Consider the following 56481-nt stretch of genomic DNA (forward strand, 5'->3'; position numbering starts at 1 on the left):
CAGTCGTGCAGATCAGCTTCTTCGGCCAGGGCAGACAGGTTGTGTAAGGTGGTTTGATTTAACCGTTGTTTGGAGAGGTCCAGCAGCAATTGACCGGTTCTGAAAGTCAGTCCGTTAAACCGGGTTGGATCGTCAGAAAACAGGTCACTGATATGATTGCTGCTGAGCTGATCGGCATGTTCACGCAGATTCTTCCAGGCTGCAGTGGTAGATCTTAATGGCATGATGTCAGTGCCTGTTCGTTCAGAGTGTTAACTGTGTGAGAAAGGCTCGCATGGCGGCTGCAGTTTCCGGATGTTCTAGTCCGTAGACCACATTCGCCTCCAGATAGCCAGCCTTGTTACCGCAATCATAGGTTTTGCCCCGCATATGGAAAGCCTGCAAGCGGCCTTCGTTCAGGTAGGCTGCCAGGGCGTCTGTCAGTTGTATCTCGCCGCCAGCGCCGGGCTGTGTTGTTTTTAGCAGCTCTAAAACTCGATTGGGTAATAGATACCGGCCATTAATGCTCAGATTGGAGGGTGCTTCCTCAAGTTTCGGTTTCTCTACCATACGGACGATGTCGGCGGCATTGCCTGGCAGGACATGCTCTCCTGCGCAGTCAACGATGCCATAGCGGTCAACCTGGTGTTCAGGGACTGGCTCTACCATAATCTGGCCGACGCCTGATGTTTCGTAGGCGTTGACCATGCCAGCCAGATCACAGGTGTTTGTCTGGCCTGCATGGATCAGCATATCGGGCAGTAAAACGGCAAAGTCGTCATTGCCAATCAAAGGTGCCGCGCAGAGGACGGCATGTCCCAGTCCTAATGCCTGATGTTGTCTGACTGCAGAGATGCTTACGTCAGCAGGCAGAATATCTTTAACCTGAGCCAGTGCAGCGGTTTTCCCTTTACGGGAGAGTTCAGCTTCCAGCTCGTAATGGCAATCAAAGTGATCTTCGATACTTGATTTACCCGAGCGGGTAACGAGGATGATCTCTTTAATGCCGGAAGCGATGGCTTCCTCAATTACATATTGAATCACCGGCTTGTCGACAACGGGCAGCATCTCTTTAGGGATAGACTTGCTGGCGGGTAACACCCGCGTGCCCAAACCGGCTACAGGAATAACGGCTTTTTTAATTTGCTGCATGAACGCCCCTTATGCGGCTGAATTTCAGTCAGTCCGGGTTGTTTCTGGACCTGAAGGTATTGCTCTGCACAATATAATGTCGCCATCTTAACATGCTGTTAGAGCAGATGTTTAACCATCAGGAAGAGTTTAGCTGGTAGGGTGGCAGTGTATACTTCAGGCTGAAAGGTGTTGTGTAATCTACAGTCTTAGTAATGGGTCTCAATGTGGCGTTAGGGTTTCTTATATTGCTTGCTTGTCAGCTGGTCGGTGAATTGCTGGTCAGGGGGTTGGATGTGCCGATTCCGGGCGCAGTTGTCGGTATGGTTTTACTGTTTGTGGGTCTGCTGTTGTTTCAGGAGATCCCAAATGGGCTTCGGCAGACTAGCGAGGGTCTGCTCAAGGTGCTTCCTTTATTGCTGGTGCCGGCGGGTGTAGGGATTATGCAATATCTGGGTTTCCTGTCAGATGCCTGGGCAGAATTACTGACGGCGCTGGTGATCAGTACCTTTGCAACGCTGTTTATTGTTGCCTTTATTCTGCAGCGTATGTTGGCTCGAAAATCAGAGCAGCAGGATAGGGATCCTTCATGAGTTGGTCTGAATTGCAGATGCTTCCGGTTTTATGGTTGGTGGTGACGCTGGTGGTCTTTCTGTTTGCCAGCTGGCTCAATGCAAAAGCGGGTCGCAGCCCCTTTCTGCATCCTGTGCTGGTGTCACTGACACTGATTATTCTGGTTTTGATGCTTTCAGGCACGGACTATCAGAGTTATATGTCAGGTGGGCAGTATATCCATTTTTTGCTGGGGCCAGCCGTCGTTGCACTGGCGGTGCCGCTTTACGATAACCGTGCCATGATCAGGCAGATGTGGCTGCCATTACTGGTTGGCTGTACCTCAGGGGCGGTATTAGCCGCGGCCTCGGCGCTGGCGGTAGGTGTATTGCTGGGGCTGAGTGATGAGATGTTGCTGACGCTGGCACCAAAATCTGTAACGTCACCAATTGCCATCGCGGTGGCGGAAAAAATGGGTGGTTATGGTTCGCTGGCTGCTGGCCTGGTTTTGATTACAGGTGCGCTGGGGTGTTTGTTTGCACCCTGGGTGTATCGGTTGCTTAACATTGAAGACCCCGCTGTTAAAGGCTTTGCGCTGGGTGTAGGGGCGCATGCAATGGGTACCGCCTTTGCCTTTGAGTACGGTGTTATGGCCGGAGCGTTTGCAGGTCTGGCAATGGCCATGACCGGTGCCTTTACCGCATTCTTTTTGCCCTTCCTGGTTGTCTTATTTGGTCTCTAGTCTCATCCTTATGTTGCAGTTGCTAAATTGCGGTTGCGCCGGTAAAGTTTGCGCTGGCTGAAAATCCATCACTTTTAGTACGCAAACGATCATGACTCCACTGGAACGATACAAACAGGATCTCAACCGAGACGATTTTTCCTATGATCCCGCCCAAGAGATGGCGGTTAATCATTTGCAGCGTTTGTATGAAGACCTGACTGCGCAGCCAGCTAAACCGCAGGGCGGTCTGTTGCAACGACTGTCAGGTAAGCTGAAAAAATCGCAGCCGGTAGAGCCTCTGCGTGGTCTTTATTTTTGGGGGGGTGTTGGTCGTGGCAAAACCTATCTGATGGATACGTTCTACGACAGTCTTCCCTTTGAAGAAAAGATGCGCACCCACTTTCATCGCTTTATGCAGCGGGTGCATCAGGAATTAAAAGCGCTTGACGGCACGCCCAACCCCTTGGTGGCGATTGGTAAAAAATATGCTGCGGAAACCAAAATTATCTGTTTTGACGAGTTTTTTGTCACTGATATCACGGATGCCATGATTCTGGGCGGCTTGCTGCAGGAGTTGTTCCGTAACGGCGTTTCTCTGGTAGCTACATCCAATATTGTTCCAGACGGCCTGTATAAAGATGGTCTGCAGCGTGCCCGCTTTCTTCCAGCCATCGATCTGCTGAATAAATACACCGAAGTTGTGAATGTAGACGGCGGGGTGGATTATCGTCTGCGTGCCCTGCAGCAGGCTGAGCTTTATCACTGTCCGCTGGATGACAAAGCCGACGACAGTTTGCGTCAGAGCTTTGAAAGCCTGGCGCCAGACCTGGAAGAGCTGGTGGTGGCGGAAGAGTTGGAAATTAATGGTCGTCGAATCCGCACCCGTCGTTGTTGTGAAGATGTGGCATGGTTTGATTTCAAAGAACTGTGCGAAGGTCCGCGTTCGCAGAATGACTATATTGAGTTGGCCAAAATTTTCCATGCCGTGCTAGTGAGCAATGTGCCACAGCTGGGTCGCAGTAATGATGATGCAGCACGTCGCTTCATTAATATGGTAGATGAGTTCTACGACAGCGGTGTGAAACTGATTTTGAGTGCCGAAAAGCCGATCCATGAGATCTATTCTGAAGGGCGGCTGGAGTTTGAAATCGAGCGTACTAAAAGTCGTCTGTTGGAGATGCAGTCCCACGAATATCTTGCCCGGGAACATCGCGCATAAATATTCTGAACAGATGTTGAGTTCTATGGTTATCGGCTGTAAAATGCCGCCTCCTCAAATCCAGCCTTGGTTTTGGGGATGATGATGCGTTGTCCGTTTTACGGGCAACAAATAATTATAAGCCAGGCCGCAGCTATTAAATGCTTGCGAGGTCTGAGATTACAGGTAACAGAGATGAAAACATTCGTCGCTAAACCAGCCGAAGTAAAACGCGACTGGTACGTTGTTGATGCAGAGGGTAAAACTCTGGGTCGTCTGGCTACTGAAATTGCCCGTCGTCTGCGTGGCAAACACAAGCCAGAATACACTCCTCACGTTGATACTGGTGACTACATTGTTGTAGTGAACGCTGAAAAAGTAGGCGTTACCGGTAACAAACGTAAAGATAAAATGTACTACCATCACACTGGTTTTCCAGGTGGTCTGAAAGAAGCTTCTTTCGAAAAAATGGTAGAGACTTTCCCTGAGCGCACCATTGAGCTGGCGGTTAAAGGCATGCTGCCTAAAGGCCCTCTGGGTCGTGCTATGTACGCCAAGCTGAAAGTGTATGCCGGTGCTGAACATCCGCATCAGGCTCAGCAGCCTAAAGAACTGACTATCTAAGGGGAAGCCGATTATGTCTACTACACAGTATTACGGTACCGGTCGTCGTAAAACCTCCACTGCGCGTGTTTTCCTGCGTCCAGGTACAGGTGTTATCACCATCAATGATCGTACGATTGAAGAATACTTCGGTCGCGAAACTGCTCGCATGATCGTGCGTCAGCCTCTGGAACTGACCAACAACACTGAAAGCTTTGACGTGTTTGTTACCGTTAAAGGCGGTGGTGGTTTCGGTCAGGCCGGTGCTATCCGTCACGGTATCACTCGTGCCCTGATGGAATATGATGAAACTCTGCGTCCAACGCTGCGTGAAGCGGGTTATGTTACCCGTGACGCACGTATGGTTGAACGTAAGAAAGTGGGTCTGCGTAAAGCGCGTAAGCGTCCTCAGTTTTCCAAGCGTTAATTCGAGAGACTGCGATACGTTGTATCCAGGAAGCCTGCTCCGCATCGCGGTGCAGGCTTTTTTTATGCCCGAATTTATTCTACTGCGTTGCATCAATACTTTGGCCTAAGGGCCGGTCTTTGGTCTTATTTCACCTTGTAACGCAGGGGTATTTTCATTACTATTTGGGCCATTTTGAAGAGACGTGATTTCGTAGCTTTACAATTCTTAGCGGCCAGCCTGTGTCCGGCACTATCCGGAAAACGATAAGGTCGATTGAGGGGAGAAATACTTAATGAGCAATGATGGCGTGAACAAGGGGCGGCGCCGACTCCTTATTGGCGCAACTTCCGCAGTAGGTGCGGTTGGTGCGGTAGGGGCAGCTGTTCCATTTGTAGCATCCTGGAAACCAAGTGCTAAAGCCAAAACCGCGGGTGCGCCGGTGAAGGTTGATATCAGCAAGCTTGAGCCGGGTCAGCAGACAGTGGTTAAGTGGCGTGGTAAGCCAGTGTGGATTGTGCGTCGCGGACCTGATGCCCTGGCCAACCTGGCAAAACTGGATAGCAAGCTGTCTGATCCAACATCCGAGATGCCTCAGCAGCCTGCCTATGTACCTCACACGCCTGCGCGTGCGGTACGTGAAGACATTGCGGTGCTGGTTGGTATCTGTACCCACTTGGGCTGTTCTCCGACTTACCGACCTGAAGTTGCTCCAGAAGATCTGGGTGCTGATTGGGTTGGTGGTTACTACTGCCCATGCCACGGCTCTCGTTTCGACCTGTCCGGACGTGTAATGAAGGGTTCTCCTGCTCCTAGCAACCTGGTAGTTCCGCCGCATGCTTACGAGAGTGAAAACGTCATTATTGTTGGCATCGATCAGGAGGTAGCGTAATGGCTGGCTATCGCAATAAAGGCAATCCGGGCCTGATGGGCTGGATTGATGATCGTTTCCCTGCAACTGCAATGTGGGAAGATCACCTGTCTAAATACTACGCGCCAAAGAACTTCAACTTCTGGTACTTCTTTGGCTCACTGGCGCTGCTGGTACTGGTTAACCAGATCCTGACGGGTATCTGGCTGACCATGTCTTACAACCCTTCAGCTGAAGGTGCGTTTGCTTCCATCGAATACATCATGCGTGATGTCGAATATGGCTGGTTGCTGCGCTATATGCACTCCACCGGTGCTTCTGCGTTTTTTGCGGTTGTTTATCTGCACATGCTGCGTGGCATGATGTATGGCTCCTACCGTAAGCCACGTGAATTGGTATGGCTGTTCGGTATGACCATCTACCTGGCATTGATGGCAGAAGCCTTTATGGGTTACCTGCTGCCATGGGGCCAGATGTCTTACTGGGGTGCCCAGGTAATCGTATCTCTGTTCTCTGCAGTGCCGGTGATCGGTCCTGATCTGGCAGAGTGGATTCGTGGTGACTACCTGATCTCTGGTATCACTCTGAACCGTTTCTTCTCTCTGCATGTAATTGCGCTGCCAATCGTACTGCTGGCTCTGGTTGTTCTGCACATCATTGCGCTGCATGAAGTAGGTTCCAACAACCCTGACGGTGTTGAAATCAAAGAGAAGAAAGACGAAAACGGCATACCGCTGGACGGCATTCCATTCCACCCTTACTACACTGTTAAAGACATTGTTGGCGTGGTGGTGTTCCTGTTTGTTTTCTGTGTGATCATTTTCTTCTTCCCAGAAGGCGGTGGTTACCTGATTGAAGCACCTAACTTTGAACCAGCTAACCCGCTGAAAACGCCTGCACACATTGCACCGGTGTGGTATTTCACGCCATTCTACGCGATGCTGCGTGCGATTCCGCCTATCGCGGGCTCTCAGTTCCCGGGTGTAGTCGTAATGGGTGGTGCAATTGCCATTCTGTTTGTGCTGCCATGGCTGGACCGCAGTCCTGTTAAGTCGATCCGTTACAAAGGCATGATCAGCAAAATCATGCTGGTGATCTTCTGCATTAGCTTTGTCATTCTTGGTTACCTGGGTGTGGTTGCGTCTACGCCAACCCGTACGCTGGTGGCTCAGATCTGTACCGCGCTGTACTTCGCGTACTTCTTCCTGATGCCGTTCTACACCAAGATGGAAAGCACTAAACCGGTTCCAGAAAGGGTTACAGGCTGATGAAAAAGTTTCTTGTTGCAATCGTAATGGCGGCAATGCCGCTGGTGGGTTATGCCGCAGGTGGTCATGTTCACCTGGATCACATTGAAGTTGACCTGAAAAATCAGGCTTCTCTGCAGCGCGGTATGCAAACCTTTGTTAACTACTGCATGGGTTGTCACTCTGCACAGTACCAGCGCTTCGAGCGTGCTGCTGTTGATCTGGGCATGAAACCTGAGCTGGTAACCGAGCACATGATCTTCGGTGACCAGAAAGTGGGTGAGCAGATGACCATCTCCATGTCCAAAGAAGATGCGGGCAAATGGTTTGGTAATCCTCCACCAGATCTGACGCTGGAAGCGCGTCTGCGTGGCCCAGACTGGATCTATACCTACCTGCGTAGTTTTTACGTTGATGACAGCCGTCCATGGGGCGTTAACAATGCTGTATTCAAGGATGTAGGTATGCCTAACGTGCTGGCTTCTCTGCAGGGTATTCAGGTTGCAACCTGCTCCCACGAAGAGATGGCGCTGCACGGTTTGCGTGGTGAGGGCGTTGATCCGCTGACTAACCTGCCGCTGACTAGCTGCTCCAGCATTGTTAAAGGTACTGGCCAGTTGAAGCCGGAGGAGTTCGATAAGGTTGTGTATGACCTGGTGAACTTCATGGCGTACATTGGCGAGCCGTCCAAGCTGGACTCTCATCGTATCGGTATGTATGTACTGATCTTCCTGGCGTTCTTCTTCGTAATCGCTTTTGCGCTGAAGAAAGAGTACTGGAAAGACGTTCACTAAAATCCGTGTGATATAATCAGACGGTATTTTTCCGGCGCGGCCCCCGTCAGGTGTGGCCGCGCATCTGCTTTGAAGGGGTTTCATGAATGGGTGTTGTCGCTAAACGTTCTTCCATGTGTTTTTACTCCAATGGTGAAGACCAATACAGCCATCGCGTACGTATTGTACTGGCTGAAAAAGGTGTCGCTGTTGAGGTATATGACTGTGATGAGAGTAACCTGCCAGAGGATCTGACTTCGGTTAATCCATACAACAGTCTGCCAACACTGTTAGATCGGGATCTGGTGCTCTACGAGCCTAACGTGATGATGGAATACCTTGATGAGCGTTTCCCCCACCCGCCACTGTTGCCGGTTTATCCTGTGGCGCGTGCAGAGAGCCGTCTGTATATCTATCGCATTCAGCGTGACTGGTGCGACCTGGCAGATGCTATTCTTGCAGCAATGCGTGAGGGTGATGCTGAAGCAGTCGAGGCGAATCGCAAAGAGCTGCGTGACAGTCTGGTGTCTACGGCGCCAATTTTTGCTGAAAAGCCGTTTTTCATGAGTGAAGAATTTACGCTGGTGGACTGCTGTTTGGCGCCGCTCCTGTGGCGTTTGCCTATGCTGGGCATTGAACTGCCTGAAGCGCAGTGTAAACCGCTGATTCGCTACATGAATCGTCTGTTTGAGCGTGAAGCATTTCAGTTGAGCCTGTCAGAGGCAGAACAGGAAATGCGCGACTGAACATCAGTTGGATAATCAAAGGGATGTTGAAACATCCCTTTTTTATTTCTGGTCATTTTTGTTGCTGTTCCTGTAAAGTGGGCGGGCCAAGCCTGGTGCTTTAGCTCACGGAGGAGATAAAACCATGAAACCAAGTCGCCCGTATATTGCTCGTGCCATCTATGACTGGCTGTTAGATTGCGACCTGACGCCGCATATTGTGGTAGATGCAACCCGCCAGGGGGTGCAGGTGCCGGGTCAATTTGTCGAAAATGGACAGATTGTTTTGAATGTCGCGCCGGGTGCCGTGCGTGGATTTATCATGGATGATCAGGCGGTTGAGTTTAATGCCCGGTTTTCCGGTCAGCCAATGCAGGTGTATGTGCCGTTTTCAGCTGTGGTTGCGATGTATGCCAGAGAAAATGGGCAGGGTATGGTGTTTGGCCAGGAACCCGGTGCAGAACTGTACCTGCAGCCAATTCAGGAAATGACGGTTCAACCGGATGCTGAAGTGGCGAGCCCGTTGCCACCCAAATCCAAGCATTCAAAAAAGCCATCATTGAAGGTGGTGAAATAAAAAAGGGAGGCAAAGTCTCCCTTTTTTATGCGCGATTGAGCGTTTAATCGATATATTCAAAAACTTTTACGATCTTTTCTACGCCAGCAATGCCGCGGACAATATTCACAGCCCGGTTTGCTTCGGCCTGGGTCATTAATCCCATCAGATAAACGGTACTGGTGTCGGTGACCACCTTGATGCGTGAACCGTCAACCTGACTGTTGGTAAGTAACTGGGCTTTCACTTTAGTGGTCAGCCAGGCGTCATTGGTGCGCGAAATCGCTGACGAGTTGCCGGAAATTTTAATCTCGTTGTTGATGCGGCGCACTTTTTTTACCGTGCTAACAACCTGTTCGGCTTCCTGGCGAGTACGATCTGACGGTGCCTGGCCGGTAAGTAAAACAACCCCATTGTAGCTGGTGACGCTGATGTTTGATGCTACCAGTTCAGCGCTGCCTTTCTGCAGATTGACCAGAGAGAGTGTCTCAATAATCTCATCGTCCACATAGGCGCCAACTGTGCGTGACCCTCTATCCTGAGCGATGGGTTCTTCCCGGGTGGCGCTGATCAGGTCCGAGCAGCCGGTCAGGCCAAAGGGCAGTGACAGGGCAGTCAGTAACACCGCGGTACTTTTTTTCATAATCAAATATCTCCTCCAAACAATTGGAAATCTATCAGGTCGCAGAATACATGCAGGACCATCAAGTGCGCGTGATGAACAAGTGCGCGCTCTGTACTTGGAATGCAAATCTCAACTTCATCGGGTCTTAACAGGGCTGTTATATCGCCACCGTCACTGCCGTTCAGGGCAATTACTACCATATCTCTGTCATGGGCGGCCTGTATGGCTTGCACCAGGCTGCTGGAGCGGCCATTAACCGAGAGCAGCAGCAGAATATCACCCGGTTGTCCCAGGGCGTGTATCTGTTTTGCCTGTGCATCAATAAAGCTGCCGTCTTCGGCAATGGCACTGATGGTAGCGCCATCAGTGCTTAAATTGATGGCCGGTAGCCCCGGGCGCTCCTGTTGGAAGCGACTCATCAGCAGAGTTGTAAAATGTTGTGACAGTGCTGAAGAGGCGCCATTGGCACAACATAAAATTTTGTGTTCATTGACTAAACAGTGCAGGAGAAGTTCACTGGCATGGGCGATCAGCGGCGTATATTGCTCAATGGTCATCGCGTTGACTTCCATCGAGTTGTGAAACTGGCTGACGATACGATCTTCAAGTTCCATGATACGGGCTTCTGTACTTAGGCTCGAAAGGCATCTTTATACCATAGTGGCTGGCTACCTGCTTCCTCTGCCTCAAATGCGAGCACATCAAAGCGACAGGTGGCATCTGCATATTTTTTGTTTTGGCAGAGAAAATGCTGTGCGGTTTTGATAATACGTTGCTGTTTGTGAAAATTAACTGAACTGGCTGCTCCGCCATAGCGCTGATTGTTGCGATATCGCACTTCAACAAAGATCAGGGTATCACTTTGCTGAACGATCAGATCTATTTCGCCATAACGACAGCTGTAATTGCGTGAAATGATCTTGTAGCCAGCTGTTTTCAGCAGCTTTTCCGCTCGTTTTTCAGCATCCTTGCCCCGTTGCGCGCGATCCATCGCATTCTATCCGTATTGTCTGACTCTACTGGTCCAGTAGTTGTGGAATTCCGTCTCTAAAACGCGCCCAGAGCAGGGTGCGGACCACTTCGCCGCGTCCATTGATGCTGAGCTGGCCTGTTTCGCCCTGAATCTGCGTGCCGGGCAGAGCCTGCAATTGATTCAGGTATGGGTAGAGGTGGTAGGCATCGAGGCCCAATGCATAGAGTCGACCGAAACGGCTTTCGACATTGGTGCGTTGCTGGGTCAGCAGAATTTTGTCCTGACTGGGTGCCTGAACCGCCCAGGGGGATGCGCAGAAGCGGATTCCGTTCAGGTCCTGGTCAAGCACCGGATTCTGGCTGCCGCTGTAGACATGGGAGCTGGCATAGATAGGCAGATCGCCGGCAAAATTGAAGGCCAGAATCGGTTTGATCTGCCGTGCGTCGTTGGGCAGCGCTGTCATAAAGATGGCGTCAATGTCAGTCCGGCGGTGCTCTTCAAACTCAATATCCAGTCCTGGCAGGCGCTGTTTGATAGCTTTGAAGCGTGCCTGGCTGGCATCGGTTTTAAGCAGGCTGGCAACGTTGCCTGCAAAGGTTTCCTGACCACCCATATGTGTCTGAACAATCACGCTGCCACCCAGTTCGGTGAACTGTTGCGCAAACGCCACGGCGATACGCCGCCCCCAGTCGGTATCGGGGGTGATACTGGCAACCTGACGCATGCCGTCCTGCCACATTTTATCTGCTGCCTGACGAGCTTCATCTTCTGCAGACAGGCCAAACTGATACAGCAGATTGCTGCTGGGACCCTCGGTGTAATTCAGGGCCAGCATGGGCTTGTCCAGTGAGCCCTGATTGGCGAGTTGAATTACATATTCTTTATCCAGTGGGCCAATAACCAGATCGATATTCAGGGTTGTCAGCAGGGGAGCTAACTGGAAAGTACTGTTGATCTGGCTGGAGTCGAGAAACACTAGCTCAGGTTTGTTGAGTGAGCCGTCCCGGAAGTGGGCTTGCAGGATGCCTTCTTTAATGGCGTTGGCAGGTGTACTGAGTGGGCCGCTATTGGGCAGCAAAATCGCCAGTTTTTTCACCACAAGAGGTGCTGTGCTCATGTTGCCAATCTGCTTCGGCGGCAGCGTGTTAGCCGGATGATCGGCCCACAGTGTTTTCCAGCGCTGGAACGCTTCATTCTGTGAGTCCAGTGCATTATTGCTCAGTAGTGACTGGGCAAGTTCAAGCCAGCCTTGCTCATAATAACTGTTGCTGCCTGACTGAATCAGTTGTCTCAGGGTGTCCGGACTGAGTTGATGCAACAGGGTCCATATGCGGTCATGCAGGGGTTGTTGTTCTTCAGGTGTGCCGGTTAACAGCGAGATTTTGATCAGTTCACGCACTTCACTCAGCGGATCGTTCTGCTGTTGATAGGCTTCAGCTCGGAGTTCGCGATACTCAATTGCCTGGTTGAGCGGATAATCCTGACCAGCAGCTTCCGGAATCTGGTCAAGGTATGTCAGGGCCTGGCGGGCATTATTTTGTTCCAGTGCTGAACGTGCTTTCAGTTTGGCTATATCAAAGCGAAGAGAGGGTGTGAGGACAGCCAGGTCAATCTGATCCAAAATCTCGACGGCACGCTGTTTCTCGCCGCTGGTCAGTAACAGGTTTGCGGCCTCGATCTTAAGTTCGGCAGCCCGAATCGGTTTGGCGGACGCTGCTTTTTGCAACAGAGCTTCAGCTTGTTCAGTCGGTGTGAGAGGTGTCGCTGGTGTGCGTGGCAAAGGGCTGCTACAGGCCGTCAGTAAAAGCACACAGAGAGTTAGCAGAGACAGTTGGTGGCTAAATTTCATATACTTCTCAATCCGGATTTGAGGATAGTATCCATTATGTTGGAACCTGCACTGTACGTTGTTGCCACCCCGATTGGAAATCTCGAGGACATGACGCCTCGTGCGGTGGAAACCCTCAGATCAGTTGCATTAATTGCAGCCGAAGACACCCGTCATACAGCGCGTTTGCTGGGGCATTTTAACATCGATACCCGGCTGATCTCGGTGCATGAGCATAACGAGCGTCAGCGAATCGACACGATTGTACACCAGCTGGCAAGTGGTGCCAGTGTCGCTTTGGTTTCAGATGCGGGGACGCCGCTTATCTCTGATCCTGGTTATGTCGTGGTGAAGGAGATTCTACAGGCAGGATACAGGGTCGTGCCGGTGCCGGGTTGTGTTGCCTTTGTTGCTGCCTTGTCTGCGGCGGGCTTGCCGACCGATCGTTTTGTCTTTGAGGGCTTTTTGTCCTCCAAAAGTGGCGCCCGGCAACAGCAGTTAAAATCGCTGGCGCAGGAGTCGCGTACGCTGGTGTTTTACGAATCTCCCCACCGCATTTTGGCTTCATTGCAGGATATGGCGATGGTTTTTGGTGCAGATCGAACTGTGGCGATTGCCCGGGAACTGACCAAGACCTACGAAACCATCAAGTCTGCGCCACTGTCGGAGCTGATTGTCTGGATGCAGGCGGACAGTAATCAGCAGCGTGGTGAGTTTGTCGTACTGGTGCAGGGTGCGCCGAAAGCCAGCGGTGATGAAGTTAACCCTCAGGCCCTGTCAATTTTGGATATATTGTGTACTGAATTGCCGGTCAGTCAGGCCGCGGCTCTGGCAGCAAAGATCACCGGTATAAAGAAGAAGCAGCTCTACCAGCTTGCTTTGGAACGTCAGTCTGCAAATGAGTGAAATCCGCTCGCGCTGGAAGGCGGGTTTTGGTAGTCTTGCCGCCGAGAGTTCACCAGACAGTCGCTGCTCTTTTTGAGTGGAGGAAAGTCCGGGCTCCGATGGGCAGGGTGCCAGATAACGTCTGGGCGGCGTGAGCCGACGGCCAGTGCAACAGAAAATATACCGCCTAAGCATCTTCGGATGCCGGTAAGGTTGAAATGGTGCGGTAAGAGCGCACCGCGTGCGTGGTAACACGTCACGGCAGGGTAAACCCCACCCGGAGCAAGACCAAATAGGAACCCTACAGGCGTGGCCCGCGCTGGGTTCGGGTAGGTCGCTAGAGGTGTACGGTGACGTACATCCCAGATGAATGACTGTCCTAGACAGAACCCGGCTTATCGGTGAACTCTCATTTTCCTTTCTGTTTTATCTGAATTATCTCTTTCTTAATGTATGTCTTCTAAGTGCCTGTTATTCCGATACCTTTCGTGGATTCGGTCGTCTGCCTTGTAGTGCTTTTTTGTCCTTCAAAAATAATAACCTATTGATATTTATATTAATTTTATCGTTTTCTCTGATTGCTAATTCCTTGTTTTTAATTGCCGTATTTTTTTTCTGGCTGCCTCAGGTTTGTCCTTGCTTTACATGTTGTTAATTTCTATAGTGTGCTTTAGTGGGATAAAGTGGGTAAAAGTGGGATATTCTGGGATTTAAGTGGATTAGAGTGGCGAAATGTTCAGGGGCGTAAATCCAATCAATCTAGATGCCAAAGGGCGGATGGCTGTGCCGTCGCGTTATCGCGACCGGCTGGTTGACTGCTGCGCGGGTCAGATGGTTGCGACAATCGACACTGAAGCAAAGTGCCTGCTGCTGTATCCCTTACATGAATGGGAAGAGATCCAGGAGAAAATCGAATCATTGCCCAGCTTTAATCCGGCGGCCCGTCGAATTCAGCGTTTGCTGATTGGTCATGCGACGGATCTGGAGCTGGATGGAAGCGGGCGTTTGCTGCTACCTGCGCCGCTGCGTGAATACGCAGAGCTTGAAAAGAAAGTGGTATTGCTGGGGCAGGGACAAAAATTTGAGATCTGGAGTGAGACGCGCTGGCTGGAAACTCGCGATGGTTATCTGGCGCAGACGGAAGAAGGAATGGCATTGCCAGATGAACTTCTGAATCTCTCACTTTAATTTGGAGCTGAACTGATGACGCAGGCTTACGGACATATAACAGTCTTGCTGCAGGAAGCGGTAAATGCGCTGGTTCAGGATCCCAACGGCTTTTATGTCGATGGTACGTTTGGCCGTGGTGGTCACTCTGCGCTGGTGCTGCAAAGCCTGGGGAAAGAGGGCCAGCTGTTGGGGATCGATAAAGATCCTCAGGCAATTGCCCATGCAAAAGAAAAATTTGCCGGCGAAAGTCGTTTTCAGATTGCGCATGGCAGTTTTGCCGAAATGAAGCGTTTTGTGGAAGGGCTAAATAAGCAGGGCCAGGTAGATGGTGTGCTGCTGGACCTGGGTGTCTCTTCGCCTCAGCTGGATGATGCCAGTCGTGGTTTCAGTTTTATGCAGGACGGTCCGCTGGATATGCGCATGGACCCTACTTCAGGTGAGAGCGCCGCTGAGTGGATTGCGCGGGCGTCTGAAGCAGAAATTGCTGATGTGTTTTTTACCTATGGCGAAGAAAAATTTGGCCGCCGTATGGCGCGGGCCATTGTCGCCGAGCGTAAACTGGTGCCCATAACTACCACCGCCAGGCTAGCCAGTATTGTCGCCGCTGCCAACCCCGCCTGGGAAAAGGGTAAACACCCTGCCACGCGGGCCTTTCAGGGTATTCGTATCCATATCAACCGCGAGCTGGAAGATCTGGAAGCCTGTCTTGAGCAAGCGTTGGATGTGTTGCGGGTGGGTGGTCGCCTGGTAGTAATCAGCTTCCATTCACTTGAAGACCGTATAGTGAAGCGGTTTATCCGTACGCATGTGAAAGGTGATGAGCATCTGCCCCGGGGGATTCCGGTGACGCAGTCGATGCTCAAAATTCGGCTGAAAAATGTGGGTAAGGCGGTCAAAGCCGGAAAAGATGAAACTAATGCCAATGTCAGGGCCCGCAGTGCAGTGATGCGCGTGGCGGAGAAAGTGGCATGAAGCGTCTGCTGCAACGTTTTTGGTCTGCAGAAAAGTCTCCTAAGGAGGCTGAGCAGGCGCTGGCGCAGGCTTTTTACAGTGCCGAAGAGTTATTGCCACGGATGTTGTTGCTGGGTTTGAGCATCATCCTGCTTGTCTGTTGTTGTCTGGCGGTCGTGTTGAATGCGTTTGAGTACCGTCGGCTATTTAATCAGCACCAGATTCTGGTTGAACAACGGGATGAACTGCAGGTGGAGTGGAGTCAGCTGTTGCTGGAGCAGAGTGCCTGGGCAGCTAATAACCGGGTTGAAAAGCAGGCAGAAAAACATCTGGCCATGATTGTGCCGGGCATTGATCAAATTGAGGTGGTGGAAAATGAGCGATAAGCCAATCACAGCCGCAATCAGCCGGGGCTGGCGCCTATGGCTGGTTTTGCTGTTGCTGTTATTGGTAGCGGCGGGTATCACCGGTCGCATGCTCGGGCTTTATATCACTGAACAGGATTTCCTGCAGGATCAGGGTGAAGCGCGTACGGTGCGGGTAATTCAGGCGCCGGCACACCGGGGTATCATTACTGATCGCAATGGCGAACCCTTGGCGGTCAGTGCGCCAGTGGCGACCATCTGGGCTGATCCGGCGAAGATGAACCTCGACCATGTCAGTCTGGGTAAGATGGCATCTTTACTGCAGATGAGCCGCCCGAGCCTGGTGCAGAAAATCAGCGAAAACCGCGAACGTCGTTTTCTTTATCTGAAGCGTCAGGTGACCCCTGAGCTGGCAGCAGAAATTGTCGCGTTGGGCATTCCGGGCGTACATGTGGACCGGGAATATAAACGGTTTTATCCCGCTGGCGAAGTAACCACTCACTTAGTTGGATTTACTGATCTGGATGGTAAAGGGCAGGAAGGCCTGGAACTGTCCTTTGAGGATTGGTTGCACGCGGAACCGGGTAAGCAGATGGTCATGAAAGACCGTCTGGGTCGCACCATTAAACATATTCGCGAAATCAGTCCGGCAGAAAATGGCAACGATATGCAGTTGACCATTGATCTGCGTCTGCAGTATCTGGCTTACCGTGAATTAAAAGCTGCTGTGCAGACGCATAAAGCTGATGGTGGGTCTCTGGTGATGCTGGATGCCGCCACGGGTGAAATTCTGGCGATGGTCAACCAGCCATCCTATAACCCGAACGATCCGGCGCAGCGCATTCCGTCCCTGCTGCGCAATCGCGCCCTGACAGATGTGTTCGAGCCCGGTTCAACCATGAAGCCATTGACTGTGGCAGCGGCGCTGATGAGTGGTAAATACCGTCCAGAAACAGTGGTCGATACCGCACCTGGTTATATCCGGATTAAAGGTCGGACCATTCGCGATCACCGCAATTATGGTGATCTGGATCTGACCGGCATTATCACCAAGTCCAGTAACGTGGGTGTGACCAAGCTGGCCCTGAGTATGGACAGCGGTGCGGTGGTTAATCTGATGCGTAACGTTGGGCTGGGTCAGGTCACAACACTTGGTTATCCCGGTGAAAGCAGTGGTGTGCTGCCTTATCTGCAGGAAAAACAGGTGGTAGAGCGGGCAACGCTTTCATACGGCTATGGCCTGTCAGTTACTCCGCTGCAGCTGGCGCAGTCCTATCTGGCGTTGGCGAATGATGGCCTGATGGTGCCAGCCAGTCTGATTCGGGCGGATGACAATAAAGCACCAGTACGGGTGATGCCGACTGATGTGGCGCAAAACGTGCGTGGCATGATGGAAACCGTGATCAGTAATGTCGGTACAGGTCGTCGTGCAGCGGTGCCGGGTTATCGGGTGGCAGGTAAAACCGGCACAGTTCACAAAGTGGGTGGTTCCGGCTATCTGGATGATCAGTATATTTCTGTTTTTGCAGGCATTGCGCCGGCAAGCAACCCGCGTCTGGTCACAGTGGTGATGGTGGACAATCCCAAGGGGCAGGAATACTACGGTGGCGAAGTTGCCGCCCCAGTGTTTTCCCGCACGTTGGCGGGTGCATTGCGGTTAATGAATGTACCACCTGATGACTGGCCGAAACCAACCAGTCAAATGGCGCAGAGGTGAAAGAGATGCAGCTGCGTAGCATTCAACTGGCTGAACTGATACCGGAATGGGCTACCACAGCGTGTTCCGGTATTGCAGTGAATGGCCTTTGTCAGGACAGCCGGGAAGTGACCCCCGGTATGCTGTTCTGCGCACGCCGAGGCTTGCAGCATAAAGGTATCGATTTTGTGCCTGCAGCGGTGGCCGCCGGTGCTGCCGCGGTTCTGGTCGACCGCAGTGAATTTGCAGAGTGTCCGGCTGTAGATGTGCCTGTGGTGGCGGTAGATGATTTGGCGGCTCAGCTAGGGCTGATTGCCGCACGGTTTTACGGCAAGCCCAGTGAAAAAATCTGTGTTGTGGGCATTACCGGTACCAATGGCAAAACCTCATGCGCCCATTTTCTGGCGCAGGCGCTGAACCAGCTGGGCCGCAAGACAGCTTTGATTGGCACGGTTGGCAATGGTTTTCCCGGTCAGCTTGATGTGGCGACCCACACCACGCCGGATGCAATCCGGGTACAGCTGATGTTGGCAGAGTTTGTGTCTGCTGGCGCTGAGGCTGTGGTGATGGAAGTATCGAGTCATGCACTTGAGCAATACCGTGTCACGGGTGTGGATTTTAAATACGGGTTGTTTACCAACCTGACCCGCGATCATCTGGATTACCACGGCACGATGCAGGCTTACGGCGCCGCCAAAACCAAACTTTTTACAGATTATCCGTTATCTGGTGCGTTGATTAATCGGGATGATGCGTTCGGTCGTGACTTACTGGCACGTGAAGATCTGATGGGTGATGCCTTTGCGGTGGGTCGTAGTCAGGGCGATCTGCATTTGCGCGCGTATCGTCTCACACCGGAAGGGCTCGAGGGTGAGTTACGCAGCCGGCTGGGTATTATCCCTTTCTGCAACGCGCTGCTGGGTGAATTTAATCTGGACAACCTGCTGCTGGTGGCCGGTGTGCTGCTGATGGAGGGGTTTTCAGCTCAGCAGATCAGCAGGACCTTGTCTGGTCTGAAAGCGGTGCCAGGGCGGATGGAAGCGATTAAAGCAGCCGGTCAGCCGTTGGTGATTATTGATTATGCCCACACTCCCGATGCGCTGGAAAAGGCACTGCAAGGTGCGCGGGCGCATTGCAACGGTGTTCTGTGGTGTGTGTTTGGCTGTGGTGGAGATCGTGACACCGGGAAGCGTACGCTCATGGGGGAGGTAGCTGATCGGCTTGCAGATCAGGTAGTGATTACCAGTGATAATCCCCGCGGGGAAGATCCGGATACCATTATTGCGATGGTCGCTTCGGGTGTGAGTCGGCATTTGCCGGTCATTGAACCAGACCGCGCAGCAGCGATTACCCGGACAGTTAGTAGAGCGAGCAGTGCTGACCTGGTACTGGTGGCCGGAAAGGGTCATGAAAACTATCAGGAGATCGCTGGCCAACGTTTCCCGTTCAGCGATCACACGATCTGCCGGCAAGCACTGGGGGTGGCTGTATGATTGGTCACTGGCATTTGTCTGACTTGTCCAGCCAGTTTGGTGGCGTGGTGTCTGAAGACGCCAATTTTGTGGGTGTCAGTACAGATACCCGTACCCTTCAGCCAGGCGACCTGTTTGTGGCCATCGTGGGGCCAAATTTTAATGGGCACAATTTTGTAGCACAGGCTGAGGCAGCAGGCGCAGCCGCGCTGGTGGTGTCACAACCGGTCGTCAGCCGACTGCCGCAGTGGCAGGTGAACGATACCCGTATCGCGCTGGGTCAGATCGGTTTAGCCAACCGCAACCGTTTTCAGGGGCCCGTGTATGCGGTGACTGGTAGCAGCGGCAAAACCACAGTGAAAGAGATGTTGCTGTCGATTCTGTCCGGTCAGCGAAAGGTATTGGCGACTAAAGGCAATCTTAATAACGATTTTGGTGTGCCGCTGACGCTGATGCAGTTGGATGACACGACTGAAGTGGCTGTGATCGAGCAGGGCGCCAGTGCAGTGGGTGAAATTGCCTACACCACCGCTCTGGTGCAGCCGGATGTGGCGATTCTGAATAATGCCATGGGTGCGCACCTTGAAGGGTTTGGTTCCCTGCAGGGTGTCGTGCGTGCCAAAGGCGAAATCTTTGGCCAGTTGGCTGAGCGCGATGGTACTGCCGTGATCAATCTTGATGATCCGCACGCTTCGGTCTGGTTGCAGCAAACTGCACTTGTTCGTCAGAAGACATTTTCGCTCAGTAATTCCCAGGCAGATTGTTATGCCTCTGAACTGAAACCCGGTGCCAATGGCTGTTACCGCTTTAAATTGCATCTGGGTGACCGCTCGGCCGCGGTGCAGTTGCAGGTTATGGGGCAACATAATGTAGCCAATGCCCTGGCCGCTGCGGCTGCAGTGCATGCCGGTGGACTGACACTGCCACAGATTGTTGTCGGCCTTGAACGTTTCTCTGCGGTTAAAGGCCGCATGCGTCCATGCCAGTCTGCGCAGGGCGCATTGATTATTGATGACAGTTACAACGCAAACCCGGGTTCGGTGCATGCCGCAATCGATTTGTTAGCCGCATTGCCGGGTGAGTCATTTCTGGTTCTGGGCGATATGGCCGAACTGGGTGAAAGTGCTGAAGAAGCACATACAACGGTTGGTTGCCGGGCAGCACTGAAGGGGATCCGTCACCTGTGGGTGACGGGTGTGCTGTCTCGGCACACCGTATCCGGCTATAACACTTCCGCCGGAACGGACGGTCAGCATTTTGCTGACAAAGCTGAGCTGATTGCGGCGCTTGAGCCGCTCGCGAAGGCCGGAGTCAATATTCTGGTCAAAGGATCCCGCAGTGCCGGGATGGAGCAGGTCGTTGCCGGCCTGGAACAAGGGGAATAAACAGGCATGTTATTACTGATTGCCGACTTTTTATCACAGTTTTACAGCGGCTTTGCTGTGTTCCAGTACCTGACCCTGCGGGGGATTTTTGGTGTGCTGACAGCATTGTTGATTTCGCTCTGGGTTGGCCCCTGGCTGATTAATCAGCTGCGCAGCAAACAAATTGGTCAGGCGGTGCGCAGTGATGGCCCACAGACCCATTTGAGCAAGGCGGGTACGCCTACCATGGGTGGTGCGCTGATTCTGGTGGCGATCATCAGCAGTACGTTGTTGTGGAGTGATCTGAGTAACAAATATGTCTGGATCACAATGGGGGTCACGCTGATTTTTGGCGCGGTTGGCTGGGTCGATGATTACCGCAAAGTGGTCGAAAAAAATCCACGCGGTTTGCCGGCACGCTGGAAGTATCTCTGGCAATCCATTGGTGGGCTGGGTGCCGCTATTATTTTGTACGCGTTGGCCAAAACGCCGGCAGAAACCGGGCTGCTGATCCCCTTCCTGAAAGATGTCACCCTGCCGCTGGGTATCTTTTTTGTGGTGTTCACCTATTTCGTGATTGTGGGTTCATCCAATGCCGTGAACCTGACTGACGGCCTTGATGGCCTGGCGATTCTGCCAACGGTACTGGTGGGCGGGGCGCTGGGTGTGTTCGCTTATCTGTCGGGTAACGTCAAATTTGCTGACTATCTGCTGATTCCTTACATCCCAGGGTCCGGTGAACTGATCATCTTCTGTGGCGCTATTGTTGGTGCCGGTCTCGGGTTTCTCTGGTTTAACACCTATCCGGCGCAGGTTTTTATGGGTGATGTGGGTGCATTGTCTCTGGGCGCGGCGCTGGGTGTTATTGCTGTGATCATCCGGCAGGAGCTGGTGCTGTTCATTATGGGCGGTATTTTTGTGGCCGAAACAGTGTCGGTGATTTTGCAGGTGGCGTCTTTCAAACTGACGGGCAGACGCATATTCCGGATGGCACCCTTGCATCACCACTTTGAATTAAAAGGCTGGCCAGAGCCGCGCGTTATTGTGCGTTTCTGGATCATCACAGTAGTACTGGTGCTGATCGGTTTGGCATCACTGAAAATTCGATAAAGAGACAGGTTAAATGGCGCTGATTGCGACGGATCAATTCAGGATTGTTGTCGGTCTGGGTAAGACCGGGCTCTCCTGTGCCCGTTATCTGGCGCGAAAAGGCTGGCCGTTTGCGGTGGTGGACAGTCGTGAAAATCCACCGGGAGCCGCTGAGCTGAAGGCAGAAATGCCGGAAGTCGAGCTGTATTCTGGCCCGTTTGATCCAGCACTGCTACAGCGTGCTGCCGAGCTGATCCTGAGTCCGGGTGTCGCGTTGAGCGAACCTGCTATTCAGCAGGCGCAGGCTGCCGGTGTGAGCGTGATCGGCGATATTGACCTGTTTTGCCGTGAAGTATCTGCGCCCATCGTGGCGATTACCGGCTCTAACGCCAAAAGCACAGTGACAACTCTGGTTGGTGAGATGGCCCGAGCTGCCGGCAGGTCTGTGGGTGTTTGTGGCAATATCGGCACCCCAGTGTTGGATATGCTATTGGAGCCGGAAAAAGACCTGTATGTAATGGAGCTGTCCAGTTTTCAGCTGGAAACGACCCATGATTTGCGTGCCGCCGTAGCGACCGTGTTGAATATCACACCGGACCATATGGACCGGTATGCTTCAGCCCATGCTTATTATCAGGCTAAACACCGCATCTTCAGGGGTTGTCGTAAGGCGGTGATTAACCGGGATGATCCGCTGACTGCGCCGTTGCTGCCGAAAGATGTAACCACGCTGAGTTATCATCTGGGGCGGCCGGATTTAGGCATATATGGCCTGTTAATGCAGGACGGTGCCCAATGGCTGGCGGTTGGTCAGCAGCCCCTGCTGAATGTTGCTGATCTGAAAATACGTGGCAGTCACAATATTGCTAACGCCCTGGCCTCGCTGGCTTTGGGTGAATCCGTCGGACTGCCAATGCCCGCGATGCTGCAGGCACTGCAGGATTTCCCCGGACTGGACCATCGCTGTCAGTGGGTAGCAGATATTCAGGGTGTGCACTATTTCAACGACTCGAAAGGTACCAATGTCGGCGCAACGCTGGCGGCACTTAATGGCCTTGGTCAGACGCTTCAAGATGGTGAAAAAATTGTTCTGCTGGCGGGCGGTGTAGGCAAGGGTGCTGAATTCAGTGATCTTGCCCCGGCGCTGCAGCAGTACGGCCGTGCGCTGATCTATTTTGGTCAGGATGGACAACAGATTGCAGACGAAACCGCCACGGTGCCCTGTTATCCGGCGACCACACTGGAAGATGCCGTTGTTCAGGCGTCGGCTCTGGCGCAGCCCGGTGATCTGGTGTTGCTGTCCCCGGCCTGTGCCAGTTTTGATATGTTCAGCGGGTATCCGGCCCGGGGTGATGCCTTTGTAAAAGCGGTGGAGGGATTAAAATGATTGCCTTCAACGCATTTTGGAAAACATCACCTGCATCTCAGGTTGATGCCAAGCTGCTGCCGTTTGACCCGTGGGTTTTAGGGGCTGCACTGAGTCTGATTTTGTTTGGTTTTATCATGATCAGCTCTGCCTCGCTGGATGTGGCAATGCGTAACAATGGCACCCCGTACTATTACGTTTTCCGCCAGATGATTTTTATCTCCATTTCACTGGCGGGTGCCATGGTGGTGTGGCGTGTACCGTTGCGTTTCTGGCAGCAGACAGGTCACTGGTGGATGCTGATGGCCGGTGTTTTGCTGGTATTGGTTCTGGTTCCGGGTGTGGGAAAAGGCGTGAATGGTAGTCATCGCTGGTTGCCGCTGGGGCCTTTGAATCTGCAGGCTTCAGAGGTCGCCAAGTTCTGTATGGTGATCTATATGGCCGGTTATCTGGTGCGCCGCCTTGATGAAGTGCGCAGCAGTTGGAAAGGTATCGCCAAGCCGACCCTGCCGTTGGGTATTTTCTGTGTGCTGCTCTACTTCGAACCTGACTTTGGTGCCCTCGTTGTGTTGATGGGCACGGTGATGGGCATGATTTTCCTGGGTGGCATGCGGTTTTCCCAGTTTATTACGGTTGTCAGTGGCGTGTTGTTGTTGCTGGTCACCGTGGTCGGTTTGCAGCCATACCGTGTGGCACGTCTGAAAAGCTTTCTTGACCCCTGGGCGGATCCTTTCGGCAGTGGCTATCAGCTTTCTCAGGCACAGATTGCCTTTGGACGCGGTGACTGGTTTGGCACAGGGCTGGGGAACAGTGTGCAGAAACTGTTTTATCTGCCGGAAGCGCATACCGACTTTGTATTTTCAGTGATGGCTGAGGAGCTGGGTTTTGTGGGTGCCGCCGCCATGATTGTGCTGTTTGCCATTCTGGTGATGAGTATTTTCCGCATCGGCCGTCGTGCAGAAAAGCAGAAAGCATTTTTCCCTGCCTACATCTGCTATGGCTTCGGTATTATTTTTGCCGCTCAGGCGTTGATCAATATTGGGGTGAATGTCGGTGCGCTGCCCACCAAAGGATTGACCCTGCCGCTGGTGAGTTATGGCGGCAGTAGTCTTTTGGTCAGTTGTGCCATGCTGGCGGTGATTCTGCGTGTGGATTATGAACTGAAATGTCAGCTTCTGATGGATGGTAAATCCGGGGAGGTGACAAATGAAAAATAAAACCCTGTTAGTCATGGCAGGCGGTACCGGTGGTCACGTATTCCCGGCTCTGGCGACGGTAGAGGTTCTCCAGCAGCAGGGTATTCAGGTTGAATGGCTGGGCAGCCGCCATGGTATTGAAGCTGAACTGGTGCCCGCTGCCGGTATCAAACTGCACAGTATTGAAGTCAGAGGGCTGCGCGGTAAAAGCAAACTCAGTCTGATGTTGGCGCCGTTTAAATTGTTGCTGGCGGTTTGGCAGGCGATCGGCGTGCTGCGTAAGGTAAAACCCGATGCTGTTCTGGGCATGGGTGGCTTTGCCTCTGGTCCCGGCGGTGTTGCTGCCTGGTTGTTGCGCGTGCCTGTGGTGATCCATGAGCAGAATGCTGTGGCAGGTATGACCAATCGCTGGTTATCAAAAGTCGCCAGCAGGGTGATGGAAGCCTTTGGTGGTGCGTTTCCGGTGACCTGTAAAACCGAGGTGATGGGCAACCCGGTCCGTGGTGCAATTCTGGACCTAGCACCGCCAGCGGAGCGGTTTGCAGAGCGTAAGGGACCTATCCGTCTGCTGGTATTGGGTGGCAGTCTCGGTGCTCAGGCAGTGAATCAAATTTTGCCGACAGTCTTGGCGCAGCTTTCTCCCGAACAGCGTCCGGAAGTATGGCATCAGGTCGGTAAGCGTAATTATGAAGCGGCAGCTGCAGCGTATGCAGCCCAGGGCGTCAGTGATGTCCGTGTTGCGCCTTTTATTGAGGATATGGCAGCGGCCTATGGCTGGGCAGATCTGGTGCTGTGCCGCTCTGGTGCATTGACCGTCAGTGAGCTTGCAATTGCCGGTGTAGGGTCAATTCTGGTGCCGTTTCCACACGCCGTGGATGATCATCAGACCGGCAATGCTCAATTTTTAAGTCAGGCAGGTGCCGGGAAACTGATCCAGCAGAGAGATCTTAAGGTTTCAGAACTGGCTGGATTGCTAACAGGCGAATTTAACGACCGAACACAATTATTGCAGATGGCTGAAAAAGCAAAAGCGATCGGTATCCCTGAGTCCCGTGAGCGGGTCGCTGCCGTCTGTATGGAGGTAATGGGTTTATGAAACCTACGGTAACTCTTCACGAAATACCTGAAATGCGTCGAATCCGTAAGATTCATTTTATTGGCATTGGCGGCGTAGGCATGTGCGGTATTGCTGAAGTGCTGTTGAACCAGGGTTACGCTATTTCCGGCTCTGACCTGAAAGTGTCGGCCACCACGCAACGTCTTGTGCAGCTGGGCATGGAAATTTTTATTGGTCATGCCCCTGAAAATGTCTCCGGGGCTGATGTGGTGGTGGTCTCAACCGCCGTCAATCAGCAAAACCCTGAGCTAGTTGCGGCACGTGATAACCGTATTCCGGTGGTACGCCGCGCCGAAATGCTGGCCGAACTGATGCGTTACCGGCATGGCATCGCTGTGGCAGGTACTCACGGTAAAACCACCACCACCAGTTTGCTGGCATCCGTTTTTGCCGAAGGTGAGCGTGATCCGACCTTTGTGATTGGCGGACGCCTGAACAGTGCAGGCACCAATGCCAAGATGGGTACCAGCCGTTATCTGGTGGCTGAGGCTGACGAAAGTGACGCCTCCTTCCTGCATCTGCAGCCGATGGTGGCAATTGTCACCAATATCGATGCCGATCATATGGAAACCTATGAAAATGATTTCTCCCGGTTGAAGCGTACCTTTATCGAGTTTTTGCACAATTTGCCGTTTTACGGTCTGGCGGTGCTCTGTATCGACGATCCGGTGGTGCGTGAGATTCTGCCGGAAGTAAGTCGCCCGGTACTGACTTATGGCGTCTCTGAGGATGCGGATTTCCGGGCGGTGAATATTCGTCAGGAAGGCATGTATTCAAGTTTTAGTGTGCAGCGCCCTGATGGTCTTGAACCACTTGAGGTGAAACTGCATATGCCCGGTCAGCACAACGTGCTGAATGCGCTGGCGACCATCGCTGTTGCAACCGATGAAGGCATTGACGGTGCAGCGATCTGTCGGGCGCTTGAACAGTTTGCCGGGGTAGGGCGGCGTTTTCAGGTGCTCGGTGACGTGCCGGTATCCGGTGGCAGCGTGATGCTGGTAGATGATTATGGTCACCATCCCCGTGAGGTACAAGCGGTGATCAAGGCTGTGCGTGAAGGCTGGCCGGACAAACGTCTGGTGATGATCTATCAGCCGCATCGCTATACCCGGACCCGGGATCTGTATGAGGATTTTGCACAGGTACTCTCAGAGGTTGATCTGCTGCTGTTGCTGGAGGTGTATCCGGCAGGCGAAGAGCCGATTGCCGGTGCTGACAGCCGCAATCTGTGCCGGAGCATCCGGCAGCGTGGCACGGTAGAGCCGGTGTACGTGAATGACAAATCTGAGGTGGCGGATCTGCTGCGCAATGTGTTGCGTCCTGGTGATCTGCTGCTGACGCAGGGTGCGGGTGATATCACCGCCCTGGCACATGAATTGAAACAGATCTCGCTGGAGCAAGAGGAGCAGGCATGAGCCATTACCACGTTGATGCCACAACCGCGGCTGCCCTGGGCCGGGTTGCCGTCATTTATGGTGGCACTTCTTCTGAGCGTGCGGTCTCGCTGAAAAGCGGTGCTGCCGTACTGTCTGCACTGGAACGGGCCGGCGTGGATGCCTTTGGACTCGATCTCGGCGGTGAAGCTGGCAGTTTGGCTCCGTTGGCGCAACTTCAGGCCGCTGAGTTTGATCGTGCCTTTCTGATTCTGCATGGTGCCGGTGGTGAAGATGGTGTGTTGCAGGGGGTGATGGAGCTGCTGGGTAAACCGTACACCGGAAGCGGTGTTGCAGCTTCCGCCATCGGCATGGATAAGCTGCGCACCAAACAGATTTGGCGAGGTGCCGGATTACCGACGCCGCCGTTTGCAGTGCTGACGGAAGAGACCGATTTTGAGGCGGTTGCTGCAGAGCTGGGTGTCAAAATGATCGTTAAGCCAGCACACGAAGGCTCAAGTATCGGTATGAGTGTGGCGGTGGATGCGGCGGGTCTTGAAGCTGCGTTCTCGACAGCAGCTGGATTTGATCGTTTGGTCATCGCAGAGCGCTGGATGAGCGGCGCTGAATTCACTGTTGGTATTTTGCAAGGCCAGGCCTTACCGGTGATCAAACTGGAAACCAGTCACGATTTTTATGACTACGACGCTAAGTATCTGGCCAATGATACCCGCTATCGATTTGATCATGGCTTAACGCCCGAGCAAGCGCTGGAACTGAAACAGCTGGCAGAGCAGGCGTTTGCCGTAATCGGCTGTCGAGGTTGGGGCCGGGTGGATGTGATGCAGGATGAACAGGGTAATTTCCAACTGCTGGAAATTAATACGGCGCCGGGTATGACTGACCACAGCTTGTTGCCGATGGCAGCAGCTGACGCTGGCATCAGTTTTGAAGAACTGGTTGTGAAGATTTTGCAGACCACGGTGTAACAGGATGCAGATGTCTGAAAATGGATACCTAAAAAATCCGGCATCACCTCTGATGCATGAAGGTGAGAGCTGGTGGTATGTATTTTCACGGTTAAGTGTATTGCTGCTGTTTGTTGGTTTGCTCGTTGGTATTACGGCTAAATTTTGGGCCTGGCTGGATCGCCCGGTAACAGAAGTGCACCTGTCCGGAGACTCGCAGCATCTTAACCGGTCCGAGCTGGCCAGAACGATAGCAGGTGGCGTGCAGAACTCCCTGATGCGGGTGGATATTGAGAGCATCCGCCAGCAGGTCAAGGATCAGCCCTGGGTGCATATTGCGGCAATCAGACGGGACTGGCCTTCGACGCTTGAGGTTGCCATCGAGGAAGAGGTACCGGTTGCGCGTTGGAGTGAGCATGGTTTGCTGAATCATCAGGGTGATATTTTCTGGCCGCAGTTGCATCAGGATTACAAAGATCTGCCCCGGTTATCGGGACCCGCTCCTGAAACCAACCGGGTGATGGCGCAGTTCCATGATCTGAACCAGATTTTTCGGCCGTTGGGATTGCAGGTTGTTGGCTTGAATCTTGAACCGCGGGGTGCATGGAGTCTGGAACTCAGCAACCGTATCAAGGTCATCGTGGGTCGGGAAAATATTGATCAACGATTGCAGAGGTTTTTAAGGGTGTACGAATTAGGGTTATCTGATCGGGCTGAACAGATCGAACAGGTTGATATTCGCTACACCAATGGGGTGGCTGTTAAATGGCGGGCAGAAGCACCGTCGGACGCTAAGGCAGGGTAATGACATCATGCAGATGGCACTGGGTAATAACATGATCGTAGCACTGGATATCGGCACCTCTAAGGTGGTGTGTCTGGTGGCGGAAGTAAACCCGGATGGCAGCATTGAGCTGGTGGGCATTGGGTCGCACCCTTCCAACGGTATGAAACGCGGCGTGGTGGTGAACATCGAAGCCACAGTCAGTTCCATTCAACGCGCTGTCGAAGAAGCCGAACTGATGGCCGGCTGCAAGATTCACTCGGTTACCGTGGGCATTGCCGGGAATCATATAAGCAGTCTGAACTCTCATGGCATCGTCGCTGTGCGTGACCGTGAGGTCTCTGAGTATGATCTGGACCGGGTGCTGGATGCTGCCCGTGCCGTGGCCATCCCGGCGGATCAGAAAATTCTGCATATATTGCCGCAGGAATATGAGATCGACAGCCAGGAAGGTATCAAACAGCCGCTCGGCATGTCCGGTGTGCGTCTGGAAGCCAAAGTGCACCTGGTGACTGCATCCGTGAATGCGCATCAGAACATCGAAAAATGTATTCGCCGCTGTGGTCTGGAAGTCGATCACGTGGTGTTGGAACAGCTTGCTTCCAGCTACTCCGTGCTGACCGATGATGAAAAAGAGCTGGGTGTCTGCATGGTGGATATCGGGGGCGGTACCTCAGATATCTCCATCTTTACCGGCGGTGCCATTCGTCATACGGCAGTGATTCCGATTGCTGGTGATCAGGTCACCAATGACATCGCGATGGCCCTGCGCACCCCGACTCAGCATGCGGAAGAGATCAAGATTAAATACGCCTGTGCCCTGGCGCAGCTGGCCCGTGCCGATGAAACCATACAGGTACCGGGTGTAGGCGACCGTCCGGCCCGGACCCTGTCACGTCAGGCACTGGCTGAAGTGGTTGAGCCTCGCTACGAAGAGCTGTTCAGTCTGGTACAGGCGGAGCTGCGTCGCAGTGGTTATGAAGATCTGATCGCGGCAGGCATTGTCCTGACCGGTGGTACTTCGAAAATGGAAGGCGCCGTAGAGCTGGCAGAAGAGATCTTCCACATGCCAGTGCGTCTGGCTAATCCGCACGGCGTGCGGGGCATGGAAGATATTCTGCGTAACCCGATTTATGCCACCGGTCTGGGGCTGCTGCAATACGCAAAACAGGATCGTAAGGCGCGACCGGTGATGTTGTCTTCGACAGAGGCGCCGGAAAAAGAAAACCTGTTTATCAAACTTAAAAACTGGATTCAGGACAGTTTCTGAAATCCGGGAATATGATTTAACACCGCGCCGGAATGTAGTTGCAGGCGCAACAATCTAAGTACCGAGTGTGTACTTAAAGGAGCTGGAAATGTTCGAACTGATGGATAGCGTGCCGCAGAATGCGGTGATCAAAGTGATTGGTGTTGGCGGGGGCGGTGGCAACGCCGTGCGTCACATGGAAAACGGTGATCTTGAAGGTGTGGAATTTGTCTGTGCCAATACCGATGCGCAGGCCCTCAGTTCCATGGTTACTCAGACTGTGTTGCAACTGGGTAACACTCTGACAAAGGGGCTTGGTGCCGGTGCGAACCCGGAAGTGGGCCGCGAGGCCGCCATGGAGGACCGTGACCGGATCTCCCAGTTGCTGGATGGTGCAGATATGGTCTTTATCACCGCAGGCATGGGCGGTGGCACAGGTACCGGAGCTGCACCTATTGTGGCACAGGTGGCAAAAGAGATGGGTATCCTGACGGTTGCTGTTGTCACCAAACCCTTCCCGTTTGAAGGGCGTAAGCGTATGAGCATCGCCATGGAAGGGATCAAAGAGCTACGCGAAAACGTTGACTCTCTGATCATTATTCCGAACGAAAAACTGATGCAGGTACTGGGACGTAACTGCACACTGCTGAATGCGTTCGAGTCAGCCAACGATGTGCTTAAAGGTGCCGTTCAGGGAATCTCTGATCTAATTACCCGGCCCGGCATGATTAACGTCGACTTTGCTGATGTGCGCACAGTGATGTCCGAGATGGGTATGGCGATGATGGGCACCGGTACAGCAATGGGTGAAAACCGTGCTTCGGAAGCGGCAGAAAAAGCGATCAAGAGTCCGCTGCTGGATAATGTCGACCTCAAAGGTGCCAGTGGCATTCTGGTCAATATTACTGCCGGTCTGGATCTAAGCCTGGGTGAGTTCACTGAAGTGGGCAATCTGGTTGAAGAGTACGCATCTGAAAATGCCACCATTGTGGTGGGAACTGTCATCGAACCTGAGATGTCAGACACCATTAAAGTCACTGTAGTGGCAACAGGCCTCGATAAGGCAAATGCACCGGCTAAACCGGTACCGGTTGCCGGCACAGGCACTAAAAAAGTGGACGGGTCACTTGATCTGGCGCAGATCGAATTACCGACCATTTTGCGCCGCAAAAAAAATGAAGCTCTAGAGGGACCGGCTAAGCCTGAAACGCAATCAATTCAGCATACCGGGACTGAAGGTGATAGTTATCTGGATATTCCAACTTTTCTGCGACGACAAGCGGACTGATGGGGCAGTTTGCTTGTTACGCGGGTAATAAATTTGTTATCATCTGACGCTAACATAGCCCTATTTTATCTGGCAAAGGCATGATCAAACAGCGAACATTGAAAAACAGCATTAAAGCTACCGGTATTGGTCTGCATACAGGCCAAAAGGTCTATTTGACTCTCAAACCGGCCCCGATCAACACTGGCATTGTGTTTCGCCGTATCGATCTTGATCCGGCGGTGGAAATTTGTGCACATGCACATAATGTGTGTGATACGACCATGTCTACCAACCTTGGTCAGGGTAATGTTCGCGTAGCTACCGTAGAACACTTGTTATCAGCAATGGCCGGTTTGGGTATTGATAATGCCTATATCGAATTAAGTGCTGAAGAAGTGCCTATCATGGACGGCAGTGCAGCACCTTTTGTCTTCCTGATTCAGTCTGCGGGTCTGGAAGAGCAGGATGCACCGAAACAGTTCATCCGAATCAAAAAAGAAGTCAAAGTTGAGATGGATGGCAAAAGCGCCAGCTTTAAACCATTCGATGGTTTCAAAGTGGGCTTTCGCATCGACTTTGATCACCCTGCGTTTGATGGTCGCAAAATGGAAGCCAGCCTGGATTTCTCCAGCACCTCTTTCGTGAAAGAGGTCAGCCGCGCGCGTACTTTCGGTTTTATGAGTGATTACGAATATCTCCGTTCGCAGAATCTGGCGCTGGGTGGCAGCTTCGACAACGCCATTGTGGTGGATGACTACCGTATTCTGAACGAAGACGGTCTGCGTTATGACGATGAATTCGTAAAACATAAAGTGCTTGATGCTGTGGGTGACCTTTACCTGTTGGGTAAAAGCCTGATTGGCGAATTTTATGGCAATAAATCCGGCCACCATCTGAACAATCGCTTGTTGCGTACCTTGTTGGCTCAGGAAGATGCGTGGGAAGTTGTGACATTTGAAGATGGTGCTGAGAGCGCACCCATTTCATACCAGCAGCCTGTCGCTGCAGTTTGATCTAACTGCTCTGAAGAAAAGCCGAACATAATGTTCGGCTTTTTACGTTTTTGTCAGCGGAAACAAAGAGAAACTTTTCTCTTTCCAATTTTCCTGCCCCCTTTGGATTCAAATTTTTGTCCCAATAAAGGTAGAATGCTGACTTTGTTTTGCTGCCGGGTTGAGAAATGTGTTCCGCCGGGCGAACAAGTAACCCGATAAGAATTTTCACAAGGTGCCGGGCGAGACATGCTGACAGGATTGTTAAAAAAAGTTTTTGGTAGCAAGAATGATCGCGAACTTAAGCGCATGGGCAAGATGGTTACCGCCATCAATGCGCTGGAAGAGGACTACGAAGCCCTCAGCTCAGAGCAGCTAAAGGATAAAACCGCCGAATTCAGAGCTCGCCTTGACGATGGGGCGCATTTGGACAGTCTGCTGCCGGAAGCATTTGCACTGGTGCGTGAAGCCTCCAAGCGTGTCATGGGTATGCGCCATTTTGATGTGCAGCTTATCGGCGGTATGACGCTGCATGAAGGCAAAGTTGCAGAGATGCGTACCGGTGAAGGTAAAACACTGGTGGCGACGCTGGCCGCTTACCTGAATGCCCTGCCGGGTGAGGGTGTGCACGTTGTTACCGTGAATGATTATCTGGCCAGCCGTGATGCAGAGTGGATGCGTCCGCTGTATGAATCACTGGGTCTGACCGTGGGGGTCGTCCTTTCAGGTCAGCAGCCAATTCAAAAACGTGATGCCTACGCTGCAGATATTACCTACGGCACCAACAATGAGTTTGGCTTTGATTATCTGCGCGACAATATGGCGTTTAGTCTAGAAGAAAAAGTTCAGCGCGAATTTAACTTTGCCATTGTCGATGAAGTGGATTCAATCCTGATTGACGAGGCGCGTACACCGCTGATTATTTCAGGTCCGGCTGGCGACAGCTCTGAGTTGTATCGCACCGTAAATACCCTGATCCCACAGCTGAAACAGTTCGAGGGCGAGATCGACCCTCAGGCAGACAATCAGGATATTCAGGAACACTTTGCCGTTGATGAGAAAAACCGCACAGTGGAACTGACCGAGGCTGGGCATCAGCTGGTAGAAGATTTGCTGATTAATGCGGGGCTGCTGAATGAAGGTGAAAGCCTGTATGCGCCGCAGAACCTGAATCTTCTGCACCATATTCTATCGGCGCTGAGAGCGCATCATCTGTTCCAGCGCGATGTTGATTACATTGTGCAGAATAATGAAGTGGTGATTGTCGATGAGCATACCGGTCGTATTATGCCGGGGCGCCGCTGGTCTGAAGGCCTGCATCAGGCCGTCGAAGCAAAAGAAGGTGTAAAAATCCAGAGCGAAAGCCAGACTTTTGCGTCGACTACCTTCCAGAATTATTTCCGTTTGTACGACAAACTGTCCGGCATGACCGGTACAGCGGATACTGAAGCGTTCGAGCTGCGTCAGATCTATGGTTTGGATGTTGTGGTTATTCCCACCAACAAGCCGGTGGCTCGTAAGGATGAAAATGACCTTGTCTATCTGACTATCGAAGAGAAATACGAAGCGATTATCGAGGATATTCGCGATTGTCAGGCACGTAATCAACCTGTTCTGGTGGGTACTGCTTCTGTCGAGTCGTCTGAACTGATTTCGGCTGCGCTGACCAAACAAAACATCAAACACAATGTACTGAATGCTAAAAACCATGCCGGTGAAGCGACCATCATTGCGGATGCAGGTCGTCCCGGTGCCGTGACCATTGCCACTAACATGGCCGGTCGTGGTACCGATATCGTGTTGGGTGGCAAGCTGGAAGCAGAGTTGGCTGCGCTGGACAACCCTACAGAAGCTGAAGTGGCGGCGGTTAAAGCCGACTGGGAAAAACGCCATCAGTTAGTGCTGGATAACGGTGGTCTGCATATTATCGGTACTGAACGTCATGAATCACGTCGTATTGATAACCAGTTACGTGGCCGTGCCGGCCGTCAGGGGGATCCGGGTTCATCTCGTTTTTACCTGTCTCTGGAAGATGACCTGATGCGTATCTTTGCATCTGATCGTGTGCGTCAGTTGATGCAGGCCCTCGGTATGGAGCGTGGTGAAGCGATTGAGCACAAAATGGTCAGCAACGCCATTGAAAAGGCCCAGCGTAAAGTTGAAGGCCGTAACTTCGATATTCGTAAATCCCTGCTTGAATACGATGATGTGGCCAATGATCAGCGAACAGTGATCTACCGCCAGCGTAATGAACTGATGGCTAGCGATGACATCTCGGAGACTGTTGTTGCAGTCCGTGAAGAGGTGGTAGATGACAAGCTTTGTGAGTTTATTCCGCCTCAGAGTCTGGAAGAGCAGTGGGATATTCCAGGTCTTGAAAAAGCACTGGAATCAGATTTTGCTGTAAAACTGCCGATTCAGGCCTGGTTAGATGCAGACGATACTCTGCATGAAGAGAGCCTGAAGCAAAAGATTCAGGCGTCGATTGCAGAGGTTTATCAGCAGAAAGAACAGTTGGCTGGCGCTGAAACGCTGCGTAATTTTGAGAAGCAGGTAATGCTGCAGGTTTTGGATACGCTCTGGAAAGAGCATCTGCAGACAATGGACCATCTGCGTCAGGGTATTCACCTGCGTGGTTACGCTCAGAAAAACCCGAAACAGGAATATAAACGCGAGTCTTTTATTCTGTTCCAGGAGCTGCTTGAAAATATCAAACGTGATGTTATCCGGATTCTCAGTCATGTTCAGGTGCAACAGCCTGAGCAGGTTGAGGCGATGGAACAACAGCGTCGTGAGCAGGCCGCGCGGCAGCAGATGGATTTCACCCATGAGCAAAGCAGTGGTATGCGTGATGATGCCGAGGTGCCTGATGAAGCATCGGCTGCCGATGCGCCTTTTGTACGCGAAGAGCGAAAGGTGGGTCGAAATGAGCCTTGTCCTTGCGGTTCCGGCAAAAAATACAAGCAGTGTCACGGCCGGTTAAGCTAAAATTTCCTGAATAATTATCTTCAATGAAAGCAGCCCTGGGCTGCTTTCTTGCCTTGCAGAGGTACAGATTATGGCAGTAGGGCCAGATACACTTCCAACTTTGCACCCGGTTTCTGGTTTTAAACTGGGTACGGCGTCAGCAGGTATTAAGAAGCCAGGCCGTAAAGACATTGTTGTGATGGAGATTGCTGAGGGCTCCTCCGTCGCAGGCGTATTCACAACGAATGCCTTTTGTGCTGCGCCGGTGACGCTTAGCAAGAAACATCTTGCCGTAGCTCCAAGTCGTTACCTGTTGGTGAATACCGGTAATGCTAATGCTGGTACAGGTGCACAGGGCATGGTGGATGCTCAGGCCAGCTGTCAGGCGCTGGCTGATTTGACCGGATTGGCTGCTGAAAATATTTTGCCGTTCTCCACGGGTGTTATTGGTGAGAAGCTGCCAGTAGAGAAAGTGATCTCGGCGCTGCCTGCCGCTTTGTCGGCTTTAGATGAGAACGGTTGGGAATTGGCTGCGTCAGGTATTATGACGACTGATACGCGCCCCAAGGCAGCCTCTGTACAGTTTGATTGGCAGGGTACTACTGTGACACTGACCGGCATCAGTAAAGGGGCCGGGATGATCAAGCCCAATATGGCCACCATGCTGGGTTATGCAGCCACAGATGCAGCTGTAGAAGCGCCTCTATTGCAGGCATTGTTACGTGAAAGCGCTGACAAGAGCTTTAACCGCATTACCATCGACAGCGACACCTCGACCAACGATTCCTGCATCCTGGTTGCAACAGGCGCTTCGGGTGTTCAGGTCAGTGAAGGTAATCCTGAGCTGCTGAATCTTTTCAAATCAGCGCTGCAAAAGCTGATGTTGCAGCTGGCGCATGCGATTGTGCGTGACGGCGAAGGTGCAACCAAATTTGTCACCGTCCAGGTAGAAGCTGCTGGTTCTCAGGAAGAAGCATTGGATACAGCCTATGCTGTCGCTCATTCACCGCTGGTAAAAACTGCGCTGTTTGCATCAGACCCAAACTGGGGTCGAATTCTTGCTGTTGTGGGGCGTGTGGGTCTTAAATCACTGGCGGTCGATCAGCTGCAGATATACCTGAATGAGGTCTGTATTGTTCGCGACGGTGGTCGTGCGGCGGATTACACTGAAGCGGCAGGTCAGGCTGTCATGAATCAGGAAGAGATCACCATCCGGATCGTGCTCAATCGGGGTGAAATAAGTGAAACGGTTTGGACCACAGACCTTTCGCATGATTACGTGACCATCAATGCTGACTACCGAAGCTGACAGATTGGGGTAGTGGCGTGAAGCAGATCCATGTAGCGGCAGCCGTCATTAAAAACGCGCAAGGAGAGATTTTGCTGGCGCTGCGTCCAAATGACAAACATCAGGGTGGGCTGTGGGAGTTTCCCGGAGGGAAAGTAGAGCAGGGTGAAACGGTTCAAGAAGCACTGAAGCGCGAGCTGCAGGAAGAGGTAGGGATTCAGGTCACCAAATGCCGTCCTCTGATTCAAATCTCCCACCGCTACCCTGATAAAGCCGTACTGCTTGACGTTTTTTTGGTGTCTGAATTTGAGGGTCAGGCTGAGGGTTGTGAAGGGCAAGCCATCTGTTGGACAACGGCGGATGGTTTGTCTGATTTTTCCTTCCCTGCCGCAAATCAGCCTATTGTTGATGCATGCCAGTTACCGGAATCAATCCTTATTACTGGTGAGTTTGAATCTCCTCAAGCCTGTATAGAGCGTGTCATGCTTGGGCTATCCAGAGGTGCTCAGTCTGTGATGTTGCGTAGTCAGCATCCAGCTAAACTGGAGATTGCAGCAGAGCTTAAGACGTTGTGTGAGTCGCATGACAAGCTTTTTATCCTCAACGGAACCCCTGAAGAAGCAGCTGCCTTGAAGGTGGATGCACTGCATTTAAGTTCACATCAACTGGATCAGCTCGCTGACCGGAATGCATTTGCGGGAAAGTGGCTCAGTGCGTCGTGCCATACGCCCGAAGAGCTGGAAGTAGCCGTTGCCAAAGGCCTAGACTTTGTCACCCTTTCACCCGTATCAGCAACTCAATCTCACCCGAATGCAGCGCCACTAGGCTGGGCCTGTTTTAGTGACTGGGTGCTATCTGTACCAATGCCTGTTTATGCGCTGGGTGGTATGAACCATGCTGATATATCAACGGCCTTTGCGCATGGTGCTCAGGGGATTGCTGCCATCAGTGCTTGGTGGGACTGATTCCGGTTTCATCAAAATCATCAGCTTCAGAGCTGCTCAGGTCGCTGTTGCCAGCAGCGGGTATCTGATACTCCTCGTTTGCCCACGCACCCAGATCAATGAGCTTACAACGTTCGCTACAGAAGGGGCGGAAGGGGTTATCTGTAGTCCAAGCTGATTTTTTGCCGCAGGTTGGACAGTCAACGTAGGGAGTGTTACTCATTTTCGTTCCGGGCAGAAAGTTCGCGGTTTAGGGTTGTCATTAAACGTGTAACTTCAGTCTCAAGCTGTTGCAGGTCGCCTGAGTTGTCAATGATAAAGTCGGCTTTAGCACATCGTGTAGAGCGGGGAAGCTGGGCTTGCATAATCGCTTCAATCTGCTCAGGCGTATTGTTGTCTCGCTGCTGAGTTCTTTCAACTTGTAACGCTTCCGGTACATCGACAACAACGATGTAGTCCACCAGAGTGTGTTGATCTGTTTCCAGAAGCAAAGGCGAACTGAGTATATGGAAACTGTTTGTAGGCTGGGAGAGAAGATTGAGGATCCTCTCCCGAATCAATGGATGAAGCACTGATTCCAGCCATGCACGTTCTTCCGGGTGCTTAAAAATAATCTGTCTTAGCGCTGCTCTGTTGAGTGATTGATCTGGTAAAAGAATATCATTACCAAAATGTTGGGCTACTGCATCCAGCCCATCGGTACCGGGTGCGACCACTTCTCGTGCGACAATGTCCGCATCGACTATAGAGATGCCTTTAGCCCGTAGAGCGTCAGAAAGGGCTGTTTTACCGCTGCCAATTCCTCCGGTCAGCCCAACAGTGAACGGTTTTTTCATGTTCAGAAGCCAGCAAACTGTAGGTAGTGACCGGTGATGATGTCGCCCCAAAGTAAAGCGATCCAGCCAGCTACCGCTAGATAAGGTCCAAATGGCAGTGGTTGCTGATGGTCATGTTTTTTAAACAACATCATCGCTATACCAAATACCGCTCCTACCAGAGAACTGAGCAGGATAATTAATGGTAATTGGGCAGCACCTGCCCAGGCACCCAAGGCGGCAAGCAGTTTAAAGTCCCCATAGCCCATGCCTTCTTTACCCGTGAGTAGTTTGAAGGCCCAATACACCGACCAAAGAGACAGATATCCAACCACTGCACCCCAGACAGCATTTTCCAGAGAGGTAAAAAGCCCCTGAGTGTTTACCAGTAAGCCCAACCACAACAGAGGCAGTGTAAGGTTGTCAGGTAACAGCTGATGGTCAATATCAATAAAGATTAGACAGAGCAGAATCCAGCTGAATCCAATCAAGGCCGCAGTGTGCCAGGTAGGTCCAAAATGATAGAAAAGACCGCAGCCGATTAGTGCGGTTGCAGTTTCAATTGCGGGATAACGTAGCGAAATTTTTGTTTTACAACTGCTACATTTACCTCCTAAAAACAGGTAACTGAATACAGGGATATTCTCGAACCAGCGAATCTGATGATTGCAAACAGGGCATCTGGAAGCTGGCGTTGCCAGATTGAAGGTGTGACCGGGGTCCGTATCGGTGCGAATGGACTCCCATTCACGCTCCAGCATGATAGGTATTCTGTGGATGACTACATTCAGAAAACTGCCAACAGATAAAGAAAGAATGGCTACTGCGCCAAGCAGCAGCCAAAAGGTCATAGGTTCATGAAGCATGTATTAGCCGACCACGTTACCCAGCTGGAAGATTGGCAGGTACATGGCGATAACAAGGCCACCCACCAAAACGCCCAAAACAGAGATGATCAGTGGTTCGATCAGCGCAGACATATTGTCCACGGCATCATCCACCAGTCCTTCATAGTAGTCAGCGACTTTTGACAGCATCTGCTCAAGTGAACCAGCCTCTTCACCGATAGCAATCATCTGGCTGGCCATATTAGGAAATAGGCCAGTAACAATAATTGCATCTTTTAGTGACTGGCCTGTCGATACGGAGTTTCTGATTTGTAGAATGGCTTCTCTGTAAACAACATTGCCGGATGCTCCAGCAGAGGACTCTAGAGCATCAACTAATGGGACCCCAGCAGCAAAGGTTGTCTCTAAAGTTCTGGAGAAGCGTGCAATCGCGGCATTGTGTAAAATGCCACCAATAATTGGAATTTTTAAAACGAATCTATCGACACTATCTCTAAATTTCTGTGATGTTCTCTTGGCTCTGTTAAAGGCATAAATGATCGCAACCACAATCCCTAGCCCTATAAACCACCACTTTTGAGCATATTCTGATAGGTTTATCACAAACCGTGTAAAAGCAGGTAAGTCAGCGCCGAAAGCAGAAAATGTGACCTCAAATTGAGGTACAACTTTAATCAACAATAGGGCAGCAACAACGATACCGACCGCTACTACAGCAGCAGGGTAGGTCATAGCTTTTTTAATTTTGGCTTTTAAGGCTTCGACTTTTTCTTTATAGGTAGCTATGCGATCAAGCATCTGTTCCAAAGAGCCTGATTGTTCACCGGCATGCACCAAAGTACAGTATAAATCGTCAAAGTGTAGTGGGTGCTTTGCTAATGCGGCTGAAAGATCCAAACCGCCATTCACGTCGTTGCGAATGGCCATAATCATTTCTTTTAACTGATCCTTCTCAACACCATCAGATGTGATTTCCAGTGCCTGCACCAAAGGCACACCAGATTTCATCATAGTGGCCATTTGCCGTGAAAAAAATGCGATGTCGACAGGTTTGATTGAACGCGCTTTTTTATCAAACAGAGGAATTGAAAGCTCACGATTGATACGTTTTGGTACGATCCCTTGCTTACGTAGCTGAGTTTTAACCTCAGAAGGACTGGCTGCTTTTATTTTTCCTTTGCAGCTGTTGCCGTTTTTATCTTTACCCTGCCAGGCAAAAGATGCCATTTTCTTCTGTGCTTGTGCCATCGTCGCTTACCTGCGCTTAGGTTTTGATAACGCGGTTGAGTTCTTCCAGGCTGGTGAGCCCGTCCATGACCTTTTTAAGGCCTGATTGCCTTAGGGATTTGAACCCTTCAGTCTCAGCTACTTTTTTGATGTCGATAGAGTTACCGTTGTTCATAATGACTTCAGCAATATCGCCTGACATACGTAACATCTCGTAGATACCTACACGCCCCTTGAAGCCTTTATGGCATTTACTGCAACCATCAGTATTCGGTTCATAGAGTTGCAGCCCCTTTAGGTTTTCCTTTGAAAAGCCTTCTTCCATAAGTGTTGCTTCAGGAAGCGAGAGGGGTTTTCTACAGGACTGGCAGAGACGTCGGGCCAGTCGCTGGGCAATGATAAGGCTGACTGAAGTGGCTATATTAAAAGCGGGTACGCCCATATTGCGTAAGCGTGTCAGTGTTTCTGGCGCGCTGTTGGTATGGAGCGTGGATAGTACCATGTGACCCGTTTGAGCTGCCTTAATGGCAATTTCTGCTGTTTCCAGATCACGAATCTCACCCACCATGACCACATCAGGGTCCTGACGTAGGAAGGCGCGCAAGGCTTCAGCAAAGGTGAGACCAATTTTCGGATTCACATGAACCTGGTTTATGCCTTCCAGATTGATTTCAACCGGGTCTTCAGCGGTAGAGATATTCCTCTCTTCAGTGTTCAGTATATTCAGACCAGTGTACAAACTAACTGTTTTACCGCTACCTGTAGGGCCGGTAACAAGAATCATGCCCTGAGGTTGTTCGAGTGTTTTGAGATACAGCGCTTTCTGTTCCGGTTCAAAGCCAAGAGCTTCAACCCCCATTTTGGCACTGCCCGGGTCCAGAATACGCAGTACAATTTTTTCACCCCAGAGTGTGGGCAGCGTGTTGACACGGAAGTCTATGGCTTTGTTCTTGGATATCTTCATCTTGATACGCCCGTCCTGTGGCAGGCGGCGCTCAGATATATCCATTTTTGACATAACTTTTATGCGTGCAGAAAGTCGCGACGCGAGATTCGATGGTGGTTTCGCGATCTCCTGTAGAATCCCATCTATACGGCTTCGAATTCGGTAACTGCGTTCGTAGGGTTCAAAGTGGATGTCGGATGCGCCATTTTTAATAGAGTCGAGCAGCACTTTGTTAACAAATCGAACGATGGGAGCATCGTCAGTGCCTGGATTACCTTCATCCTCATCCTGAGAAGCTTCAGTATCCTCAAGCTCAAGATTGTCCAGATCACTGTCTTCGAGACCTTCCAGCGATTTGTCTTGAGTGTCAAGAAATGCATCAATTGTTCTGAGTAATTTGTCCTGTTCAACAATAACGGCTTCGGTAGACAGGCCGCACTGAAATTTAAACTCATCCAGTGCCTGAATGTTGGTGGGGTCTGAGATGGCGACAAATAGTTTATTGTCCCTGCGTTTCAGGGGAAGTGCGCTATGTTTGCTGATCAGCGAGTCTTTAATTAGCCCCTGAGGAAGCGAATTCAGATCATACGCATCAATATCCAGCAGGGGGATGCCAAACTCCTCCGCAGCTGCCGCGGCGGCACGGTAGCCACTGACAAGCCCTTGTTGAGTGATATAGCCTATAAAAGACTGATTGTTGTCTCGAGCCTGTTTTACAGCATCAGAAGCGACTTCAGCAGAAAAAACACCGTCATTGACCAAACGCTTGGCCAGTCCGGTTAAGGGTTGGCTGGGTTGCACCGGTAGACCTCTCTCTCCATGAACGACTCTAAAATACCATTGGTACAGGCGTTTTAAAATAAGTCGGCAGCTTTTGTCATTAGTGTAGTCATCATATAGAACTGCTCAGGAAAACGCTTGTTTCAATCTGATACTTGCTGTGTTTAAAAACTTTAAAGCAATTTTACTTATGTCTTTTCTTAACAGGCCGTTATATTCTAAACTGGTTAAAGTGCGGTTTTCCTGGGGGGAGCTGTGCATCTCGTAAGAGGATTACGTTGAAAAATCTGATGGAAGCTTTACACCTTGGTGTACTTCTTTTTCGCTGGAGAACGGAAAGATGAAAAACATGAAGAAAAACCACGCGGGTTTTACCCTGATTGAATTGATGATCGTCGTTGCGATCATCGGTATTCTGGCAGCAATTGCACTGCCTGCTTATCGCGATTACACCATCAAAGCCACCATTGGTCAGTTGTCTGGTGGTTTGGGGGGCGAGAAAGTTAAAGTTGCTGAGAACTTTTCAAACGGTTCTTCCACTAGTGACAACTCTGTATGTACGACCCCGTCATCAGTTGCAAACTGCGCTAACGGTACTTTGACTGATACTGCTTCTGCAGGAACTACTGCTATTCTTGTTCAGTTGATACCAGACTTTACCTCAGCTGCAGCGGGACAAGGCCGGATTGAATGGGCTTGTTCGGTATCCGTTGCAGGAATGGGTAATACCTCTTCTGCTGAGGGTTGTACTCAGGCATTCCAAAGCCTGTAATTTTTACGAATATCAAAGAGAGGCGTATTTGCCTCTCTTTTTTTTGTCTCAATAATATGAAAAAAAATATAATCATTCTTCTTATCGCTGCCTGTGTCGGCGTAACTTGGTATATCACTAAAACCAAACCAACCATCTCAGCTGTCACCAAAAGTCAGGTTGAAAACCTGTTGCTGGAGCGTCCAGAGTTCCCGGCGCGTCCGGTTTGGTGGAGTGATGATGCGATCCTGGCGGTGGGTATATTGCCTGAGAATGATGCCGCCGCTGCTGCAGAGTCTGCGTGCCGTGTTCTGCGTGAACAGGGTGTTACCACGACGGCGGTTGAGATTTACGATGTACTGAAAATTCAGCAAGATCAGGATTGGGTTAAGCTGGCGGGTAATACCTGTCAGTAGATTACATTCTCGGAATTTTTTGCCCAATTTGCATGCTCTGCAAGTGGGCAAAAAAGTCTCTGCAGTTGCGTTTATAAATGTGTTGAGCTTTCTCTGTAAAGCTTAGGCTTGAATCAGGCGCATAGACAGATCTACCGCCTCACAGTGCTTGGTCAGTGACCCGATAGAGATATAGTCCACGCCCGTTTCAGCAATGGGTAACAGGGTTGCGTCTGTAATACCGCCAGAGGCTTCGAGTTTGGCTCGTCCATTGGTCATCTGGACCGCTCGTCGCATCTCTTCTAAAGAAAAGTTATCCAACATCACGATATCGGCTCCGGCGTCTAGTGCCTGAGTGAGTTCATCTAATGACTCAACCTCAACCTCAACCGGTTTGCCTGGTTCGTTGTGTTTGGCGGTCTGAACCGCATTGATAATGCCGCCACAGGCCATGATATGGTTTTCTTTGATCAGGAACGCGTCAAACAGGCCGATGCGGTGGTTGTAACATCCGCCACAGGTCACTGCATATTTCTGCGCTAGTCTTAGTCCCGGCAATGTTTTGCGGGTATCCAGCAGTTTTACAGTGGTGGATTTGACCTTGTCGGCGTATTTTTGACTGATGGTTGCCGTGCCGGAGAGGGTTTGCAGAATATTGAGGGCAGTACGCTCTGCGGTGAGCAGATTGCGTGCGGAGCCTTTTGCAAGGAATAAAACCTGATCGCGTTGAACCCTGTCGCCATCATCGACCAGCCATTCCAGCTGCATTGCAGGATCAACCTGGCGAAACACTTCATTCACCCAGTCTACACCACAGATGACCGCTTGCTGACGGCTGATAATACGGGCGGTAGCTTGAGTCTCCTCAGGAATCAGCTGCGCAGTAATGTCTCCACTCTGGATATCTTCCTGTAAAAAACGAGCAACGGCGGAAGGTATTTCAGTGAGCAAGTCTGCGCGGGTTAACATGATGATTCCTGAATGATTCGGTGTAATGGGCGCTATGTTACTATAATCCTGCGTTCTATCTAAATGCGACGGATAAAAAATGCCTGAAATCTGTAGTGAAGGTTGGCTGAAAAAGGCAGAGCGAATCTGTTCTCCTAACGCGGGTGATCGGCCGGATGAGGGCGATATCTCACTGCTTGTGATTCATAATATCAGCCTGCCGCCCGGACAGTTCGGTGGCGGTTATATCCAGCAGTTTTTCACCAATACTTTGCCCTGCGAAGCACATCCCTATTTTTCAGAGATTGGGCATCTGCAGGTATCTGCGCATCTGCTGATTGAACGCTCCGGACATATGATCCAGTTTGTGCCGTTTACTAAACGGGCCTGGCATGCCGGTGTCTCTCAGTTCGAGGGGCGTGAAAACTGCAATGATTTTTCAATTGGCATCGAATTAGAGGGCACCGATGATTCGCCTTTCACGCCTCAGCAATATGCGGCCTTGGCTGATGTCACTAAGTTATTGATGCGTTATTACCCACAGATCACCCCAGAGCGGATAGCCGGTCACTCGGATATTGCGCCCGGACGTAAAACCGACCCGGGACCAGCATTTGACTGGGCTTTATTTCGCCAGCTTCTGGGTTAGCGAATTCAGATCGGGAACAGGCGCGACAGTAGCGCCGGAACGGCGGTTTCTACTCTAAGAATGCGTTCACCCAGATGGATGGGTTCTAGCCCCGCGTCCTTAAGTTTCTCAATTTCGTACGGGATAAATCCACCCTCAGGACCGATGGCGAGAGTCGTTGGTCTGTTTGTCGGAGGCGGGCAGGGGGCTGCATCGTAGGGGTGGGCAACCAGGCCGCGGGTATTCTCTGCAATTGCGGGCAGTTCATCCTCCACAAAAGGTTTAAATCGTTTACGCAGTTCAATGCTGGGCATTAGCGTATCACCCGCCTGTTCCAGCCCAAGTAGTAGATGTTCATCAGCCGCTGCAAGAATCGGAGTGCTCCAATAGCTTTTATCCACCCGATACGCGTTGATAAGATAGATCTTTTTTACCCCCATGCAGGCGACAGTTTGCAAAATACGCTTCAGCATTTTAGGCCGTGGCAGTGCGAGAATCAGCGTCACAGGCAAAGGTGCTGGCGCTGGAGAATCGAGCTGTACACTCAGCGTGATAGCGCTTTCGCTGAGCTGCATTACGATGGCGCGTCCCTTCTTGCCATTGAGCAATCCGACTTTTAATTGATCACCTACAGCGGGTTTTTGTATCTGGTTGATATGTTGAAACCGACGGTCAGTGAGGGTGACTTGTGCATCCTGATGATAGCCGTTGGGGCCAAAGTCGTTTTCGAACAGCAGAATCAGGTTCATGGTGATGATCAGCAGAAGATAAAGCGCGATTTTAACACCGATATGCCGTTCTTATAAAAACCAATAAACATTGATCTATATCTAAATGATAATGTTTATCAGTAGTATTCAGTTTTTTGGAATGGTATATTCGCCACACTTAACCTTGCTCAGGCATTCCGATTATTTCAAAGAAGGTGATCTATTGTGAAACTCGCTACGCTCTCAGCTGCTATCTACATCAGTGTTGTCTCCAGTCAGGTTATGGCTGCTGATACCTATGCCGATTTTCCAATTACGCTGAAAAACTATGCAGGCGAGTCAACCAGTTCTGTGTCTTACAAGGGCCAGTCAGCGCGGCAGGTATTGCACACCTCACTGAAAAAGCTGGCTCAGAGCGGGGATGGCAGTAACGCCAAGGCGTTGGAATCCCTGATGATGGATTATTATGCGGGCGGTAAAACAGGCCTCGAAATCATTGCGCCACAGAGCAAGGAAGGTTTCCCTTTGCTGGAAACCGAAGTTGATCAACTCTCCAAAACCAATCTAACGGATAAAGCCTATAAAGGTCTGGTCGCGGGCTGGCCCGGCAACCTGACAGGTGATGAAGTGTTGCGCGCCATGCTGGAAAAAGCGGCGAACACCCCTGATGGTTATGATCGTCTGAATGGATATGACTACGCCCAGCTGGTATCAAAGTTCACCATGGGTGCCGTGTTTTATCATCAGGCCGTAGCGAACTATCTGGATAAAAAACTGGCTGCAGATGTGAAGCCGAATAATGAACCCTACAACAAGGGTGCAGCCTATACTGGCAAAGAGCATATCTGGGACGAAACTTTTGGTTACTTTGGTGCACCGGCAAATGCGCTGAATCTGACGGCTGATCAGGTGTATGCCATCGCTAAACAAAAACCTGAAGCACTGCAGTGGGCTGATGCCAACGGTGATGGAAAGGTTTCACTCTACAACGAAATGGCCTATGCCCATGCTGTTTATGCAGCTGGCTCGGATCGCGCCGGTAAAACGCAGTATCTGCATACGATTATGCGCGCGTTTCTGGATGGTCGTCAGCTGATTACTGACACTCAGGCCCAGGCACTTACAGCCGAGCAGCTTGCTGAACTTAAAGGTTATGCAGAGATCATCGCCAGCAACTGGGAAAAAGTCATTGCTGAAGCGGTCTTCAAATATGCGGGTGAAGTCTACGAAGATCTGGAAAAACTCAACCTTGTGATCGAAACCAATGGTGATGCCGGTAAGCTCTTCCGCAACTATGTAAAACATTGGGGTGAACTGAAAGGCTTTGCCCTGTCCCTGCAGACTGGTGGTAAAGATCTGGGTGCCACAGCAGTCCAGCTGAATCGTCTGATCGGTTTCGGTCCTGTATTGCTGGGTAATACCCAGGTGTCAGGTGTCAATGCCAAGGGTGAATACATTCAGTCTGAATCCGTGAGCCTGAAGGAATATATGCATAACATGCTGCAGGTACAGAAGTTGATGGTGGATCAATTTGCTGTCACAGCTCGGGAAGAGGATGTGCTGTCAGAACTGTCTGAACTTTCCGATAAGCTGGGTTCTGGTAAGAGCGCAGAAACTGACTGATTGGTGTTTGCTAACGTCCAATGAGCACTGAATTTGCAATGCTCGACCGGTTTGCTGATGAACTGGTGAGTGCTTTCACCAACCCCCAGAAACGTGTTTTCTGGGGGTATTTGTTTTCAGCATTTTTATTGGGCATTGGTTGGTTATGCTGGCAGCAAAAGCTGTCACTCAGTGGGGCATTCAAAGCCCTCTTTTCGTCTGATATATGGTGGTCTGTCTCAGCAAAGGCAGATTACAAAGTTTTTTTCATCAACCGGGTACTGATGTTGTTTCTGGCGCCCTGGTTGTTATCAAAAATGGCGCTCTCCGGCTGGCTTTTTTACAGTTTACATGACCTGATGGGGGGGCGGCCCAGTATCGGCCAGGACTTGCCAGCCGGGTTGATTATGCTCAGTTTTACACTGGTTTACTTTCTTCTGGATGATGCCAGTCGTTATGCGTTGCATCGCTGTTTGCATACAATTCCCTGCTTATGGGCATTCCATAAGGTACACCACAGTGCGACCTCGCTCACACCGATTACAGTATTCAGAATCCACCCGGTTGAATTGGTGCTTTTTAGTCTCCGCAGTACAGTGGTTCAGGCGATCTGCATCACGTTTTTTGTGTTTTTCTTTGGTGAAAAAGCCGACCTTGTAACGGTATTTGGCACCAGCTTTATTCTTTTCTGGTTCAATCTTGCTGGTTCTAATTTGCGGCATAGTCATGTGCCTGTGCGGTATGGCGTACGGCTGGAAAGATGGCTGATTTCTCCCGCCCAGCACCAGTTGCACCACTCAACGGATCCAAAACATTTTGATTGTAATTTTGGTGTTGTTTTAGCTGTCTGGGATCGAATTGGGCGCAGCCTGGTGGTTTCTCAGCGGAGGCAAGCGTTGACGTTCGGTATAAGCCGGCAGCATGCAGCAGCGACTCGGCATACGCTGTCTGAACTGTACTGGATACCAGTGGTTGAGAGTTTGCAGGTGCTAAAAAAGGGTGCGCAGAAGTATTTATCGAAATTGATTGGCGTGGCTAAAACCATCTACCAATGAGAACAATTATCATTTATACTGCCATTCTTACTTGTTGTATAAACTGACTCATTTTTAAGCAGGTCTAAGCCTGAGGTTGTTGGGGGAGTTGATTGATGAGACATGGTTTTATGGTTAAACACTGGTCCCGTATAGGCGTATTGGCTTTTGGTGCTTTAGGTTGTGCGCTGAGTGCAACGGTTTCTGCAGAAGAGGTGAATGTTTACTCTGCGCGTAAAGAAGCGCTGATCCAACCAATTCTGGAGCGTTTTACTGAGGAAACCGGGATCGAAGTTAACCTTATTACCGGTAAGGCGGATGCGTTGCTGAAACGTCTTGAAGTGGAAGGCGATGCCTCTCCGGCGGACCTGTTTGTTACCGTAGATGCTGGCCGCTTGCATCGTGCCAAGCAGGCCGGAGTATTGCAGCCGGTGACAAGCGATGTTCTGGCCAAACGGGTACCGGAAAACCTTAAAGATGCTGAAAATTACTGGTATGGCCTATCGCAGCGGGCGCGGACAATTTTTTATCGCAAAGAGACAGTGAATCCGGCAGATCTGAGTACCTATGAAGCGCTGGCCGACCCCCGGTGGAAAGGTAAAATCTGCATGCGCTCATCAAGCAATATATATAATCAGTCTTTGGTGGCTTCCTTGATTGAGGCTGATGGTATTGAGGTTACTGAAAACTGGGTCAAAGGCCTGGTTGCCAACTTTGCCCGTCCTCCTGCAGGCGGTGATACCGACCTCTTGCTGGCAGTGGCTGCGGGTGCCTGTGAGCTGACGCTGGCAAACACCTATTATTATGGCCGTTTACTGGGTTCCGATGATGCCAAGCAAACCGCTGCTGCAGCAAAGGTCGGTGTGTTCTGGCCCAATCAGGCTGAAGGTCAGCGTGGTGTGCACGTGAATGTCAGCGGTGCGGGTCTGACCCGTTATGCGCAGCATAAAGAATCGGCAATCAAGCTAATGGAATTTTTGGTCTCTGACGAAGCTCAGGCATGGTATGCAGAAACCAATAACGAGTATCCCGTGGTCGCAGGCGTTGAGCGTTCGGATGTGTTGAGTACACTGGGCACGTTCCGGGCAGATCCGATTGCACTGAATCGCTTAGGTGAGAATAACCGCGCCGCCGTTGAGCTGATGGACCGCGCTGGCTGGAAATAATCTTTCGCTTTTTTAACGATCATTTGATGCCCGCCATTGTGTGCGGGCTTTTCCGTTTTTAATATTGGCACCTTTGTGATAGGTGTTTGAGGATTGTAATGACAGAGTTAGTCAAACCACTGCCTTGGTGGTATCGAGTCGACTGGCTTGGCTTTAGCGCACTCTCTACGGCGCTCTTGCTGTCATTGCCGATCCTTGTGATTGCTGGATTCGTCTTCTCAGGCTCTGGTGATGTGTTTCAGCACCTGCTGGAAACCGTACTGATCGATTATGTTAGCAACTCTCTGTTGCTGATCTGGGGTGTGGGTATCGGCGTGCTGATGATTGGTGTGCCCACCGCCTGGCTGACCAGCGTCTGTGAATTCCCGGGTCGTCGTTTAGTTAGTTGGGCATTATTACTGCCTCTGGCGGTGCCTGCTTATATTATCGCTTACACCTACACCGGGTTACTTGATTTTGCAGGACCGGTACAAACGCTGATCAGAGATCTGACAGGATGGGGATATGGCGACTACTGGTTTTTTGAGGTCCGTAGCCTGACCGGTGCCATGCTGATGCTGACACTGGTGCTCTATCCTTATGTTTATCTGTTGAGTCGTGCGGCGTTTCTGGAGCAATCGACTAACACACTTGAGGTCAGTCGTACCCTTGGCTTAAGTAATGTGCAGGCGTTTTTTCGGGTGGCACTGCCTCTGGCCCGTCCCGCAATCATTGCGGGTTTGTCACTGGCACTGATGGAGACGCTGGCCGACTACGGTACTGTGCAGTACTTTGGCGTATCGACTTTCACCACAGGTATTTTCCGCACCTTTTACGGTTTTGGTGATGCCGCCGCCGCTTCGCAGCTGGCGGGATTCCTGTTGCTCTTTGTTGCTCTTCTGGTGGTGATGGAAAAGTACTCCCGGCGCAAGGTGCGTTACCACTCATCCGCTGAAACCAAAGCCAAAGCCAAGCGGCTCAAACTGCGGGGCTGGCAAGCGGTGATGGCGACACTGTTTTGTGCCGGCCCGATTTTGCTGGGTTTTATCATTCCAGCTTTACAGTTAGCCTGGTGGTCTTTTACTCAGGCCGAGATTGAAACGGCTGAATTTATTTCGCTGGCCTGGAACTCATTTTATCTTGCGCTGCTGGCGGCATTAATTGCGGTGAGTTTTGCGTTAGTACTGGCCTATGCTCGTCGCCTGAGCAGTCAGCCTCTGGTGAATGGTGCAGTAATGGTAGCGGGGATGGGTTATGCGTTACCGGGGACGATTATCGCAGTAGGGGTGATTATCCCGTTTGCCTGGCTCGATCACCGACTGATTGATATGGCACGCAACTGGCTGGGGGTTAATCCGGGACTGCTGTTATCAGGTACGTTGGTGGCGCTGCTGTTTGCATACACCGTGCGGTTTCTGGCGGTGTCGCTGGGTGCTGTTCAGAGCGGCCTGGATAAAATCAAACCCAGTCTGGATGGCGCTGCTCGGTCCCTTGGCTGTACACCACTGGAGGTGTTACGCAAAATCCATATTCCGTTGTTACGCAGTTCTGTTTTGACCGCCATGCTGATTGTGTTTGTGGATGTGCTTAAGGAGCTGCCAGCAACGCTTATTTTAAGGCCGTTCAACTTTAATACGCTGGCGGTGAGGGCGTTTGAACTGGCCTCTGACGAACGACTGGTGGATGCTGCGCCAGCATCCCTGCTTATCGTGCTGGTGGGGCTGGTCCCCGTAATTATGTTAAGCCGAACCATCAGCCGGGGTCGTGCCGGTAGCTGACAGGATTGATGATGAATTCAAAAGTGAACCCCGTATTGCAGCCGCAGCTAGAAGTTGAAGAGGTCACCATTACCTATGGTGATGTTGCTGTTGTACAGCAGGCGTCGCTGACCCTCAAAGCGGGTGAAATTGGTTGTCTGCTCGGTCCGAGTGGCTGTGGCAAAACCACATTGCTGCGTGCAATTGCCGGATTTGAGCCGCTGCAAAAAGGGCGAATCCGCATGCGGGGTCGGGTGTTGTCGACTGATTTTGCCCGGGTGCCCGTCGAGCAGCGTAATATCGGTATGGTGTTTCAGGATGTGGCGCTGTTTCCTCATCTGACCATCGCGCAGAATATCGCCTTTGGTATTCGTAACTGGCCGAAAGAAAAGCGGCTTAAGCGGGTAGAGGAACTGCTCAAACTGGTGGGTCTGCCGGATATCGGTCAGCGTTATCCTCATGCGTTGTCCGGGGGACAGCAGCAGCGAGTGGCACTGGCGCGGGCTCTGGCGCCCAAACCTCAGTTGTTATTGATGGATGAGCCTTTTTCCGGTCTTGATGCCAATCTGCGTGAGTCGCTGGTGCCTGAAGTTCGCCAGATCTTGCTGCGGGAAAAGATGTCGGCGTTGCTGGTGACCCACGATCAGATGGAAGCGTTTGCAATGGCAGACCAGATCGCTGTGATGCAGAATCACTGTATTCAGCAGTCTGGCACCCCCTTCAGTATCTACCATGAACCGCAAAACCGCTTTGTGGCGGATTTTGTGGGTATGGGTGAATTTCTGCGCGGTAAAGTAGAAGACGCTTATTCTGTGCGCACGGCGCTGGGTGTTCTACAGGGCGTCACTGAGCACGGTTTCCCAACGGGTGCGCCGGTTGAGGTGCTGATTCGTCCGGACGATATTCAGCACGCGGATGATGCTGAATACACCGCGACCATCACCCGGAAATGGTTCCGCGGTTCCCATTATCTCTATTATGTCAGGCTGCATTCAGGCGAAATCCTGCCTTGCATAACTTCCTGCCACCATGACCATGATGCCGGTGAACAGATTGGCTTACGTATCACACTGGATCATCTGGTGGTGCTGCCTTACTGTGACCCCGCTCAGGAGGTGTGCGAACTGCAGCCTACTGAGGTGACAGAGGCGGTTAGCCGTCCGGAATAACGTTTTTTCCGGCTGCACCTGACGTGTGACGGTGCACTTTCCACCTTAGTCATATGTTGCTCAGAGGCTGCCCGGATTATGATCATGGGTGACGATTAGAGCCATTCGAGGCTGCTGTGATTTGCAGCCTCCATAAACATAATGAATAGGGGATGCATATGAGCCAGAAGGTTGCACTGGTGACAGGTGGTACTGGCGGTTTGGGTACTGCAATTTGCCGTTCTTTGGCAGACAGTGGATTTAAAGTAGTCGCGGGCTATAACAGTGGTGGAAACCACGACAAGGCACTGGCATGGAAGGCAGAGCAGAAAGAGGACGGATATGACATCGAAGTCGCCTATGGTGATGTGACCGATGCTGAATCCTGTGCTGCCTGTATTAAAACCGTGGAAGAACTGACCGGCGGTAGCGTTGATGTACTGGTGAATAACGCTGGTATTACCCGTGATGGTCAGTTTAAAAAAATGAGCTGGGAACAGTGGGATGAAGTACTCTCGGCTAACCTGGACTCCATGTTCCATATGACCCGCCTGGTGATCAATCCAATGATTGATAAGGGCTGGGGCCGCATTATTAATATCTCTTCCGTAAATGCCCAGAAAGGTCAGTTTGGCCAGTGTAACTACTCGGCGGCAAAAGCGGGTATCCATGGTTTTACTAAAGCGCTGGCTCAGGAAGTTGCGCGTAAAGGCGTGACCGTAAACACGGTCTCTCCGGGTTATATCAAAACCGCAATGGTTGCCAAGATTGCTCAGGAGATTCAGGATCAGATCTGTTCCGGTATTCCTGTGGGTCGTTTCGGCACCCCAGAGGAAATTGGTCGTACCTGTGCGTTCCTGGTCGATGATCAGTCCGGTTATATCACCGGTGCTGACTTGTCGGTCAACGGCGGTCTGCACATGTCCTGAGGCAGTTGTTACTGCAAAAAAAAACCCGCATATGCGGGTTTTTTTATTCGTGGATGGCCAGCAGGCTATCACCTCCGACGGGTTCCAGCAGGGCATCAATATGCTGGTAGAAGCGCTGGTGCAGCGTTTCAAAATGATTGCAGAACGGCTGACAAAGCCATTCGTATTCAAGCGCCTGAACCGCAGCCAGTGAATAGCTGTCGGGTTGTTGCAGAGCCTGCTGTAACCGTTGTAACTGATACTCCATGCGTAACGGTTGATCCTCAGCGGGTGTGGGCTGCTGACAGAGAATCTCCATTCGGATGCAGAGTTCACGCAGCAGTGGGTCCTGTGCTGTCACAATTTCATCCAGCCGTTCCGGCTGTTCGATGAGCGTTAGCAGGGTGTTACGCCGTGCTAGCATGCCCGTCTGATAGAGTTCAGGTAGCTGGCTGAGATCCTGCCAGCCTGAAGTCAGAAGTTGATAGGCTGTATCGCTGTGTCCTTCCAGTAAGATGTCTTCGACCTGCTCACATAGTTGCGCATTCTCTTTCAGCGCGTTGAACGGCTCAGTCGCGAAAACCATCAGGGCGCGTTTCTGTGTCTGGATAAACTGCTGGGTTGTCGCAACGGCTTGCCGGAACTGTGTTGCTAATGCAGAGTTGGCCAGTGCTTTTTCGACACGGTTCAGGCTGGCTTCCATTTTAGAGAGGGGCAGCGGCAGCTCTTGCAGCGATTTTAATTGTTGCAGCAGTGCTTCTTCATCAACGGTTGTGACAGTACTGTTTTGCAGGGCGACAAAGATCTGATTGCAATTCTCGCGGAAAGCCTGCCACAACGGCTGCTCTGCTTTGCGTGGTGCGGGCCCAAGGTTTTTCCACTCCTGTTGCAGTTGTTTTGCGCTTTCGGCGGCTTGCTGCAGATTGCCCTGTTTCAGGAGCAGGGCACTTTGTTCAACCAATGACGCTTTGGCTGCCAGAATCGCCTGGCCCTGTTCATTGGTTTTTTCTTCCAGCGCTTTAGTCAGTTCATTAAACCGTTGTTGCAATGCTTTACCCGGTGCCCGGTCCACCGGACTCGCCTGACGCCAGCGATGTTTTGCTGAATGCAGGAGCTGGCGGGCAGCAGGTGCCGGGTCATCCAGCAACGCAGTCAGTTCATCACAAATCTGCTGACGCAGGATGAGATTGTTGCTGCGTATTTCTCGCTGTTCTGCAAAGAACTCACTGCAGGGGGCGTAGGCACGGTCGGCTGCTTTTTTAAAGCGTTTCCAGATCTGCTGGTCGTGCACCGGATCCTCAGCATCCAGCTGTTTCCATTGCTGTTGCAGCTCACGAATCCGGGTGGCCTGGGTTTCGGGATCCAGGCTGGAATCAATCAGGGCTTCCATCGACTGGCACAGGGCAACCTTCTTAGGTGTCACCGCAAACGCCTGCCAGTCCTGCTGTTCAGCAAGCGTGTCGGCTAACTGCTTCATGCGTTGCTCAAGTTGCGATGGAAGGCTGCCTATCTCTGTCAGAGCGCGCTCAGCTTTGAGCAGTTTTTTGCTGGCTTCGCGGCTTTGGCCGTTTTTGAGACTGATTTCAGCATCTGCGATCCGGTCTTCAAGGCGTTTCAGTTTTTCCTGTTGATCCTGACGGGCAGTCTGTTTTAACTGATCGGCATGTGCTATGGCCTTTTCCAGGCGCATGATCAATGGGGCAGGCGACAGTTGATCAGGCCAGGCCAGCTGTTTGAGCAGTTGTTTACTGCTGCGAACGGCTTTGTTGAGTTCAGTTCCCTCAGCACTTTCCAGTAATGCGATATGCTGCTCTATCGATGACTGTTGGTTTTGATAGCTATGCCAGGCGTTAAGGCACTGCTCCGTGATCTGTAGGCTGGTTTTAAGGCGCTGCTGAGCGCAGTTAATCGCTGCTGTCTGGTCTTTTATAAGTGCAAATTCAGCGGCCAGAAATTCGAGATTACTCGGTTTGATTTCAGCATCGCTGAGTCTGGCATTAAAGTCTTCCAGTTGCTCAAGCAGCTGCTGTTCCATCTGTGCCTGCTCGGCAACAGCCTGAGCCTGTGCTGCTTCAGCAGCAGCCAACTGTTCAGCATGATCAACTTGTGCCTGACATCTTTGTTGGGCCCGCAGATAGCGCACCTTTTCATCACTGCTGGCGCCTGCTTCCAGCAACGCCCACTCCTGCTGAAGTACCTGTAACTTGGCATTATAGAGATTGCTGTATTCACTTTCCGCCAGTTGAGTCAACTGGGCCAGCAAGTCCTCGCGGGAAGCGGCATCCTGTTGTTGCTGTTTGACGGTATCTTTTAATAACTGCAGTTTGTCCCGGCTGATCTGGAAGACTTTTTTATCGTGGTTGCGGGCATGTTTGTTGAGTTGCTCCAGCAGGTCCGGGCAGTTTATTTTTTCTGTGGCCTGAATGCGCAGGCCGGAACGCGAAGACTGACGGGCGATGGTAAACAGGTGTTGATCGGAGCGAAGCTGAGTCAACGCTTCAGTCGCCAATGTCATTTCGGACGTGTTCAGCGCGATATGGCAGAGCAGGTCACAATCCTGTATCTGCGCCACGGCTTCAAGGCGCAGCTCTCTGGATTGCTCAGCGGAGGGCTTGAGGAGCAACTGACTGATGCGATGCAGTGCCTGCTGTCTTACGCTGTCGACGCTCTCGCGCCGGCTGATTTTCAGCAGGACTGGGAGTGTTGAGAGCTTCTCAGTCGCGGCAAGCCGAACCTGTTCATCAAGATCCTGCAGGGCCAGTTGGCCAAGAATCTCCTGATGGGCATCAGTTTTGGCATTAAGCTTCGCAACTGCTTTCAGTCTTACAGCAGGTTTTGCATGTTGCCACTTGGGTTTGAAAAATCGTGCCAGCATATCGTCCTTAGGTTTGGCCAGATCCAAATCTAATGTCTGGCCAAAATCTCCCCGTGGGGTTGGCTATTCTAACCCAGAATAAGAATCGTAACAGGGTTGACTTTCTGTCTGAGCAAAAAGTCAGGCGTGAATATGCTGCGAAAGATGGAGACTGATAAGGCGTTAATTTGTCAGGCGGACTTCAACATCGCCATCAACGTAAAACCATTGCTCGGCTTCACGGCGAAAACGTGATGTTTCATGCAGCACGCCGGACTCATCGCCCGCCGTAAACTCAGCTTCAAACTCAACCACCCCGGTTGTATCTTCGGGTGATCCCGCTTGAGTTGAGAGTACCTGAAGCCCCTTCCATACCGTTGCCTTGGTCTGTTCGTTGAGTACCGCGGCATCATCGGGTCTGCGCATTTCAGGGGCGGTGGTATCGATCAGATAATCGATCGCGCCCAGACTGAAGGCGGTATAACGCGATCTCATCAGTGCCTCTGCGGTAGGTGCAGGTTTTTCGCCCACCAGTAACTGCTCACAGCAGAGGGTGTATGGCTGAGTTGAACCGCAGGGGCAGGCTTTGCAAACGGCTTCCTGGTCATGCAACATGGGCAAATCCTCGGCTAAGGCTGAATCCAAGATCATGCGTTGAGCGGATAGACTAAAGTATAGCGCTCAATGCCCTGTAGAGTGTAAGGATAATGCATGGCGACCGCGCCTTTAACTTTTTTTTGGCATGATTACGAAACATTCGGCATCGATCCGAAGCGTGACTGGCCTGTGCAGTTTGCCGGTGTGCGTACCGATGCAGATCTGAATGTGATTGAAGAGCCGGTGATGCTCTACTGTCGCCCCTCCGAGGATCAGTTGCCACATCCGGAATCCTGTCTGATTACCGGGATTACCCCACAACATGCCCTGCGTGAAGGCGTGACGGAGGCTGAGTTCATTGCGCGTATTCATGCTGAACTGGCTCGCCCGGGTACCTGTGGTGTGGGTTATAACAGCCTGCGGTTTGATGATGAAGTGACCCGTTTTACCCTCTACCGTAACTTTTATGATCCCTATGCCCGTGAGTGGCAGAATGGCTGTTCTCGCTGGGATATTATCGATATGTTGCGACTGACCCGGGCGTTGCGGCCAGAGGGCATTAACTGGCCGTTGAATGCCGAGGGCATCCCCAGTCTGCGACTGGAAGATCTGACTGTGGCCAACGGTATTGAGCATGGTCATGCCCATGATGCTTTGTCGGATGTGTATGCCACGCTGGAAATGGCAAAGC

The 56481-nt window shown here is 51.5% G+C and carries 55 protein-coding genes and 1 other RNA gene (2 of these 56 running past the window's edge); 41 read left to right on the forward strand and 15 right to left on the reverse strand.

Features of this window, described 5'->3' with window-relative positions; genetic code table 11:
* On the reverse strand, positions 1–224 hold the beginning of the coding sequence (gene pgi, locus P2G53_RS05580) for a glucose-6-phosphate isomerase (RefSeq protein ID WP_275815022.1). It extends 1423 nt beyond the left edge of the window; only the first 224 of its 1647 coding nucleotides appear in the window; it begins with the start codon at positions 222–224; its stop codon lies off the left edge, out of view.
* Positions 225–243: 19 nt separating this feature from the next.
* Entirely contained in the window at positions 244–1131 is an 888-nt protein-coding gene (gene galU, locus P2G53_RS05585; protein ID WP_275815024.1) for a UTP--glucose-1-phosphate uridylyltransferase GalU, read from the reverse strand.
* A 227-nt stretch (positions 1132–1358) separates the two neighbouring features.
* Between galU and P2G53_RS05590 the strand changes: the two genes are divergently transcribed.
* The 10 genes from P2G53_RS05590 (at position 1359) to P2G53_RS05635 (ending at position 8786) form a co-directional block, all read left to right on the forward strand.
* Positions 1359–1703: a CidA/LrgA family protein gene (locus tag P2G53_RS05590; RefSeq protein WP_275815028.1), complete on the forward strand. Its 345-nt coding sequence runs from the start codon at positions 1359–1361 to the stop codon at positions 1701–1703.
* Positions 1700–2404, forward strand: a complete 705-nt coding sequence (locus P2G53_RS05595; RefSeq protein ID WP_275815031.1) for an LrgB family protein — start codon at positions 1700–1702, stop codon at positions 2402–2404. Before P2G53_RS05590 ends, P2G53_RS05595 begins: the two co-directional genes overlap by 4 nt.
* Before the next feature lie 91 nt (positions 2405–2495).
* Positions 2496–3605, forward strand: coding sequence for a cell division protein ZapE (gene zapE, locus P2G53_RS05600; RefSeq protein ID WP_275815034.1), 1110 nt, complete (start codon positions 2496–2498; stop codon positions 3603–3605).
* A 174-nt stretch (positions 3606–3779) separates the two neighbouring features.
* Positions 3780–4208, forward strand: a complete 429-nt coding sequence (gene rplM, locus P2G53_RS05605; protein ID WP_275815037.1) for a 50S ribosomal protein L13 — start codon at positions 3780–3782, stop codon at positions 4206–4208.
* Between the two features lie 13 nt (positions 4209–4221).
* Positions 4222–4614 carry a 30S ribosomal protein S9 gene (rpsI, locus tag P2G53_RS05610; RefSeq protein WP_275815040.1) on the forward strand — a complete coding sequence of 131 codons (393 nt, stop codon included), beginning with the start codon at positions 4222–4224 and terminating at the stop codon, positions 4612–4614.
* A 274-nt stretch (positions 4615–4888) separates the two neighbouring features.
* Positions 4889–5485: a ubiquinol-cytochrome c reductase iron-sulfur subunit gene (gene petA / locus P2G53_RS05615; RefSeq protein WP_275815043.1), complete on the forward strand. Its 597-nt coding sequence runs from the start codon at positions 4889–4891 to the stop codon at positions 5483–5485.
* Positions 5485–6732, forward strand: a complete 1248-nt coding sequence (locus P2G53_RS05620) for a cytochrome bc complex cytochrome b subunit (protein WP_275815046.1) — start codon at positions 5485–5487, stop codon at positions 6730–6732. Before petA ends, P2G53_RS05620 begins: the two co-directional genes overlap by 1 nt.
* The gene (locus P2G53_RS05625) at positions 6732–7505 is read left to right on the forward strand and encodes a cytochrome c1 (RefSeq protein ID WP_275815049.1); all 774 of its coding nucleotides are present in this window, start codon (positions 6732–6734) and stop codon (positions 7503–7505) included. Before P2G53_RS05620 ends, P2G53_RS05625 begins: the two co-directional genes overlap by 1 nt.
* An 86-nt stretch (positions 7506–7591) precedes the next feature.
* Positions 7592–8230 (forward strand): glutathione S-transferase N-terminal domain-containing protein, encoded by a 639-nt coding sequence (locus tag P2G53_RS05630; RefSeq protein WP_275815052.1) that lies wholly within the window; start codon positions 7592–7594, stop codon positions 8228–8230.
* Between the two features lie 124 nt (positions 8231–8354).
* Positions 8355–8786, forward strand: a complete 432-nt coding sequence (locus P2G53_RS05635) for a ClpXP protease specificity-enhancing factor (RefSeq protein WP_275815055.1) — start codon at positions 8355–8357, stop codon at positions 8784–8786.
* A 43-nt stretch (positions 8787–8829) separates the two neighbouring features.
* Here the strand turns inward: P2G53_RS05635 and P2G53_RS05640 are convergent, their stop codons facing one another.
* Genes P2G53_RS05640 through P2G53_RS05655 form a run of 4 tightly spaced genes read right to left on the reverse strand, consistent with a single transcriptional unit; the run spans position 8830 to position 12212 of the window.
* Positions 8830–9408, reverse strand: coding sequence for a BON domain-containing protein (locus tag P2G53_RS05640; RefSeq protein ID WP_275815058.1), 579 nt, complete (start codon positions 9406–9408; stop codon positions 8830–8832).
* A gap of 2 nt (positions 9409–9410) precedes the next feature.
* A complete protein-coding gene (locus tag P2G53_RS05645) occupies positions 9411–10004 on the reverse strand; it encodes an SIS domain-containing protein (protein WP_275815060.1) in 594 nt (197 codons plus the stop codon).
* A gap of 17 nt (positions 10005–10021) precedes the next feature.
* Positions 10022–10381 carry a YraN family protein gene (locus P2G53_RS05650; protein WP_275815063.1) on the reverse strand — a complete coding sequence of 120 codons (360 nt, stop codon included), beginning with the start codon at positions 10379–10381 and terminating at the stop codon, positions 10022–10024.
* A 25-nt stretch (positions 10382–10406) separates the two neighbouring features.
* On the reverse strand, positions 10407–12212 hold the full coding sequence (locus P2G53_RS05655; RefSeq protein WP_275815066.1) for a penicillin-binding protein activator: 1806 nt from the start codon (positions 12210–12212) through the stop codon (positions 10407–10409).
* 36 nt (positions 12213–12248) lie between these two features.
* On the opposite strand from P2G53_RS05655, the gene rsmI reads away from it, so the two are divergent.
* The 21 genes from rsmI to P2G53_RS05760 all read left to right on the forward strand — a co-directional run bounded on the left by rsmI (position 12249) and on the right by P2G53_RS05760 (position 36718).
* Positions 12249–13097 carry a 16S rRNA (cytidine(1402)-2'-O)-methyltransferase gene (gene rsmI / locus P2G53_RS05660; RefSeq protein WP_275815069.1) on the forward strand — a complete coding sequence of 283 codons (849 nt, stop codon included), beginning with the start codon at positions 12249–12251 and terminating at the stop codon, positions 13095–13097.
* A 44-nt stretch (positions 13098–13141) separates the two neighbouring features.
* An RNA gene (rnpB, locus tag P2G53_RS05665) (RNase P RNA component class A) lies at positions 13142–13490 on the forward strand.
* A 318-nt stretch (positions 13491–13808) separates the two neighbouring features.
* Positions 13809–14264, forward strand: a complete 456-nt coding sequence (gene mraZ / locus P2G53_RS05670; protein ID WP_275815071.1) for a division/cell wall cluster transcriptional repressor MraZ — start codon at positions 13809–13811, stop codon at positions 14262–14264.
* Between the two features lie 15 nt (positions 14265–14279).
* Positions 14280–15218: a 16S rRNA (cytosine(1402)-N(4))-methyltransferase RsmH gene (gene rsmH, locus P2G53_RS05675; RefSeq protein WP_275815074.1), complete on the forward strand. Its 939-nt coding sequence runs from the start codon at positions 14280–14282 to the stop codon at positions 15216–15218.
* Positions 15215–15583 (forward strand): cell division protein FtsL, encoded by a 369-nt coding sequence (gene ftsL / locus P2G53_RS05680; RefSeq protein ID WP_275815077.1) that lies wholly within the window; start codon positions 15215–15217, stop codon positions 15581–15583. Before rsmH ends, ftsL begins: the two co-directional genes overlap by 4 nt.
* On the forward strand, positions 15573–17279 hold the full coding sequence (locus P2G53_RS05685) for a penicillin-binding transpeptidase domain-containing protein (RefSeq protein ID WP_275815080.1): 1707 nt from the start codon (positions 15573–15575) through the stop codon (positions 17277–17279). The genes ftsL and P2G53_RS05685 overlap by 11 nt, the downstream gene beginning before the upstream one ends.
* Before the next feature lie 5 nt (positions 17280–17284).
* Positions 17285–18751: a UDP-N-acetylmuramoyl-L-alanyl-D-glutamate--2,6-diaminopimelate ligase gene (locus tag P2G53_RS05690; RefSeq protein WP_275815083.1), complete on the forward strand. Its 1467-nt coding sequence runs from the start codon at positions 17285–17287 to the stop codon at positions 18749–18751.
* Complete coding sequence (murF, locus tag P2G53_RS05695; protein ID WP_275815086.1) at positions 18748–20115, forward strand: UDP-N-acetylmuramoyl-tripeptide--D-alanyl-D-alanine ligase; 1368 nt, start codon at positions 18748–18750, stop codon at positions 20113–20115. The genes P2G53_RS05690 and murF overlap by 4 nt, the downstream gene beginning before the upstream one ends.
* Positions 20116–20121: 6 nt before the next feature.
* Positions 20122–21204, forward strand: coding sequence for a phospho-N-acetylmuramoyl-pentapeptide-transferase (mraY, locus tag P2G53_RS05700; protein WP_275815090.1), 1083 nt, complete (start codon positions 20122–20124; stop codon positions 21202–21204).
* Between the two features lie 13 nt (positions 21205–21217).
* Positions 21218–22570 carry a UDP-N-acetylmuramoyl-L-alanine--D-glutamate ligase gene (gene murD, locus P2G53_RS05705; RefSeq protein ID WP_275815093.1) on the forward strand — a complete coding sequence of 451 codons (1353 nt, stop codon included), beginning with the start codon at positions 21218–21220 and terminating at the stop codon, positions 22568–22570.
* Positions 22567–23766, forward strand: coding sequence for a putative lipid II flippase FtsW (gene ftsW / locus P2G53_RS05710; protein WP_275815095.1), 1200 nt, complete (start codon positions 22567–22569; stop codon positions 23764–23766). The genes murD and ftsW overlap by 4 nt, the downstream gene beginning before the upstream one ends.
* Positions 23756–24841 (forward strand): undecaprenyldiphospho-muramoylpentapeptide beta-N-acetylglucosaminyltransferase, encoded by a 1086-nt coding sequence (murG, locus tag P2G53_RS05715; protein ID WP_275815097.1) that lies wholly within the window; start codon positions 23756–23758, stop codon positions 24839–24841. Before ftsW ends, murG begins: the two co-directional genes overlap by 11 nt.
* Positions 24838–26277: a UDP-N-acetylmuramate--L-alanine ligase gene (gene murC, locus P2G53_RS05720; protein ID WP_275815099.1), complete on the forward strand. Its 1440-nt coding sequence runs from the start codon at positions 24838–24840 to the stop codon at positions 26275–26277. The genes murG and murC overlap by 4 nt, the downstream gene beginning before the upstream one ends.
* Positions 26274–27224: a D-alanine--D-alanine ligase gene (locus P2G53_RS05725; RefSeq protein ID WP_275815101.1), complete on the forward strand. Its 951-nt coding sequence runs from the start codon at positions 26274–26276 to the stop codon at positions 27222–27224. The genes murC and P2G53_RS05725 overlap by 4 nt, the downstream gene beginning before the upstream one ends.
* A 10-nt stretch (positions 27225–27234) precedes the next feature.
* Complete coding sequence (locus P2G53_RS05730; protein WP_275815103.1) at positions 27235–28008, forward strand: cell division protein FtsQ/DivIB; 774 nt, start codon at positions 27235–27237, stop codon at positions 28006–28008.
* 13 nt (positions 28009–28021) lie between these two features.
* Entirely contained in the window at positions 28022–29257 is a 1236-nt protein-coding gene (gene ftsA, locus P2G53_RS05735) for a cell division protein FtsA (RefSeq protein WP_275815257.1), read from the forward strand.
* A gap of 88 nt (positions 29258–29345) precedes the next feature.
* Positions 29346–30524 (forward strand): cell division protein FtsZ, encoded by a 1179-nt coding sequence (gene ftsZ, locus P2G53_RS05740; RefSeq protein ID WP_275815105.1) that lies wholly within the window; start codon positions 29346–29348, stop codon positions 30522–30524.
* 80 nt (positions 30525–30604) lie between these two features.
* Complete coding sequence (gene lpxC / locus P2G53_RS05745) at positions 30605–31519, forward strand: UDP-3-O-acyl-N-acetylglucosamine deacetylase (protein ID WP_275815107.1); 915 nt, start codon at positions 30605–30607, stop codon at positions 31517–31519.
* Between the two features lie 228 nt (positions 31520–31747).
* Positions 31748–34486 (forward strand): preprotein translocase subunit SecA, encoded by a 2739-nt coding sequence (secA, locus tag P2G53_RS05750; protein ID WP_275815109.1) that lies wholly within the window; start codon positions 31748–31750, stop codon positions 34484–34486.
* A gap of 70 nt (positions 34487–34556) precedes the next feature.
* Positions 34557–35774, forward strand: a complete 1218-nt coding sequence (gene argJ, locus P2G53_RS05755; RefSeq protein ID WP_275815112.1) for a bifunctional glutamate N-acetyltransferase/amino-acid acetyltransferase ArgJ — start codon at positions 34557–34559, stop codon at positions 35772–35774.
* Between the two features lie 17 nt (positions 35775–35791).
* On the forward strand, positions 35792–36718 hold the full coding sequence (locus P2G53_RS05760) for a Nudix family hydrolase (RefSeq protein ID WP_275815115.1): 927 nt from the start codon (positions 35792–35794) through the stop codon (positions 36716–36718).
* Here the strand turns inward: P2G53_RS05760 and yacG are convergent.
* The 5 genes from yacG to pilB are packed head-to-tail and all read right to left on the reverse strand — an operon-like array spanning position 36699 to position 41334.
* The gene (gene yacG / locus P2G53_RS05765) at positions 36699–36920 is read right to left on the reverse strand and encodes a DNA gyrase inhibitor YacG (protein ID WP_275815119.1); all 222 of its coding nucleotides are present in this window, start codon (positions 36918–36920) and stop codon (positions 36699–36701) included. The genes P2G53_RS05760 and yacG overlap by 20 nt on opposite strands.
* Entirely contained in the window at positions 36913–37533 is a 621-nt protein-coding gene (coaE, locus tag P2G53_RS05770; RefSeq protein WP_275815122.1) for a dephospho-CoA kinase, read from the reverse strand. The genes yacG and coaE overlap by 8 nt, the downstream gene beginning before the upstream one ends.
* Positions 37534–37535: 2 nt before the next feature.
* The gene (locus P2G53_RS05775; RefSeq protein WP_275815125.1) at positions 37536–38378 is read right to left on the reverse strand and encodes an A24 family peptidase; all 843 of its coding nucleotides are present in this window, start codon (positions 38376–38378) and stop codon (positions 37536–37538) included.
* A 3-nt stretch (positions 38379–38381) separates the two neighbouring features.
* A complete protein-coding gene (locus P2G53_RS05780) occupies positions 38382–39608 on the reverse strand; it encodes a type II secretion system F family protein (protein WP_275815128.1) in 1227 nt (408 codons plus the stop codon).
* 16 nt (positions 39609–39624) lie between these two features.
* Complete coding sequence (pilB, locus tag P2G53_RS05785; RefSeq protein WP_275815130.1) at positions 39625–41334, reverse strand: type IV-A pilus assembly ATPase PilB; 1710 nt, start codon at positions 41332–41334, stop codon at positions 39625–39627.
* 328 nt (positions 41335–41662) lie between these two features.
* Here pilB and P2G53_RS05790 point away from each other — a divergent pair, with 328 nt between their 5' ends.
* Together P2G53_RS05790 and P2G53_RS05795 are read left to right on the forward strand one after the other, a co-directional pair.
* Positions 41663–42085, forward strand: a complete 423-nt coding sequence (locus tag P2G53_RS05790) for a prepilin-type N-terminal cleavage/methylation domain-containing protein (protein WP_275815259.1) — start codon at positions 41663–41665, stop codon at positions 42083–42085.
* Between the two features lie 56 nt (positions 42086–42141).
* On the forward strand, positions 42142–42480 hold the full coding sequence (locus P2G53_RS05795; protein ID WP_275815132.1) for a hypothetical protein: 339 nt from the start codon (positions 42142–42144) through the stop codon (positions 42478–42480).
* Positions 42481–42582: 102 nt separating this feature from the next.
* On the opposite strand, the gene nadC is transcribed toward P2G53_RS05795, so the two are convergent.
* Positions 42583–43428, reverse strand: a complete 846-nt coding sequence (nadC, locus tag P2G53_RS05800; protein ID WP_275815135.1) for a carboxylating nicotinate-nucleotide diphosphorylase — start codon at positions 43426–43428, stop codon at positions 42583–42585.
* Positions 43429–43507: 79 nt separating this feature from the next.
* On the opposite strand from nadC, the gene ampD reads away from it, so the two are divergent.
* Positions 43508–44056, forward strand: coding sequence for a 1,6-anhydro-N-acetylmuramyl-L-alanine amidase AmpD (gene ampD / locus P2G53_RS05805; RefSeq protein WP_275815138.1), 549 nt, complete (start codon positions 43508–43510; stop codon positions 44054–44056).
* Between the two features lie 5 nt (positions 44057–44061).
* Here the strand turns inward: ampD and P2G53_RS05810 are convergent, their stop codons facing one another.
* Positions 44062–44784: a 16S rRNA (uracil(1498)-N(3))-methyltransferase gene (locus P2G53_RS05810; RefSeq protein WP_275815140.1), complete on the reverse strand. Its 723-nt coding sequence runs from the start codon at positions 44782–44784 to the stop codon at positions 44062–44064.
* Between the two features lie 186 nt (positions 44785–44970).
* On the opposite strand from P2G53_RS05810, the gene P2G53_RS05815 reads away from it, so the two are divergent.
* The 6 genes from P2G53_RS05815 to phbB all read left to right on the forward strand — a co-directional run bounded on the left by P2G53_RS05815 (position 44971) and on the right by phbB (position 52360).
* The gene (locus P2G53_RS05815) at positions 44971–46368 is read left to right on the forward strand and encodes a DUF4856 domain-containing protein (protein WP_275815143.1); all 1398 of its coding nucleotides are present in this window, start codon (positions 44971–44973) and stop codon (positions 46366–46368) included.
* Positions 46369–46664: 296 nt separating this feature from the next.
* Positions 46665–47402, forward strand: coding sequence for a sterol desaturase family protein (locus P2G53_RS05820; RefSeq protein WP_275815146.1), 738 nt, complete (start codon positions 46665–46667; stop codon positions 47400–47402).
* A gap of 95 nt (positions 47403–47497) precedes the next feature.
* A complete protein-coding gene (locus P2G53_RS05825) occupies positions 47498–48547 on the forward strand; it encodes a Fe(3+) ABC transporter substrate-binding protein (RefSeq protein WP_275815149.1) in 1050 nt (349 codons plus the stop codon).
* 98 nt (positions 48548–48645) lie between these two features.
* Positions 48646–50304: an iron ABC transporter permease gene (locus P2G53_RS05830; RefSeq protein ID WP_275815151.1), complete on the forward strand. Its 1659-nt coding sequence runs from the start codon at positions 48646–48648 to the stop codon at positions 50302–50304.
* A gap of 11 nt (positions 50305–50315) precedes the next feature.
* Positions 50316–51452, forward strand: a complete 1137-nt coding sequence (locus tag P2G53_RS05835) for an ABC transporter ATP-binding protein (protein ID WP_345799200.1) — start codon at positions 50316–50318, stop codon at positions 51450–51452.
* A gap of 158 nt (positions 51453–51610) precedes the next feature.
* Positions 51611–52360: an acetoacetyl-CoA reductase gene (gene phbB / locus P2G53_RS05840; protein ID WP_275815156.1), complete on the forward strand. Its 750-nt coding sequence runs from the start codon at positions 51611–51613 to the stop codon at positions 52358–52360.
* Between the two features lie 43 nt (positions 52361–52403).
* Here phbB and P2G53_RS05845 read toward each other — a convergent pair whose 3' ends face one another.
* Positions 52404–55214: a DUF349 domain-containing protein gene (locus P2G53_RS05845; protein ID WP_275815159.1), complete on the reverse strand. Its 2811-nt coding sequence runs from the start codon at positions 55212–55214 to the stop codon at positions 52404–52406.
* A 162-nt stretch (positions 55215–55376) separates the two neighbouring features.
* Complete coding sequence (locus tag P2G53_RS05850; RefSeq protein ID WP_275815162.1) at positions 55377–55808, reverse strand: YchJ family protein; 432 nt, start codon at positions 55806–55808, stop codon at positions 55377–55379.
* A 96-nt stretch (positions 55809–55904) separates the two neighbouring features.
* Between P2G53_RS05850 and sbcB the strand changes: the two genes are divergently transcribed.
* Positions 55905–56481: the start of an exodeoxyribonuclease I gene (gene sbcB / locus P2G53_RS05855; protein ID WP_275815165.1), read on the forward strand. Its footprint extends 881 nt past the window's final position; only the first 577 of its 1458 coding nucleotides appear in the window; the start codon lies at positions 55905–55907; the stop codon falls past the right edge of the window.

Origin of the sequence: Neptuniibacter sp. CAU 1671, assembly GCF_029222905.1 — a bacterium.
Lineage (GTDB): Bacteria > Pseudomonadota > Gammaproteobacteria > Pseudomonadales > Balneatricaceae > Neptuniibacter.

Bases quoted from the DNA above. Each gene is read 5' to 3' on its own strand.
- galU (WP_275815024.1), bottom strand. From the start codon at position 1,131: ATGCAGCAAATTAAAAAAGCCGTTATTCCTGTAGCCGGTTTGGGCACG.
- P2G53_RS05595 (WP_275815031.1), top strand. From the start codon at position 1,700: ATGAGTTGGTCTGAATTGCAGATGCTTCCGGTTTTATGGTTGGTGGTG.
- zapE (WP_275815034.1), top strand. From the start codon at position 2,496: ATGACTCCACTGGAACGATACAAACAGGATCTCAACCGAGACGATTTT.
- rplM (WP_275815037.1), top strand. From the start codon at position 3,780: ATGAAAACATTCGTCGCTAAACCAGCCGAAGTAAAACGCGACTGGTAC.
- rpsI (WP_275815040.1), top strand. From the start codon at position 4,222: ATGTCTACTACACAGTATTACGGTACCGGTCGTCGTAAAACCTCCACT.
- petA (WP_275815043.1), top strand. From the start codon at position 4,889: ATGAGCAATGATGGCGTGAACAAGGGGCGGCGCCGACTCCTTATTGGC.
- P2G53_RS05620 (WP_275815046.1), top strand. From the start codon at position 5,485: ATGGCTGGCTATCGCAATAAAGGCAATCCGGGCCTGATGGGCTGGATT.
- P2G53_RS05625 (WP_275815049.1), top strand. From the start codon at position 6,732: ATGAAAAAGTTTCTTGTTGCAATCGTAATGGCGGCAATGCCGCTGGTG.
- P2G53_RS05630 (WP_275815052.1), top strand. From the start codon at position 7,592: ATGGGTGTTGTCGCTAAACGTTCTTCCATGTGTTTTTACTCCAATGGT.
- P2G53_RS05635 (WP_275815055.1), top strand. From the start codon at position 8,355: ATGAAACCAAGTCGCCCGTATATTGCTCGTGCCATCTATGACTGGCTG.
- P2G53_RS05640 (WP_275815058.1), bottom strand. From the start codon at position 9,408: ATGAAAAAAAGTACCGCGGTGTTACTGACTGCCCTGTCACTGCCCTTT.
- P2G53_RS05645 (WP_275815060.1), bottom strand. From the start codon at position 10,004: ATGGAACTTGAAGATCGTATCGTCAGCCAGTTTCACAACTCGATGGAA.
- P2G53_RS05650 (WP_275815063.1), bottom strand. From the start codon at position 10,381: ATGGATCGCGCGCAACGGGGCAAGGATGCTGAAAAACGAGCGGAAAAG.
- P2G53_RS05655 (WP_275815066.1), bottom strand. From the start codon at position 12,212: ATGAAATTTAGCCACCAACTGTCTCTGCTAACTCTCTGTGTGCTTTTA.
- rsmI (WP_275815069.1), top strand. From the start codon at position 12,249: ATGTTGGAACCTGCACTGTACGTTGTTGCCACCCCGATTGGAAATCTC.
- mraZ (WP_275815071.1), top strand. From the start codon at position 13,809: ATGTTCAGGGGCGTAAATCCAATCAATCTAGATGCCAAAGGGCGGATG.
- rsmH (WP_275815074.1), top strand. From the start codon at position 14,280: ATGACGCAGGCTTACGGACATATAACAGTCTTGCTGCAGGAAGCGGTA.
- ftsL (WP_275815077.1), top strand. From the start codon at position 15,215: ATGAAGCGTCTGCTGCAACGTTTTTGGTCTGCAGAAAAGTCTCCTAAG.
- P2G53_RS05685 (WP_275815080.1), top strand. From the start codon at position 15,573: ATGAGCGATAAGCCAATCACAGCCGCAATCAGCCGGGGCTGGCGCCTA.
- P2G53_RS05690 (WP_275815083.1), top strand. From the start codon at position 17,285: ATGCAGCTGCGTAGCATTCAACTGGCTGAACTGATACCGGAATGGGCT.
- murF (WP_275815086.1), top strand. From the start codon at position 18,748: ATGATTGGTCACTGGCATTTGTCTGACTTGTCCAGCCAGTTTGGTGGC.
- mraY (WP_275815090.1), top strand. From the start codon at position 20,122: ATGTTATTACTGATTGCCGACTTTTTATCACAGTTTTACAGCGGCTTT.
- murD (WP_275815093.1), top strand. From the start codon at position 21,218: ATGGCGCTGATTGCGACGGATCAATTCAGGATTGTTGTCGGTCTGGGT.
- ftsW (WP_275815095.1), top strand. From the start codon at position 22,567: ATGATTGCCTTCAACGCATTTTGGAAAACATCACCTGCATCTCAGGTT.
- murG (WP_275815097.1), top strand. From the start codon at position 23,756: ATGAAAAATAAAACCCTGTTAGTCATGGCAGGCGGTACCGGTGGTCAC.
- murC (WP_275815099.1), top strand. From the start codon at position 24,838: ATGAAACCTACGGTAACTCTTCACGAAATACCTGAAATGCGTCGAATC.
- P2G53_RS05725 (WP_275815101.1), top strand. From the start codon at position 26,274: ATGAGCCATTACCACGTTGATGCCACAACCGCGGCTGCCCTGGGCCGG.
- P2G53_RS05730 (WP_275815103.1), top strand. From the start codon at position 27,235: ATGTCTGAAAATGGATACCTAAAAAATCCGGCATCACCTCTGATGCAT.
- ftsA (WP_275815257.1), top strand. From the start codon at position 28,022: ATGGCACTGGGTAATAACATGATCGTAGCACTGGATATCGGCACCTCT.
- ftsZ (WP_275815105.1), top strand. From the start codon at position 29,346: ATGTTCGAACTGATGGATAGCGTGCCGCAGAATGCGGTGATCAAAGTG.
- lpxC (WP_275815107.1), top strand. From the start codon at position 30,605: ATGATCAAACAGCGAACATTGAAAAACAGCATTAAAGCTACCGGTATT.
- secA (WP_275815109.1), top strand. From the start codon at position 31,748: ATGCTGACAGGATTGTTAAAAAAAGTTTTTGGTAGCAAGAATGATCGC.
- argJ (WP_275815112.1), top strand. From the start codon at position 34,557: ATGGCAGTAGGGCCAGATACACTTCCAACTTTGCACCCGGTTTCTGGT.
- yacG (WP_275815119.1), bottom strand. From the start codon at position 36,920: ATGAGTAACACTCCCTACGTTGACTGTCCAACCTGCGGCAAAAAATCA.
- coaE (WP_275815122.1), bottom strand. From the start codon at position 37,533: ATGAAAAAACCGTTCACTGTTGGGCTGACCGGAGGAATTGGCAGCGGT.
- P2G53_RS05775 (WP_275815125.1), bottom strand. From the start codon at position 38,378: ATGCTTCATGAACCTATGACCTTTTGGCTGCTGCTTGGCGCAGTAGCC.
- P2G53_RS05780 (WP_275815128.1), bottom strand. From the start codon at position 39,608: ATGGCACAAGCACAGAAGAAAATGGCATCTTTTGCCTGGCAGGGTAAA.
- P2G53_RS05790 (WP_275815259.1), top strand. From the start codon at position 41,663: ATGAAGAAAAACCACGCGGGTTTTACCCTGATTGAATTGATGATCGTC.
- P2G53_RS05795 (WP_275815132.1), top strand. From the start codon at position 42,142: ATGAAAAAAAATATAATCATTCTTCTTATCGCTGCCTGTGTCGGCGTA.
- nadC (WP_275815135.1), bottom strand. From the start codon at position 43,428: ATGTTAACCCGCGCAGACTTGCTCACTGAAATACCTTCCGCCGTTGCT.
- ampD (WP_275815138.1), top strand. From the start codon at position 43,508: ATGCCTGAAATCTGTAGTGAAGGTTGGCTGAAAAAGGCAGAGCGAATC.
- P2G53_RS05810 (WP_275815140.1), bottom strand. From the start codon at position 44,784: ATGAACCTGATTCTGCTGTTCGAAAACGACTTTGGCCCCAACGGCTAT.
- P2G53_RS05820 (WP_275815146.1), top strand. From the start codon at position 46,665: ATGGCGCTCTCCGGCTGGCTTTTTTACAGTTTACATGACCTGATGGGG.
- P2G53_RS05825 (WP_275815149.1), top strand. From the start codon at position 47,498: ATGAGACATGGTTTTATGGTTAAACACTGGTCCCGTATAGGCGTATTG.
- P2G53_RS05830 (WP_275815151.1), top strand. From the start codon at position 48,646: ATGACAGAGTTAGTCAAACCACTGCCTTGGTGGTATCGAGTCGACTGG.
- P2G53_RS05835 (WP_345799200.1), top strand. From the start codon at position 50,316: ATGAATTCAAAAGTGAACCCCGTATTGCAGCCGCAGCTAGAAGTTGAA.
- phbB (WP_275815156.1), top strand. From the start codon at position 51,611: ATGAGCCAGAAGGTTGCACTGGTGACAGGTGGTACTGGCGGTTTGGGT.
- P2G53_RS05845 (WP_275815159.1), bottom strand. From the start codon at position 55,214: ATGCTGGCACGATTTTTCAAACCCAAGTGGCAACATGCAAAACCTGCT.
- P2G53_RS05850 (WP_275815162.1), bottom strand. From the start codon at position 55,808: ATGTTGCATGACCAGGAAGCCGTTTGCAAAGCCTGCCCCTGCGGTTCA.